This is a genomic window from Pantoea sp. SYBGC1, from assembly GCF_057197005.1.
This window is the reverse complement of the sequence record NZ_JBXUNM010000011.1, coordinates 55830-111659: the sequence shown is the minus strand read 5'-3', so window position 1 is coordinate 111659 and position 55830 is coordinate 55830. Positions and strand designations below refer to the sequence as shown.

Genomic DNA, 55830 nt, shown 5'->3' with positions numbered 1-55830 from the left:
GCCCCCGGGCAGCCTTAAAGGAGGCCTGCGCGTGACAGAACAGGGTGAGATGATCCGCTTTAAATATGGCTTGCCGGAAGTCACCATCGCCAGCCTGTCGCTCTACACCGGGGCCATTCTGGAAGCGAATCTGATGCCGCCGCCAGAGCCTGAACAGGAGTGGCGGGAGATCATGAACGGCCTTTCTGCGCACTCCTGCGCCATGTATCGCGGTTACGTCCGTGAAAATGCTGACTTTGTTCCCTACTTCCGCTCTGCCACACCGGAGCAGGAGCTGGGCAAACTGCCGCTGGGCTCACGTCCAGCTAAACGTCGTCCGACCGGTGGCGTTGAATCCCTGCGTGCCATTCCGTGGATTTTTGCCTGGACGCAAAACCGTCTGATGCTGCCAGCCTGGCTTGGTGCCGGCGCGGCGCTGCAGAAAGCGATGGATGAAGGTCATCAGGATCAGCTGGAAACGATGTGCCGCGACTGGCCGTTCTTTTCGACCCGCCTGGGGATGCTGGAGATGGTCTTCTCCAAAGCTGATTTGTGGCTGGCAGAGTATTACGATCAGCGCCTGGTTGATAAAGCGCTCTGGCCGCTGGGTAAACAGCTGCGCGACCAGCTGGAAGCGGACATTAAAGCGGTGCTGACCATCGCAAATGATGCGCATCTGATGGCGGATCAGCCGTGGATTGCCGAATCTATTGCGCTGCGCAACGTGTATACCGATCCCCTGAACGTGCTGCAGGCGGAGCTGCTGCAGCGCGCCCGCGCCCAGGAAGCACGCGGTGACGAACCGGACGCGCGGGTTGAGCAGGCGCTGATGGTAACCATCGCCGGCGTGGCCGCCGGCATGCGCAATACCGGTTAGCCGATACAAAAAAGGAGCCTCAGGCTCCTTTTTTATTCTCTCTGCAGCAGCCGGATTAAAGTAGCTGAGCAAGACGGTTCAGATCCGACTGCAGCGCACCAGCGGTAACATCACGTCCGGCACCGGGTCCGCGGATCACCAGCGGATTATCGCGATACCAGCGGCTCTCAATGGCAAAGACGTTATCGCACGGCAGCAGCGCTGCCAGCGGATGTTCAGGCCGCACCGCTTCCACGCCAACGCGGGCTTTACCGCTGGCATCAAAGCGCGCCACATAACGCAGCACCAGACCCAGCTCCTGCGCCGCTTCGTAGCGCTGCAGCATCTGGTTATTCAGCTCGTCGGCGTTTTCAAAAAAGTGATCAACCGATTCCGCCTCACAGTCGACTGGTACCAGCGACTCTACCCGCACCTGATCCGGCTCGATATCGTAGCCCGCCTCACGCGCCAGGATCACCAGCTTGCGCTTCACATCCTGCCCGGAGAGATCGACGCGCGGATCGGGTTCGGTCAGCCCCTGCTGCCACGCCTGATCCACCAGCTCGCTGAAGGGAACGCTGCCGTCAAACTGCAAAAACAGCCACGACAGCGTGCCGGAGAAAATTCCGCTGATGGAGAGTATCGAGTCACCACTTTCGCGCAGGTCGCGTACCGTATGGTTAACCGGCAAACCGGCACCGACCGTCGCGTTATAGAGCCAGTGGCGCCCGGTTTTGGCGAAGGCATCGCGGATCTGACGCCAGCTCTGGCTGTCTGATGCGCCAGCCACTTTATTTGCGCTGATCACGTGAAAACCGTGACTGGCAAAATCGAGATACTGCTGCGCCAGCGGCGCGCTGGCGGTTACGTCCAGCACCACCAAATCATCAAACGGATGCGCGCGCATCCACAGGAACAGCGACTCCTCATCCAGCGCCTGCGCTTCATCGTCGAAAAAGGCCAGCGTGCGGCTGGCATCCAGCCCGTCGTAACTCAGCAGGCTGCGACGACTGTCAGCCACGCCAGCCAGCACAAACTCAAAGCCGGTACGTGCTGAGAGCGTTTCCTGCTCGCGGGCGAACAGCTCCAGCCAGCGCGCGCCGATATTCCCCTTCCCAAACAGCATCAGGCCGATACGCTTTTCCGCGCGAAACAGCGACTGATGCAGTCCCTGAATCAGATGGCGGGTCGGTCCTGTGCGCAGCACGGCGACCAGGCTGATATGCTCTTCTGACTGCCAGACAAACTCAACCGGCTGATCTTTAATCTGCTGCCAGAAACGGTGGCTGTGCAGCGGATTGCGCGTTACGCCAGCCCCCACCAGCGCCACCAGCGCCATGCCGTCGCGCAGCTGCAGATGACCCGGCAGCGCCGCATCCTGCAGCAGCGTAAAGGCACTGTTAACCACTTCTGCGGTATAGCAGAGCTGCAGCAGGCGACGATCGGGATGCAGGCCGCTCGCCAGCGGACGCAGCTGGGCGCGCTTCAGCAGCTGATCGATCTCTTTTTGCTGCGTAGCAAAATCGTGACCTTCAGCAAGCTGGATCTCCACCAGACAGACATCGTCGTGACTGGTGACAATACGCGCGCCGGTGCCGGAGGCCAGCACGCGCTCAATACGGGTTGAACCCTGCTCAGGCTGATAGCTGCAGCGCAGCTGTAAATCGATATCGCTGCTGGAGACCGGCTGCAGCGTACGGGTGTGGAGTACCGGCGCCGCCAGCCTCGCCAGCTCGCTGGCTTCATCCAGCCGCAGCAGCGGCAGCAGACAGGCATCGGAAACTTTGCGTGGATCGGCGCTATAGACGCCGGCCACATCGCTCCAGATGGTCACGCGCCCCGCACCCGCGAGCGCCCCGATCTGCGTAGCGGAATAGTCAGAACCGTTGCGTCCCAGCAGCACGGTTTCACCTGCCTCGTTACGGCTGATAAAACCGGTGACGACCAGACGCTTATGCGGATGCTGCGCCAGCAGCGCCTGCAGCAGCGGCCAGGATTTTCCCTCATCCACCTGCGGCTGAGCCGCGCGCTCCGCCCGCAGAAAATCACGCGCGTCCAGCCAGGCGGCGTCAACGTCGCGCTGACTCAGTACCGCAGCCATCAGCCGCGCCGACCAGATTTCGCCATGCCCGACCACTTCTGCATATACCGCTTCAGTTATCGCGCTATCCAGCAGCGCTGCCAGACGCTCCAGATCGCGGATAAAGAGGGTCGTCAGCCGGTCGGCAGCCTCCGCTGGCAGCAGCGCAGCAATCAGCTCGCTGTGGTAGCGGCGAAGCGTCTGCTGCACCTGGTGCGCCGAGAGGCGATCGCTCTGGCTCAGCTTCAGCCAGCCGATCAGCTGATTCGTGGTGCTGCCTGCGGCAGAGACCACCATGAGATCGCCTGGCTGGCTGTAATCAGCCATAATGGCCGCTACGCGCTGGTAGCAGCTGGCATCCGCCAGGCTGCTGCCACCAAATTTATGCAGCTGCTTCGTCGGCGTTCCCGCGCCTGCTGTACTGGTCATGATTACTCCCCGGCTGCAATTCGGAAGGCATTATCCAAATCGGCAATTAAATCTTCGTGATCTTCAATGCCGACGGAGACCCGCAGCAGTGTTTCAGAGATCCCGGCGGCTGCACGAGCTTCCGCAGACATGCCGGCATGTGTCATGGTGGCCGTATGTGAAATCAGGCTCTCTACTCCGCCCAGCGACTCCGCCAGCGTAAACAGCTGCAGCGCTTTCAGAAAACGGCGCAGCCGCGCTTCATCTGCATCCAGCTCAAAGCTTAACATGGCGCCAAAGCCGCGTTGCTGACGTCGCGCATATTCATGACCGGCATTTTCCGGCAGAGAAGGATGATACAGCTTCTTCACCAGCGGCTGCTGCTTCAGGTAGTCCACTATCGCCAGCGCGTTGCGCTGGGCAGCGGCCATGCGGGGTGCCAGCGTCCGCAGACCGCGCAGCAGCAGATAGCTGTCAAACGCTGCGCCGGTTACGCCGATGTTATTGGCCCACCAGGCAAGCTCAGTGGCAACGGCCGGATCTTTTGCAATCACCGTCCCCGCCACCACATCAGAGTGGCCGTTAAGATATTTCGTGCAGGAATGGATCACCAGGTCGGCCCCGAGGGCGAGCGGATTTTGCAGCGCCGGGCTCAGGAAGGTGTTATCCACCACGCTGACGGCGCCCGCCGCGCGCGCCGCCTGACAGATTGCCGCAATATCCACTACGCGCAGCAGAGGATTGCTCGGGCTTTCCACCAGCACCAGCTTTGGCTTTTCGGCCAGCGCTGCGGCCAGCGCTGCGCTGTCACCCTGGTCGACAAACTTCACACGGTAAGCACCGCGCTTGCTGAGGCTGTCAAACAGGCGGTAGCTGCCGCCATAGCAGTCGTGGGGAGCGATCAGCAGATCGCCAGGCTTCAGGAATACAGTGGTCACCAGGTGAATCGCAGACATGCCGGTATTTGTCAGTACGGCACCCGCGCCACCCTCCAGCTCGGCCAGCGCGCGCTGCACTACATCGCGCGTCGGATTGCCGCGGCGTGAATAGTCGTGGGCGCGCGGCTCATTAAAGTCGAGAAAATTATAGGTGCTGGAGAGATGAATCGGCGGGACTACGCAGCCATACTGCTCGTCATCATTCAAACCGCTGCGTACTGCGATGGTTGCCTGTTTGCGCGTCATGGGCTCTGCTGTTCCTGAAGAGGGATAAAGTGCCCACAGGATAACATTCCGCTAACAGACGTCAATACATCTGGACATCTAAATGTCTTTGCGTATAGATTGAGCGCAGAGCGAATAACCGCTAAAATTATGGGTTATTGCCTGCTGAGCAGCGCATGCGCTTCATTAACGCGGCGCTGAAGCACAAAATCCACGGCGCAGGCGGTCAGGCACGCAAAAATCGGGCATAATCCACGGATCATCCCCTATAACACTTTTATTAATTAAGGTAACTCATGGCTGAATGGAACGGCGAATATATCAGCCCGTACGCTGAGCACGGTAAAAAAAGCGAGCAGGTTAAAAAAATAACGGTTTCTATCCCGCTGAAAGTGCTCAAAATTTTGACCGATGAGCGTACACGTCGTCAGGTGAACAATCTGCGTCACGCCACGAACAGCGAGCTGCTGTGTGAAGCTTTCTTGCACGCGTTTACCGGCCAGCCTCTGCCCGACGACGTTGACCTGCGCAAAGAGCGCAGCGATGAGATCCCGGAAGAAGCGAAGCAGATTATGCGCGAGATGGGCATCGATCCGGATAGCTGGGAATATTAAAACCCGATATAAAAAAACCCAGCCGAGGCTGGGTTTTCTTTTGCATCCGGGATAACCCGGCGGCAAACAAATCTTATTTTTTGCTGCCCGGAATGCTGAAACGCTTGTTGAAGCGATCAACGCGGCCGCCGGTGTCAACAACACGCTGCTTACCAGTGTAGAACGGGTGGCATTTGCCGCACACGTCCAGGTTCAGGTCGTGGTTCATGGTAGAACGGGTGTTGATCACGTTACCGCAAGAGCAAGTGATGGTCACTGCTTCGTACTTCGGGTGAATACCTTGTTTCATGGGAAAACCTCATAAAAGGCCGTGTCGCTCTCCATGCCAGGCGAACCTGCACAGCACCACACGCGGTTGAACATTATATGTATCTCTGACGAGCCATCTCACCAGAGGCGGCATAGTATACAGAATTTAACCGCCCGAGGCAAACATTGCTCAGCCATACACGCCTGCGGCCCCAGCGTGTACACTACCGTCCCTGATTACAGAACTGGATAGAGATCGCAATGTCCGTCGTAAAGGTTGCCCTGCCCGTCCCGCTACCGCGCCTGTTTGATTATCTGCTCCCTGCTGAAGCTGCGCAGCCGGCAACCGGCAGTCGCGTCAGCGTGCCTTTTGGCAACCGTAAGCTGACTGGCATTGTGACCGGCGTGACCGAAAGCAGCGACCTGCCGCTGAAACAGCTGAAACCGATCGAAGCCGTGCTGGATGACAGCAGTCTGTTTTCGCCCGCGCTGTGGCGGATCCTCAACTGGGCGGCAGGTTACTACCATTCACCCGTCGGGGAAGTGCTGAGTCATGCGCTGCCGGTTCTGCTCCGCCAGGGGAAACCGGCACAGGAAGCGCCGCTGTGGCAGTGGGCGATCACGGAGGCCGGACGGGAAGTGGCGCCGGAAAGTCTGAAGCGTGCACCAAAGCAGCAGCAGGCGCTGGCCGCGCTGCGTCAGCGACCGCTCTATCGCCATCAGGTAAACGAACAGAGCTTTAACGACGCCGCTCTGCAGGCGCTCAGAGCCAAAGGGCTGTGCGAGCTGCGCGAGCATGCGCCACCGACCGCGGACTGGCGGACGCAGTTTGCCATTAAAGGCGAGCGTCTGCGGCTCAATACCGATCAGGCTATGGCCGTCGGGGCTATCCGGGCGGAAGACGATCGCTACGTTCCATGGCTGCTGGCCGGGATCACCGGCTCCGGTAAAACCGAAGTTTATCTCACTATCCTGGAAAACATTCTGTCACGCGGCATGCAGGCGCTGGTGCTGGTGCCGGAAATTGGCCTGACGCCGCAGACCATTGCGCGCTTCCGCGAACGTTTTGATGCGCCGATTGATGTGCTGCACTCTGCGCTGAATGACAGCGAAAGGCTGGCGGTCTGGCTGCGCGCCCGGCGCGGCGAAAGCGCAATTATCATTGGTACACGCTCTGCGCTGTTCACCCCGCTGGCGCGGCCTGGCGTAATCATTATCGATGAAGAGCATGACAGCTCTTATAAACAGCAGGAGGGCTGGCGTTATCAGGCCCGCGATCTGGCAGTATTTCGTGCACATGAAGAGAACATCCCGATTGTCATGGGTTCGGCCACGCCCGCACTGGAGACGCTGCATAACGTGCGCGTCGGCAAATACCGGCAGCTTAATCTCACGCAGCGTGCCGGTAATGCGAAGCCCGCTTTGCAGCAGCTGATCGATCTGAAAGGACAGCCGCTTAAAGGCGGCCTGGCGCCGGCGCTGCTCAGCAAAATGCGCCAGCACCTGCAGGCGGATAATCAGGTGCTGCTGTTTCTGAACCGGCGCGGCTTTTCACCGGCCCTGATGTGCCACGACTGCGGCTGGCTGGCGGAATGCCAGCGCTGCGACAGCTACTATACGCTGCACCAGCATCACCGCCAGCTGCGCTGCCACCATTGCGACAGCCAGCGTCCGCTGCCGCTGCAGTGTCCTGGCTGCGGGTCAACCCATCTGATGCCGGTTGGCGTAGGCACAGAGCAACTGGAGCAGCAGCTGGGCACGCTGTTTCCGGACGTGCCTGTTTCGCGCATCGATCGTGATACTACCAGCCGTAAAGGTGCGCTGGAGCAGCACCTGGCGGATGTGCATCGCGGCGGCGCGCGTATTCTGGTGGGCACGCAGATGCTGGCAAAAGGCCATCATTTTCCTGATGTTACGCTGGTGTCGCTGCTGGACGTTGACGGCGCGCTCTTCTCGGCTGATTTTCGTGCCGCAGAGCGTTTCGCGCAGCTCTATACCCAGGTTGCAGGTCGCGCCGGACGCGCCGGCAAACAGGGTGAAGTGCTGCTGCAGACGCACCATCCGGAGCATCCGTTGCTGCAGACGCTGCTGCATCGCGGCTACTTCGCTTTTGCTGACCAGGCGCTGCTTGAGCGCCAGTCGGTGCAGCTGCCGCCCTGGACCAGCCACGCGCTGTTTCGTGCCGAAGATATGGATAATCAGCAGGCCGCCGCTTTTCTCGTCCAGCTGCGTAATCTGCTGGAGGCGAGCCCGCTGAAAGATGAAGCCACCTGGCTGATGGGCCCGGTGCCGGCGCTGGCACCAAAGCGCAGCGGCCGGTGGAGGTGGCAGCTACTGCTGCAGCATCCGTCACGCAAACGCCTGCAGCAGTTATTGAGCAGTTCGCTGCCGCTGCTGAGTACACTGCCTGCTGCACGCAAAGTAAAATGGACGCTGGATATCGATCCCGGCGAGAGCTGATGGCATCCGCATCTGCGAGCCAGATCGAAAAAAGTCGAATAAGTCACAGTTTTTATGCAAATTAAGTAACAGCCCTGCCCGCCAATGCGTTATCAATAGGATCATCCGGCCAGGACCGGCCCTTGCAGACAAACTGTACGCTGTATCATGCCAGGAGTAACACGTTGGACCCGAAGCAAACTTCATCTGCTGCCACGATGAAAGATGTGGCTGAGCACGCAGGCGTCTCTACGGCGACCGTTTCCCGGGCGCTGATGAATCCGGAGAAAGTGTCAGCCGCAACCCGGCAAAAAGTCGAGCAGGCGGTCGTTGCGACAGGCTATGCATCACATGGCCTGGCGCGCAATGCCAGACGCAATGAAACCCGGACTATCCTGGTGATTGTGCCCGATATCTGCGATCCCTTTTTTAGCGAAATTATCCGCGGCATTGAGGTCACCGCCGCGCAGCAGGGATACCTGGTGCTGATTGGCGACTGCGCGCATCAGGATCATCAGGAAAAAACCTTTCTTGATCTGATGCTGACGCGACAGATTGATGGCATGGTTCTGCTGGGCTCGCAGCTGCCGTTTGACGCCGATCCTGAAGCGCTGCGCAGCCTGCCGCCCATGGTTATGGGAAATGAATTCGCACCGGAGATGGCGCTGCCCACCGTGCACATTGACAACCTGACCGCGGCGTTTGAAGCCGTTAACCATTTGCTGCAGCTCGGGCATCGTCGTATCGCCTGTATTACCGGGCCTGAAGCGGTTCCGCTCAGCCAGTATCGACTGCAGGGGTATATTCAGGCGCTGCGCCGCAGCAGCATCCCCGTTGAACCGATGTTTATCGTACGCGGCGATTTCTCTTTTGAAGCTGGTGCCCGCGCCCTGAAACAGCTGATGAGTCTGCCGCAGCCCCCGGAAGCGCTATTCTGTCACAGCGATCTGATGGCGCTGGGCGCCATGAATCAGGCGCGCAAACTGGGGATGCGCATTCCGCAGGATCTCTCCATCGTTGGCTTTGATGATATTGAGCTGGCGCGCTATTACGAACCGCCCCTGACTACCGTGGCGCAGCCGCGCTTTGATATTGGTCGCGAAGCGATGCTGCTGCTGCTGGATGAGCTGCAGGGCAAGCGGGTAAATAATGGTTCGCGCCTGCTGGATGCAGAACTGCGCGTGCGCGGCAGTACGGCACCGGCTAAAAAGCGTTAGGTCACGCGTGCCGCACTGCACATTTTCAGCAGATTCTGAAGGCAGACTCTGCTGGTCAAAGTTCGCACCCTTGAGTAACATGGCGCATTCATTGCCGGGCGGTTTACACCTCATTTATACCCGTCATTTTTCAAGCTGTAGCCAGGCTGGCTGCAACTCACACTGTTCAGGGTCTACGCCCGCAGGCATTTTGAAGGTATCAGGACGAAAGTGGCACAGAGAGATTATGTAGGCCGCGGGCGTTCAACAGGGACGCGTCGCAAAAAACCCGCCGGTCGCAGCAGCAGCAAAAAAAGCAAAGGCGGATCGGGTATATCGAAACTGATGGTAGTGCTCGCTGCCGCAGTACTGGTCACTTTTGCCGGTGGTTTATGGTTCATCGCGCACCATAAAAAAGAAGAGACGCCGGTTATTCCGAATCATAAAGTCAGTGGTAATGGCCTGCCGCCCAAGCCGGAAGAGCGCTGGAAATACATCAAAGAGCTGGAAAACCGGCAAATTACGGTTCCCTCGCCGACTGAACCTTCAGCCGGCGGCGAAGTGCAGTCGCAGACGCAGCTGACCGATGAACAGCGCCAGCTGCTGGAGCAGATGCAGGCGGATATGCGCCAGCAGCCTACGCAGCTGAACGAAGTGCCGTGGAACGAGCAGACGCCGGCTCAGCGACAGCAGACCTTACAGCGTCAGCAGGTACAGCAGCAGCAACATCAGCAGCAGATACAGGCACAGCAGCAGTTGATGCAGCAGCAGACTCAGCAACGACAACAGCAGCAACAGCAACGTCAGCAGCAGATACAGGCACAGCAGCAGCGTCAGCAGCAGTTGCAGGCTCAGCAGCGCCAGCAGCAGCAGGCTGAACGACCGGCACCGGTACAGCAGGCCAAACCAGAAACCACCAAAGTGAAGCCGGAAGAGAAAGCCTCCTCACAGCGCTGGATGGTGCAGTGTGGCTCCTTTAAAGGCAGCGATCAGGCGGAATCTGTGCGCGCCGGTCTCGCTTTTGAAGGTTTTGAAAGCCGTATCACGACCGGCGGCGGCTGGAATCGCGTGGTGATTGGTCCGTTTAAAGATCGGAGTAAAGCTGACAGTACCGTGAAGCGGCTGCACAGTTCCGGTCACGGCAGCTGCATTCCGCTCGCCCTGCCCTGATAGCCTGAGCCCTGCTCCCGGCCTTACTCTACCGCCGGGAGCAGGCGCAGCCGAATTAAGACAAACCCCATCGTCCTGAGGGGTTGAAACCTCCCTAACCCACCCCATATCTGTTTGCATGATACGCCGCGCCGGGTGCGCGGTGTCTTTTTTCAACTGCAACAAGGGGTCTGCCCGTGACAACAATAGTAAGTGTACGACGCAACGGCCGGGTCGTTATTGGTGGTGATGGCCAGGCAACGCTTGGCAACACCGTAATGAAAGGCAACGTCAAAAAAGTGCGTCGTCTTTACAACGATAAAGTGATTGCGGGCTTTGCGGGCGGCACTGCCGACGCCTTTACCCTGTTTGAACTGTTTGAGCGTAAGCTGGAAATGCATCAGGGTCATCTGGTTAAAGCCGCGGTTGAGCTGGCAAAAGACTGGCGGACCGATCGCATGCTGCGCCGTCTTGAGGCGCTGCTGGCGGTAGCGGATGAGAACTCTTCGCTGATCATCAGCGGTAACGGCGATGTTATTCAGCCGGAAAACGACCTGATCGCGATCGGCTCCGGCGGTCCCTACGCCCAGGCTGCGGCACGCGCGCTGCTGGAAAATACCGACATTGGTGCACACGATATTGTTGAGAAAGCGCTGAACATCGCCGGCGATATCTGTATCTACACCAACCATAATATTAACTACGAAGAATTACCGTCTAAGGCGTAAGGACCTGAATCATGTCTGAGATGACTCCACGCGAGATTGTCAGCGAGCTTAATCGCTTTATCATCGGCCAGGACGGCGCTAAAAAAGCGGTTGCCATTGCGCTGCGTAACCGCTGGCGCCGCATGCAGCTTGACGAAGAGCTGCGTCACGAAGTGACCCCGAAAAATATCCTGATGATTGGTCCGACCGGCGTCGGTAAAACTGAAATTGCCCGCCGTCTGGCGAAGCTGGCCAATGCACCGTTCATTAAAGTTGAAGCGACAAAATTCACCGAAGTTGGCTACGTCGGTAAAGAGGTCGATTCGATTATCCGCGATCTGACCGACTCCGCTATCAAAATGGTGCGCAGCCAGGCGATTGAAAAGAATAAATATCGCGCTGAAGAGATGGCCGAGGAGCGCATTCTCGACGTGCTGATCCCGCCGGCTAAAAACAACTGGGGCCAGCCAGAGCAGAGCGCCGAGCCATCAGCTGCGCGTCAGTCTTTCCGCAAAAAACTGCGCGAGGGCCAGCTGGATGATAAAGAGATTGAGATCGACCTTGCCGCCGCGCCGGCTGGCGTAGAGATCATGGCGCCTCCGGGCATGGAAGAGATGACCAGCCAGCTGCAGTCCATGTTCCAGAACCTGGGCGGTCAGAAACAGAAGCCGCGCAAGCTCAAGATCAAAGATGCCATGAAGCTGCTGATCGAAGAAGAAGCGGCAAAACTGGTTAACCCGGAAGAGCTGAAGCAGGACGCGATCGACGCGGTAGAGCAGCACGGTATCGTGTTTATCGATGAGATCGATAAAATCTGTAAGCGCGGCGGCCAGTCTTCTGGTCCGGACGTTTCACGCGAAGGCGTGCAGCGCGATCTGCTGCCGCTGGTTGAGGGCTGTACCGTTTCGACCAAGCACGGCATGGTTAAAACTGACCATATCCTGTTTATCGCCTCCGGCGCATTCCAGGTAGCCAGCCCGTCCGATCTGATTCCGGAACTGCAGGGTCGTCTGCCGATTCGCGTTGAACTGCAGGCGCTGACCGTGAACGACTTCGAGCGCATCCTTACTGAGCCTAACGCTTCCGTCACCGTGCAGTACAAAGCGCTGATGGGTACGGAAGGCGTCAATGTGGACTTCACCGAGGATGGTATCCGCCGGATTGCTGAAGCAGCCTGGCAGGTGAATGAAACCACTGAAAACATCGGTGCACGCCGCCTGCATACTGTACTGGAGCGTCTGATGGAAGATATCTCCTATGACGCCAGCGATCGCCACGGTGAGTCCATTACCATCGACGCTGAGTATGTCGGCAAGCACCTGGATGTGCTGGTCGCAGACGAAGATCTCAGCCGCTTCATCCTGTAACACCATTCTGACCGTTTCTGCTGCCCGGCCACTGCGCCGGGCATTTTTTTGCGCAGCATATTGATGCGGCGCTGCTTTTTGCCGGTGATGATTTTGCCAACACTCTTCAGATAGCGGTATACTTATCTTTCCTGTGGCAAACAGACGGCATCCTTATGAAATACGATACATCTGAACTCTGTGACATCTACCATGAAGAAGTGAATGTGGTTGAACCACTTTTTTCCAACTTCGGTGGACGCACCTCATTCGGTGGGCAGATTACCACAGTCAAATGTTTTGAAGACAACGGCCTGCTTTACGATCTGCTGGAAGAGAACGGGCGCGGACGAGTGCTGCTGGTAGATGGCGGTGGTTCGGTACGTCGTGCGCTGGTGGATGCCCAGCTGGCGCGGCTTGCGGCGCAAAATGAGTGGGAAGGTCTGGTCGTTTACGGCTCGGTGCGGCAGGTTGATGAACTGGAAGAGCTGGAAATTGGCATCCAGGCAATTGCAGCGATCCCTGCTGGTGCGGCAGGTGAAGGCATTGGTGAGAGCGACGTACGCGTAAACTTCGGCGGCGTAACCTTTTTCTCCGGCGATCATCTCTACGCGGATAACACGGGCATTATTCTGTCAGAAGATGCGCTTGATATTGAGTAAACCGCAAACAAAAACGGGTGCCTGAGCACCCGCAGGTTTAAGCGCAGGTGCTTAAACCTCTTCCATTTTTCCCAGCAGTGCCCGCAGACGTTCCTGCCAGACATGCTGCTCTTCCTTCAGATGCTGATTTTCACGCGCCAGCGCGTCCTGATTGCCGGAGGCCTGGCTCACTTCGTTTTTCAGCGTATTGTTCTGCTCTTTCAGCTCTTCAATTTCCATTTGCAGCAGCGTGATGGTATCAATCGCCTGCTGTACTTTCGCTTCCAGTTTCTCAAATACTTCAAATGACATCGTTCTGACCTCTCCTAAAACTCGCAAGGCGTTGATGAAGCTGTAGCGGCTTTAATAAAGACGCATACAGCCATGTTGTCCCGATTGTATGTAGCCAAACCCGGCAAGTCCAGCGGCACGGGGCATTGGCGGTCAGTCTGTAACACTTTTCAGCTAATGCTTAAAAAATAAACCCGTTGCCAGCCATGATGCGCTAAGTGCGTTAACAGGCAGATTAATTGGCCTTAAAGAAAGGTAAAAGACGCGAAAACGCGCATTTTTATGACGCAGTACACAGAATTTAATTTCGCTATTTCTCGTTTATGTTCGTTAACGATAAATTCACATCAACCCTACATTAGCGCTGGGCGACTCAGGGATTGAGAACAAAAACTGATAACATTTAACCTCGCTTCAGGAATTCCATTATGAGTCAGACAACGAACACACTCAAAGGTCAATGTATCGCCGAGTTTCTCGGCACCGGTTTGATTATCTTTTTTGGCGCAGGCTGTGTGGCTGCGCTGAAGCTGGCTGGTGCGGCATTCGGTCAGTGGGAAATCTGCATCATCTGGGGTCTGGCTGTTTCGATGGCGGTCTATCTGAGTGCGGGCGTCTCCGGCGCGCATCTCAATCCGGCTGTCACCGTAGCGCTCTGCCTGTTTGCTAATTTCGAAGGGCGTAAAGTTTTACCTTATATCCTGGCGCAGATTGCCGGCGCGTTCTGCGCCGCTGCACTGGTATACGGCCTCTATTACAATCTGTTTTTCGATTATGAAGCGAGCCATCAGATGGTGCGCGGCAGCGTGCAGAGCCTCGACCTGGCGGGTGTCTTCTCAACTTATCCTAATCCGCACATCACGGTTGGTCAGGCATTCCTGGTAGAGATGGTCATCACTGCTGTACTGATGGCGGTTATCATGGCGCTGACTGACGATGGCAACGGCGTACCGCGCGGCCCGCTGGCTCCGCTGCTGATTGGTCTGCTGGTTGCTATTATCGGTGGTTCAATGGGTCCCCTGACCGGCTTTGCACTCAATCCGGCACGTGACTTTGGACCAAAACTGTTTGCCTTTATCGCTGGCTGGGGTGACGTAGCCTTCACCGGCGGTAAAGATATTCCTTACTTCCTGGTGCCTGTGTTTGGTCCACTGGTGGGTGCATGTCTGGGTGCCTTTAGCTATCGTGCGCTGATTGGTCGCCACCTGCCGGTAAATATCGCAGAAACCAGCAAAACAGAAAAACCTGTAGCGCGCGCTGAACAGCGTAAAGCGTAAGTTTCACTCTTAATCATCAGGAAATTATTATGACTACGCCAGATAAAAAATATATTGTCGCGCTCGATCAGGGTACCACCAGCTCCCGTGCCGTCGTACTCGATCATGATGCCAATATCGTCGCCGTTTCACAGCGTGAGTTTACGCAGATCTACCCGAAAGCGGGCTGGGTTGAGCATGACCCGATGGATATCTGGGCTTCACAGAGTTCAACCCTGGTTGAAGTGCTGGCGCACGCTGACATTAACTCCGATCAGATCGCCGCTATCGGTATCACTAACCAGCGCGAAACCGCCATCGTCTGGGATAAAGAGACCGGCAAACCTATCTACAACGCCATTGTCTGGCAGGATCCGCGTACCGCTGACTACTGTAATAAGCTGAAGAAAGAGGGACTGGAAGAGTATATCCAGCACACCACCGGCCTGGTGATTAACCCTTACTTTTCCGGCACCAAAGTGAAATGGATCCTCGATCACGTCGAAGGCGCCCGCGAGCGTGCGAAACGCGGCGAGCTGCTGTTTGGTACCGTGGATACCTGGCTGGTCTGGAAGATGACGCAGGGCCGTGTGCATATCACTGACCATACCAACGCCTCGCGTACCATGATGTATAACATCCACAAGCTGGAGTGGGATGCACGCATGCTGGAGATCCTCGACATTCCGCGCGAAATGCTGCCGGAAGTTAAAGGCTCTTCTGAAATTTATGGTCAGACCAACATTGGCGGTAAAGGCGGCACGCGTATTCCGATCGCCGGGATTGCGGGTGACCAGCAGGCGGCGCTGTATGGCCAGCTCTGCGTACAGCCTGGCATGGCGAAAAATACCTACGGTACCGGCTGCTTTATGCTGATGAATACCGGTACTGAAGCGGTAACCTCTACCCACGGCCTGCTGACCACTATCGCCTGCGGCCCGCGTGGCGAAGTGAACTATGCGCTGGAAGGTGCCGTATTTATCGGCGGCGCCTCGATTCAGTGGCTGCGCGACGAAATGAAGCTGATCAACGACTCCACCGACTCAGAATATTTTGCGCTGAAAGTTAAAGATACGAACGGCGTCTATATGGTGCCGGCATTTACCGGCCTGGGCGCGCCTTACTGGGACCCTTATGCCCGTGGTGCTATCTTCGGCCTGACGCGCGGTGCCAATGCCAACCACATTATCCGCGCGACGCTGGAGTCGATCGCCTATCAGACGCGCGATGTACTGGAAGCGATGCAGAACGACGCCGGTACCCGCCTGCAGTCGCTGCGCGTTGACGGCGGCGCAGTCGCGAACAACTTCCTGATGCAGTTCCAGTCTGACATTCTCGGCACCCGCGTTGAACGTCCGGAAGTGCGTGAAGTCACGGCGCTGGGCGCAGCCTATCTGGCAGGCCTGGCCGTCGGCTTCTGGAGCGATCTGGACGAGGTGCGCGCTAAAGCCGTTGTGGAGCGCGAATTCCGCCCTGGCATCGAAACCACTGAACGCAACCTGCGCTACGCGGGCTGGCAGAAAGCAGTTGCCCGTGCCAAAGCCTGGGAAGATGAAGCGTAAGTAACCCCCTGCCCGCGGTTCGTGCCGCGGGTTTCCCCCTCTCCCGCTTTTACCGCTGTGCTACACTGCCCGCCTGTTTTTCTGTCAGGTGCAAACCATGAAACGCGAACTCGCAATTGAATTTTCCCGTGTCACCGAAGCGGCAGCGCTGGCTGGCTATCGCTGGTTAGGGCGTGGCGATAAAAATGCAGCCGACGGCGCCGCCGTTAACGCCATGCGCATTATGCTCAACACCATCAACATTGATGGCCGCATCGTTATCGGTGAAGGCGAAATTGATGAGGCGCCGATGCTCTATATCGGCGAGCAGGTCGGCACCGGTCAGGGTGATGCCGTGGACATTGCAGTCGATCCGATTGAAGGCACGCGCATGACCGCTCTGGGCCAGGCTAACGCGCTGGCGGTGCTGGCAGTCGGCGATAAAGGCAGCTTTCTGCACGCACCAGATATGTACATGGAGAAGCTGATCGTCGGAGCGGGAGCGCGCGGCGCTATCGACCTCAGTCTGCCGCTGGAAACCAATCTTAAAAATATCGCCATTGCGCTCGGTAAGCCGCTCGCGCAGCTGACGGTATCCATTCTGGCGAAGCCACGCCATGACGCAGTTATTGCGCAGCTGCAGGCGCTCGGCGTGCGCGTGTTTGCTTTTCCCGATGGCGATGTGGCCGCGTCGATCCTCACCTGTATGCCTGACAGTGAAGTCGATGTGCTGTATGGCATCGGCGGCGCGCCTGAAGGCGTCGTCTCGGCAGCCGTGATCCGCGCCATGGATGGTGATATGCAGGCGCGCCTGCTGGCGCGGCATCAGGTTAAAGGAGAGAGCGAAGAGAATCGCCGGCTGGGCGAACAGGAGCTGCTGCGCTGCGCGGAAATGGGGATTGCGGTGGGCAGCGTGTTAACGCTGAATGAGATGGCGCGCAACGACAACGTGATTTTTGCGGCCACCGGCATTACCAGCGGCGATCTGCTGAAGGGCATTACCTGTAACGGCAATATCGCCACCAGCGAGACGCTGCTGGTACGCGGCAAGTCGCGTACCATTCGCCGCATCCAGTCGATCCACTATCTCGACCGCAAGGATACGGCGCTGCACCCGTTTATCCTGTAACCGTCTGCTTGCCGCTCTCGGGATGGCGTGAGAGCGGCCACCAGCACAGCAGCATCACCAGCGACGTGACAAACATCAGCAGGCCAAGGCTGGACTGATCGTGCTGCGGTAGCAGGGCAGAGAGCCACGCGACCACCCCCGAGCCCAGGTTCTGCAGGCCGCCAATCAGCGCTCCGGCGCTGCCCGCCAGCCAGGCGTAAGGCTCCATGGCACCCGATGTTGCCAGCGGGAACAGCATGCCGGCACCGAAGAAAAACAGCGCCGCCGGCACCAGCAGCGTCCAGATATTCATTACGCCAAACCATGACGGGATCCACATCAGCAGCCCAGCCAGCAAGCAGCTGTTTACCCCATACCACATCAGCGTATGCCAGGAGGTCTCTTCCCGGCCGGCAAACCAGGCACCAAAAAAGGCGGCCGGAATGGGCAGAATAAACAGAATGCTGACGGTCAGGCCATCCAGCCCCAGTACGCCGCCCATCAGCACACCGCAGCTCGCTTCAAAAACGGCGATGCCCGCCAGCGCGCCCACCAGCAGCAGCAGATAACGAATAAAATTGCCGTCGCTCAGCAGCGTGGCGTAGCGGCGCAGAAAAGGCGTAGCCGGTGCATCGCCCGGCCGGGTTTCCGGCAGCCAGCGCGCCATAGATGCCGTAACGCCCAGGCACAGCAGCAGCAGAAAGGCGAAGCAGGCGTGCCAGCCAATCAGCCGGGTCAGCAGCGCACCTATTACCGGTGCCAGCAGCGGACTCACCAGAATGCCCATATTCAGCAGGCTGTTGGCTCGCCGCAGCGCGGTTCCGGCATACAGATCGCGCGGCATCGTGCGCGCCATAACGCCGGCAACACCGGTGCCGAGTCCCTGAATAGCGCTGCCGAGTACCAGCATCTGCAGCGATGAGGCGAACAACGCGATCAGCGCACCACAGGCAAAGATCGTCATGCCGGTAAGGATCACCGGGCGACGTCCGACGCTGTCCGAGAGCGGGCCGTAGATCAGCTGCGATCCACCATAGGTGATCAGATAGGCGGCCATGACCTGCTGCATTGCGCCACTGCGCACGTTGAGCGCTTCTGCCATCACGGCCATCGCGGGCACATAAATGGTTTGTGCCATCTGACCCACGGCCACCAGCACAATCAGCATGAATAACAGAAAACGGTTTTGAGTTTTATCGATCTGCATGGAACACGATATCAGCCTGAAAAAAGAACGCGCCGGCAGTACTCAGGGTTCGCCGGCAGTAATGGCGGCAAAAATATCAGGATTACGTGGCAAATCGAGAGCTGAGCTGCAGGAAGCCAGGTTGCCAGCCGTCAACCTCCTGTACCAGACTGTAAACAGGTTGCTACAGGTAGTGATCTGTGCGGCGGATTTGTCGCAAAGAGCGCTTTTGCCGCCGCCGGGCTGACAAGCACAGGGCGGGCTGGTAAAGATAGCGATAACCGGGAGAATTCAACAGGAGCACCTATGGCCGAGTGGATTAATGCAGAAGTTAAAGAGGTGAAAAACTGGACCGACGCGCTGTTCAGCCTGCGCGTTACTGCCCCTATCGATCGGTTTATCGCCGGGCAGTTTGCCAAACTGGCGCTGGAAATAGAGGGCGAGCGTGTGCAGCGCGCGTACTCCTACGTTAACGCCCCCGACGATCCGCTGCTGGAGTTTTATCTGGTCACCGTACCGGAGGGTAAACTCAGCCCGCGCCTGCAGGCGCTGCAGCCGGGCGACCACGTCATGCTGACCAAAGAGGCGTCTGGCTTTTTCACCCTGGATGAAATCCCTGACTGCCGTACCCTGTGGATGCTGGCAACCGGCACCGCCATCGGCCCCTACCTGTCAATTTTACAGCAGGGCGAAGGTCTGGATCGCTTTGACCATGTTGTCCTGGTTCACGCTGCGCGCTATGCCAGCGACCTTAGCTTTCTGCCGCTGATGCAGACGCTGCAGCAGCGCTATGCAGGCAAGCTGCAGATTCAGACCGTGGTCAGCCGGGAAAGCAGCCCGGGTTCGCTGCAGGGCCGGGTACCGCAGCTGATTGAGAGCGGTGAGCTGGAGCGTGCCGTGGGCCTGCCGCTCGACGCAGAGAGCAGCCACGTTATGCTGTGTGGTAATCCACAGATGGTGCGTGATACCCAGCAGCTGCTGAAAGAGAGCCGCGACATGCGCAAACATTTCAAACGTAAGCCGGGCCACATGACCAGCGAACACTACTGGTAAGAGTGCCGTAACATCCCGCCACGCTTTTCACCGCGCGGGTTTTGACTTTCGGCGGTAAAACCCGTTTTAATCTGCCATAAGTGAATGATTCAGGGCCGATGCAATGAAGAAACTGTCAGCCGCGCTGCTGCTTAGCTGCGCGCTGTCATCTCCCGTCCGGGCAGACGAGCCGCCACCCGATCGCAGTGCGCATCTGCCGGTAGCGCCTTATCTGCTGACGGGCGCGCCTGCGTTTGATATGACGATCGCGCAGTTTCGTGAAAGCTATAACGCGGCTAATCCTGCACTGCCGCTGCTGGAGTATCGTGCAATAGACAATCGTGATGACAAGAGCCATCTGACGCGCGCAGCCAGCAAAATCAGCGAAACGCTTTACTCTTCCACCGCGCTGGAACAGGGTACCGGAAAGATTAAAACGCTGCAGATCACCTGGCTGCCGGTGCCGGGTCCGGAGATGAAGCAGGCTCAGCTGCAGGCGATGAATTATATGAGCGCTCTGCTGCGCTATTTCGTGCCGGGACTTTCGCCCGAAGAGGGGCGCCAGAAGCTGGACGCGTTACTGAGCGCCGGCAAAGGCGTACGCTATTTTAGCCGCACGGAGGGCGCACTGCGCTTTGTGGTGGCTGACAATGGCGACAAGGGTCTGACGTTTGCCGTAGAGCCGATTAAGCTCACGCTGGCTACTCCCTGATATCGCAGGCAGAAGTGACGAAAAGCAAAGCCAGCGCCCCTTTTGATCTCTATACTGTCTGGCAGACATCGCTGCCATGACGGCAGCGCTATTTCATGAATCGCGTAATGCGGAGGAACGAATGCGACATCCACTGGTTATGGGTAACTGGAAACTGAATGGCAGCAAGCAGATGACCGGCGAGCTGATTGAAGGTCTGCGTACCGCGCTGTCAGGCGTGGACGGCTGTGGTGTAGCGATTGCCCCACCGGCAATTTATCTGGATCAGGCAAAACATGCGATTTCCGGTAGCCACATTGCGCTGGGCGCGCAGAATGTCGATGTGAACCTTTCAGGTGCATTCACCGGTGAAACCTCCGCAGAGATGCTGAAAGATATCGGCGCAAAGTACATCATCATCGGTCACTCTGAGCGTCGCACTTATCACAAAGAGAGCGACGAATTTATCGCGAAGAAGTTTGCGGTGCTGAAAGAGGCAGGTCTGGTGCCGGTACTCTGCATCGGCGAAACCGAAGCGGAAAATGAAGCAGGCAAAACCGAAGAGGTGTGCGCACGTCAGCTGGATGCCGTGCTGGAAACGCAGGGCGCAGCGGCGTTTGAAGGCGCAGTCATTGCCTATGAGCCCGTCTGGGCTATCGGCACCGGCAAGTCTGCCACACCAGCCCAGGCGCAGGCGGTACATAAATTTATTCGCGACCATATTGCGAAGAAAGATGCCGCTGTCGCACAGCAGGTCATTATTCAGTATGGCGGCTCAGTAAACGATAAAAATGCGGCTGAACTCTTTACCCAGCCCGATATTGACGGTGCGCTGGTCGGCGGCGCGTCGCTGAAAGCAGATGCATTTGCAGTGATCGTCAAAGCCGCGGCGGCAGCGAAAAAGGCATAAGCTCTTTATAACCTGTCTCAGGGCGGCCTTAAGGCCGCCTTTTTTATACATTTACTTATTGAGCAGCTGACACTGATAATCCTGAAGTTCGCCTGCCGAGCCACCGTTCAGCATCAGCCAGTTACGCTCCAGCGCCAGCAGCGCTAATCGGCCATCCGGTAATGCTGTCAATGCCATCCCATAGTGACCCATTTTTTCGCGCGCCCCTGCCACTTCTTTGGCAAGACGGATAAACGCACTTTGATTGAACAGCTGGGCTTCAGAGATTGCGCGAACCAGATAGCGATGCCGGTTTATTGTCACAGGCTGCCACGCGTCATGCAGATGAGATGCCTGGTTATCGAGCTGCTGACGCACCTCCGGACGCAGGCAGGATAAATGGATATGCAGCTGATTTTGCGAACGTCCATACTGCGCGTTGATCGCCAGAGAAAACGCGCTATCGCTGACTGGCTGACTGTCCTGCACCAGCAGATCGCGATGCTGCCACGCAGCCGCGAAAAAGTTGGGCGTGTCCGGGTCCAGCAACACCGGACTTTCCATACCGGTTATTTTTTCGATCGGCATCAGCAGATAATGATGCGGGCCTTTAATATCTTTGTAGATAACATGACCCTGCCGGAGATTAACTTCTTTGCAAGGGGCCGGTTTGCTGTGTTGCGCCATAGCGGGCACACACTGTTCGCTTACAATCCGCCACAGCGCCTCGCCATTCCGGTAGTAATAAAAAATGGCTATGCTCAGCATGACGATAATGATAGCCAGACTCCATACCAGCCCTGATAAAAAGCGATTCCTTTCTCTCATAATCAATCCCTTAGCCGCTGATTAAAGGGTCTGATTTTAATCAGTCATTCAGCGTGATGACTATCATATATCGATTCCTGTACAAAAAAAGGCCAGCAAAAGCTGACCTTTTTAATTACTGACTGCGGGAAGTCAGGGTTTCATCACCTGATCGTAGCTGCCACCGTCGGCGAAGTGATCTTTCTGCGCTTTACTCCAGCCGCCAAATTTCTCATCTACGGTGAAGAGTTTTACCGGTGCAAAGGTGCTGGCAAACTTCTTCGCGACTTCTGCATCACGCGGACGATAAAAGTTCTGCGCTGCGATAGTCTGGCCTTCCGGCGAGTAGAGATATTTCAGGTAAGCTTCCGCCACGCTGCGTGTACCCTGCGCGTCGACTACTTTATCCACCACGGAAACCGTTGGCTCTGCAAGAATAGACTCGCCTGGCGTCACGATTTCAAACTTATCTTTGCCCAGTTTTTCCACCGCCAGATACGCTTCGTTTTCCCAGGCGATCAGTACGTCGCCTATTCCGCGCTCTACAAACGTGTTGGTTGCGCCGCGCGCGCCGGAATCCTGCACCTCAACATTTTTAAACAGTGCTTTCACATAAGCGAGCGCTTTAGCCTGGTCGCCCTGATTCTGATCCAGTGCCCAGCCCCATGCCGCCAGATAATTCCAGCGGGCGCCGCCGGAGGTTTTCGGATTTGGCGTGATCACGGATATGCCGGGCTTAGTCAGATCTGACCAGTCATGAATATTTTTGGGATTGCCTTTGCGTACCAGAAACACAATGGTGGAGGTATAGGGCGCGGAGTTATCCGGCAGGCGTTTGATCCAGTTTTTGTCGATACGACCGCGCTCAGCAATCGCATCCACATCGGACTGCAGCGCCAGCGTAACCACATCGGCACGAATACCGTTGATGACAGAGGTCGCCTGCTTGCCTGAACCGCCGTGCGACTGACGGATCACCACGTTATCACCGGTTTCCTGCTTGTAATGGGCGCTGAAGGCCTTGTTATATTGTTCGTACAGTTCGCGGGTAGGATCGTATGAGACGTTTAACAGCTGATAATCCTTTGCCAGCGCACCAGACGATGCCAGTAACAAGGTGATGCCGATACTCCACTTATTCATTTCCTGCTCTCCCGCGTAGGTTATGCGGCAAGAGTGACACAAAGCGAACAGTGGATTAAAGAATTAAAAATAAGCAGTTATAACTTGCGGGAATATAAAAAAGAAAAAGGCGCGAACGGATTCGCGCCTTTATGCCCGTCAGTAGAGCTTTTTCGCCGTGTCGAGCCAGTCGCGCTTGAAAGGACGTTTCATATTCTCAATCGCATCGATGATATCGTGGTGCACCATCTTCTCATTCTGGATCCCGACGCAGCGGCCGCCATAGCCCTGCAGCAGCAGCTCAATCGAGTAGGCGCCCATACGCGACGCCAGAATGCGGTCGTAAGCACAGGGCGCGCCACCACGCTGGATATGTCCGAGCACGGTGGCGCGGGTTTCACGCTTTGTCTCTTCTTCAATAAAGCGCGCCAGATCGTCGATATCGCAGATGTGCTCGGTAATCGCCACGATGGCGTGTTTTTTCCCTTTTGCAATGCCCGCTTTAATCTCTTCAACCAGCTCTTCACGGGTATACGGGATTTCCGGCAGCACAATAAATTCACAGCCGCCGGCAATCGCCGCTGCCAGCGTCAGATCGCCACAGTAGCGGCCCATCACTTCCACAATTGAGATGCGCTGATGCGATGAGGAGGTATCGCGCAGGCGGTCAATCGCTTCCACCACGGTTTCCAGCGCGGTGAAATAACCGATGGTGTAGTCAGTGCCGGCCACGTCGTTATCGATGGTGCCTGGCAGACCGATGCAGGGGAAACCCATCTCAGTCAGCCGTTTGGCACCCATGTAGGAGCCGTCACCGCCAATCACCACCAGCGCATCGATACCCCGCTTCTTCATGTTTTCAATCGCTGCCTGACGCACCTCTTCATTGCGGAACTCCGGAAAGCGCGCCGAGCCGAGAAAAGTACCGCCGCGGTTGATCATGTCAGAAACGCTGTAGCGGTCGAGATTAATCATGCGATCTTCATACAGACCCAGATAGCCGTCATAGATACCAAAAACTTCCAGGCCTTCACTCAGGGCGGAACGGACAACTCCGCGAATGGCTGCGTTCATGCCCGGGGCGTCGCCGCCACTGGTCAGTACTCCGATTTTTTTGATCATGACAACCTCTGGATTGTTCAAAACTAAGGATTATTCCCGCCGATCGATCGGGTCATGCCTGCTCCCGAACGTGGGGCTTAATAGTTGCAGATAGTATATCAAAGGCTCAATGCTGAATTGATTCAGGTCAGACAAGTTTTCGCTAATTTTTTAAAGAGTTGTTAGCGTTTTGTCATTTTTAGCATATAAGCGCCTGAATTAAAAAAGCTAAAAGCGGAAAAATCCCTGCTGATGCTCCGGGACAACCGAGCAGGGATCCTGGTGAATGATAATGTCAGAACCAGGAAATTTCCGGCGCAGCGCCTGTTCAATCTCATCAGCAACGTGATGCGCCTGAACCAGCGGCAGCGCATCTTCCATTTCCAGATGCAGCTGAATAAACCGCGTCGGCCCTGACTGCCTGGTACGCAGTGCATGCGCGCCGCATACGCCAGGCCACTGCGTCACCAGTGCGATAATCTGCTGCTTCTCCTGCTCCGGCAGCGCGCGATCCAGTAGCGCCTGCACGGCTTCATACCCCATGCGCAGCGCGTTATAGAGGATATAGACGCCGATCCCCAGCGCAAACAGCGCATCAGCGCGCACAAAACCGTAGCTGCTCAGACCCAGCGCCACCAAAATTGCACCATTCATAACGATATCCGACTGATAGTGCAGCATATCGGCGCGAATCGCCTGACTGCGGGTGCGCCGCACCACCCAGCGCTGGAAAGCCACCAGCGCCAGCGTGGAAAAGAGGGCAACAATGGTGACGACAACGCCGACCAGCGGCGCGCGCAGCGTTTCCGGCTTTGCCAGGTGCTGAATGCCGGTCAGAAACAGAAAGAGCGCGGAGCCGGAGATAAACATGCTCTGCGCCAGCGCCGCCAGCGATTCGGCTTTGCCATGCCCGAAAGTGTGGTCATCGTCGGCGGGCTGCAGCGCATAACGCACCACCAGCAGATTAGTCAGCGAGGCAGCGATATCTACCAGCGAATCCACCAGCGCCGCCAGCACGCTGACCGAGCCGGTGTACCACCAGGCAAATATTTTGACCAGCAGCAGCGCCAGCGCCAGTGAGGTGGCGGCCAGCGCAGCGCGCCGGACCAGTGTTGCATATTCAGAATCCATATTTCGCCCTATTAAACAGATGCGCGTGTCCGTCTTAACTGAAAACAAGTTTATCATCAGTCCGGCAGGCTGCGTCTGCGAGGCACGATTCTCCGGCAACGGCATACGGCGGGCAAAAAAAACCCCGCCATCATGGCGGGGGAAGACAGGGATGGTGTCTATGGCAAGGAAAAACAGGGATACTATGTTACTGGTTACTACTGGTGCTACTCACTGCTTGCAGCGATGACGACGACTGCAATCCTGAGAACCGACGAACATCGTTCAGCCGGCGTTCATGATTCTTTTTTAACGCTGCCTGCTGCACAGGCGTCAGCAGGTGGTACATCTGATTACGAACCCGGGCCATCTCTACCTGCAGGTCAACCTGCGCGCGGGCCTGTTTTTCAGCCAGCTGGCGGATCGCCGATTCATTAAATTTGTCTGCGGTGACAAGGTCATGCATAGTTTCAATATCCTGAACGCTTAACACCGGGCGCTCATGACGTGCTTGCTGCATCAGGTCCCGCATTTGCTGCCGCTGCTGTTCAGTAAGCTCGATACCATCGAACATGTGACTTTGCGGATTTTGCGTCATACTGCCTGTCGTCAAGCCGCCGTTTTGATGCATCTCTTCAATCGCTGTCGTCTCTGCTGCAACTGCGCTGGCGTGACTAAGAACCATCGCTGAAGCAATGACGATGACGGTTAAGTTGCGCATCGTTTACTCCCGGTTTGCTCTGTTTTGCGATTCAACGAGACCCAGTTTACGGTGGCAGCTGCAAACAACCGTCAGGGGGTGTAAAACTACGTAAAGCGTTGGATTGCCAGTGTGGGAACACGGTATTTTGCCTGCGGAGGGCAATAAAAAATGAATAAAATCCTGTTGGTAGATGACGACCGCGAATTAACTTCGCTGCTTAAAGAATTACTCGAAATGGAAGGGTTTGAAGTCATTGTAGCCAGCGATGGAGAGCAGGCACTTACCCTGCTGGACAGCTCTGTTGACCTGCTGCTGCTGGATGTCATGATGCCGAAGAAAAACGGTATCGATACATTGAAAGAGCTGCGTCAGCAGCATCAGACGCCGGTCATTATGCTGACCGCACGCGGCAGCGAACTGGATCGCGTTCTGGGGCTGGAGCTGGGGGCAGACGACTACCTGCCTAAACCGTTCAATGACCGCGAACTGGTGGCGCGTATTCGCGCGATCCTGCGGCGTTCAAACTGGAGCGAGCAGCAGCAACAGCAGCACGATACCAGTTCGCCGACGCTTGAAGTCGACTGCCTGCGTCTGAATCCGGGGCGTCAGGAGGCGAGCTTCGATAACGAAACGCTCGATCTCACCGGCACCGAGTTCACGCTGCTTTACCTGCTGGCGCAGCATCTTGGCCAGGTGGTATCGCGCGAGCATCTCAGTCAGGAAGTGCTTGGCAAACGCCTGACACCCTTTGACCGTGCCATCGATATGCATATCTCCAACCTGCGCCGCAAACTCCCTGAGCGCCGTGATGGCCATCCATGGTTCAAAACGCTGCGCGGACGCGGCTATCTGATGGTTTCTGCATCATGATAGGCAGTCTGACGACCCGCATCTTCGCCATCTTCTGGCTTACGCTGGCGCTGGTGTTGATGCTGGTCCTGATGGTGCCCAAGCTCGATTCGCGTCAGATGACCGCTCTGATGGAAAGCGAACAGCGGCAGGGCACCATGATTGAACAGCATGTTGAAGCGGAGCTCTCTCAGGATCCGCCTAATGACCTGATGTGGTGGCGCCGGCTGTTTCGCGCTATCGACAAATGGGCACCGCCGGGTCAGCGCCTGCTGCTGGTCACCAGTGAAGGCCGGGTCATCGGCGCACAGCACAACGAAATGCAGGTGATCCGCAACTTTATCGGTCAGTCAGACAACGCCGATCACCCGCAGAAGAAAAAATATGGCCGCGTTGAGATGGTTGGTCCCTTTGCCGTACGCGACGGTGAAGATAACTATCAGCTCTATCTGATCCGGCCAGCCACCAGCTCCCAGCTCGATTTTATCAACCTGTTATTTGATCGGCCGCTGCTGCTGCTGATCGTCACGATGCTGATTAGCTCACCGCTGCTGCTCTGGCTGGCATGGAGCCTGGCACGACCGGCGCGTAAGCTGAAATATGCGGCGGATGAAGTGGCCAGCGGCAACCTGCGCCAGCATCCTGAACTGGAGTCAGGTCCGCAGGAGTTTCTGGCGGCCGGATCCAGTTTTAATCAGATGGTCAGCGCGCTTGAGCGCATGATGACTGCCCAGCAGCGCCTGTTGTCCGACATCAGCCATGAACTGCGCACGCCGCTGACGCGCCTCCAGCTGGCTACGGCTCTGCTGCGCCGTCGTCACGGCGAAGGTAAAGAGCTGCAGCGCATTGAGACAGAAGCGCAGCGGCTGGATGGCATGATCAACGATCTGCTGGTGCTGTCACGTACCCAGCATAAAAACGCCCTGGTCAGCGAGGCGATGAAAGCAAACCAGCTGTGGAACGGCGTGCTGGAGGATGCGCGCTTTGAAGCGGAACAGATGGGTAAAACCATGGAAGTGCCCTATCCGCCAGGTCCGTGGCCACTGTATGGCAACCCGCATGCGCTGGAGAGCGCTCTGGAAAATATCGTGCGCAATGCGCTGCGCTATTCTGATTCACACATCAGCGTGAGCTTCTCGGTGGATATACAGGGCATTACCGTTCACGTAGATGATGACGGTCCGGGCGTGAGCGAAGAAGATCGCGAGCAGATTTTCCGCCCGTTTTATCGCACTGATGAAGCGCGCGATCGCGAGTCTGGCGGCACCGGGCTTGGACTGGCGATTGTGGAGACGGCCGTACAGCAGCATCGCGGCTGGGTCAAAGCAGATAACAGCCCGCTGGGCGGACTGCGTCTGACGCTCTGGCTCCCGCTATACTCTGCCCGCCAGTAATTTGTTATGCTTCGGCCCCTGATTGCGGGGGCCTTATGCTGAACATTGTTTTATTTGAACCTGAAATACCACCCAACACCGGTAATATCATCCGCCTGTGTGCTAACACCGGCTTTCAGCTGCATCTGATCGAGCCGCTTGGCTTTGCGTGGGATGACAAACGGCTGCGCCGCGCCGGGCTTGATTATCATGAATATACCGCGCTGAAAAAACACGCCAGCTACAGCGCTTTCCTCGCGTCTGAGGCGCCGCAGTGTCTGTTTGCCCTGACCACGAAAGGTACGCCAGCACACAGCGCCGTCAGCTATCAGGCCGGGGACTATCTGCTGTTTGGCCCGGAAAGCCGGGGCCTGCCCGCTGAAATCCTTGACGCCCTGCCTGCCGGACAGAAGATACGCATCCCGATGCGCGCCGAAAGCCGCAGCATGAATCTTTCTAATGCCGTATCAGTAGTGGTGTATGAAGCCTGGCGCCAGCTCGACTTCGCCGGCGCGCTGATCAGAGATTAAATCCCGTCGCCATATTCAAAACCGGCGCCGGTAAAATGCTGATCCATATCCATTGAGGGTTTATCGCTGGCGGGTTTACCCACAATGCGCGCCGGAACGCCGGCGGCGGTGGTATGCGGGGGAACAGGCTGCAGTACCACCGAGCCGGCACCGATTTTTGCTCCGCGACCTACATCTATGTTGCCGAGGATTTTAGCGCCGGCACCAATCATAACGCCTTCGCGAATTTTAGGATGGCGATCGCCACTGGTTTTGCCGGTCCCGCCCAGCGTAACGGATTGCAGGATAGAGACATCATTTTCTACTACGGCCGTTTCGCCGATCACAATACCCGTAGCGTGATCCAGCATGATTCCGCGCCCGATACGGGCCGCCGGGTGAATATCAACGGCGAAGGAAACGGAGATCTCATTTTGCAGATAGACAGCCAGCGCGCGGCGGCCCTCTTTCCACAGCCAGTGGCCAATACGATAGGCCTGCAGCGCATGGAAGCCTTTCAGGTAGAGCAGCGGTGTAGAGTATTTGTCTACTGCCGGATCGCGCTGGCGTACGGCCTGAATATCATAGGCCGCTGAGACAATCATCTCCGGATCCTGACGATACGCTTCTTCAACAATTTCACGCACGGCGATAGCAGGCATAATCGGATTCGCCAGCTTGTTCGCCAGCATGTAGCTGAGCGCACTGCCGAGATTTTCATGTTTCAGCAACGTCGCATGATAAAAGCTGGCCAGCATCGGTTCGCAATCTGCCAGCGCTCTGGCTTCTGCTTTGATATGGTTCCAGACCAGTTCTAACTCTTCAGACGACATTGCTGTTTACTCCCGATAAAAAAGCGCCGCAAAGGCGCTACAGGTTGGTGTGCTGAGCATCCTGCTCTAGCCCGGGCTGTTTTCGTCCTTCCTTGCACGGCCCAGTAAGCTTAATGCTGCCTCTCGCGCCGTTTTTTCGCAATACAGGACCTGATAAATCTGCTCGGTTATCGGCATTTCAACGCCCATTCTCGCTGCCAGGGCTTTGACTTCTTTAGTATTTCTGTAGCCTTCTACAACTTGTCCGATAATGCGTTGCGCCTCTTCAACGCTCTCGCCCTGACCCAGCATCATGCCAAAACGGCGATTGCGTGACTGATTATCGGTACAGGTCAGCACCAGATCGCCCAGTCCTGCCATACCCATAAACGTCACCGGATCGGCACCCAGCGCTGCGCCCAGACGGCTCATCTCTGCCAGGCCGCGGGTGATCAGTGCGGTACGTGCGTTAGCGCCGAAACCGATACCGTCTGAGATGCCGGCACCGATAGCAATAACGTTTTTAACGGCACCGCCCAGCTGAACACCGGTAAAATCGGCGTTGTTATACACGCGGAAGCTTTTGCCGCAGTGCAGCTTCTGCTGCAGATCGTCAGCAAACTCCGCATCGGTCGCCGCAAGTGCGATAGCGGTAGGTAAACCGGCCGCCAGCTCTTTGGCAAAAGTGGGCCCGGAAATCACCGCTAGCGGAATAGCGTCGCCCAGGATCTCCCGCGCAACGTCCTGCAGCAGACGGCCGGTCTCTTTTTCCAGGCCTTTGGTGGCCCAGACAACACGGGAATCGGTACGCAGGTAAGGTTTAATCTGCTGCAGCACGTCGCCAAAAACATGGCTCGGTACCACCACCAGCAGATCGCGGCTCGCGCGAACGACCTGGGCGAGATCGGCTTCAGGGAACAGATTATCGGGAAAAGGAACATCGGGCAGGAAAGCGGTGTTACAGCGGTCAGCCTGCAGGCGGGCGACGCTTTGCGGATTATGGCCCCAGAGCAGAACCGGATGCCCGTTGCGAGCCAGCGTGATAGCGAGAGCGGTGCCGTACGAGCCGGCACCGAGTACGCTGATAGACGCGTTATGTGTTGTCATCAGGCATCCTGACGTGGCGCTTCGCCTTCACCTTGCTGCTGCAGGTAGTTCATGAACAGCGCATCGAAGTTAACCGGAGCCAGATTGAGCTGCGGGAACGTACCGCGTGAAACCAGGCTGGTCACGCACTCACGTGCGTAAGGGAACAGAATGTTCGGGCAATATGCGCCAAGGCAGTGCGCCATCTGCGTGCCATCAATCCCGCTGATGGTAAAGATACCCGCCTGCTGTACTTCGCACAGGAATGCGGTCTCTTCGCCTACGGTTGCGGTTACCGTCACGCGCAGCACCACTTCATACACTTCATCAGCCAGCTGAGAAGAGGCGGTGTCCAGATCCAGTTTGACTTCCGGCTCCCACTCTTTCTGAAAAACCTGAGGTGCGTTTGGCGCTTCAAAAGAGACATCTTTGGTATAAACGCGCTGGATCTGGAACTGCATTTCGTTGGTGCTTTGTTCTGACATGTTACTAAGTCCTTAAGTGATAATTATCAGTGCAGAAGAGTTAAGCCTGAAGCAGAGGATCGAGTCCCTGACGCCCGTCCAGCGCGTAGAGATCGTCGCAGCCACCGATGTGCTGAGCGTCGATAAAAACCTGCGGCACCGTGGTGCGGCCACTGCGCCTGATCATCTCTTCACGTTTCATTGCGTCCCCATCGATAGGGATCTCCTGATAAGAAACGCCTTTCTGATCCAGTAATGCCTTTGCACGATGGCAGTATGGGCAGGTTACTTTGGTGTAAATCTCAACATTAGCCATGCGGAATACCTCAGATGATTATTTACCGCGAACCAGCGGCAGGTTTTCGCCACTCCAGCCGCTGACGCCATCTTTCAGGACAGCGACATGTTCAAAGCCTGCTGCGCTCAGCGTTGCTGCTGAATCGCCCGCGCTCTGACCAGTGGCACATACCACAATTATGGGCTGCGACTTGTGCTTTTCCAGCTCGCCGAAGCTGCCTTTTTTAATATCTGCTGCTGCTACGTTAACCGCGCCGGAAATATGTCCCTTGCGATAATCGTCGCGTGAACGCACGTCTACTACCACCGCGTTCTCTTTATTGATCAGATGGGTCGCTTCGCCACGGCTGATGGTTTTTACCTTAGAGAACATCCCTTTAACGGTGGTCACAATCACCAGAATAAGTAAAACGACCCATGCCAGACTAAGGATGGGGTGATTGCTTGCAAACTGCATGATTTCTTGCATGAGAGGTAACGACTCCAGACCGGGCTTATAAGCTAAAACAAGGGTTCTGAGTATACCTGCGCCACTTCGCATGTACAGTCGCGATGCGGGCAGAGATACGATTTGTGCGTCATTTTCCAAAAAAAATGTTTTAATCGCAAAATTCAGACAATGTTTATCGCGCTAAGCTTTAAAGCGACACGTTTCGTAATCTAAAAGCTGGCCGGGATAACTGGTAAGCGGCTGTTCATCGTGGAATAATTATCAACTATGAAGGGAAAAGCGCGCATTACACCTACAAGGACTCATTACAACGGCCCGGCTTCTCAGCTGGTATTCCGCTGGTCCCCCCTCTCCCTCAGCCTGCTGTGTGCGGGTATTTTTTTGCTGCCTGTTACGGGTTACAGCGCTGACGACAATAAAGCGCAGCTAAAAACCATTCAGCAAAGTATCGCGGAAAAAGAGAAGAGCGTTAAAGCGCAGAAAGTCGAGCGCAGTAAACTGCTCGATCAGCTCCGGAGTCAGGAGAAGATTATTGCGCAGGCGAGCCGTCAGCTACGCGAAACGCGCAACAGCTTAAGCACGCTCGACAAAGAGGTTGCTCAGCTTACCGCCTCTATCTCCCGCCTTGAAAAACAGCAGACGCAGCAGGAGAGCCTGCTGGCGCAGCAGCTCGACGCCGCTTTTCGTCAGGGGCAGCATAATGGTGTGCAGCTGCTGCTGGGCGGCGCAGAAGCGCAGCGCAGTGAACGCATCCTGGCCTATTTTGGTTACCTCAACGCCGCGCGGCAAAAAAATATCGATGAGCTGCGGCAGACACGGCAGCAGCTGGCTGAGCAGCGTCTGACCATGCAGAGCAAACAGCAGCAGCAAAAAAATCTGCTCGCTCAGCAGCAGGCGCAGCAAAGCAAACTGGAAAACGCCAGCGCCGCCCGCAAAAAGACCCTCTCCGCGCTGGAGAACGCGCTGGAAAAAGATCAGGCCGACCTGGTTGAAATGCGTCAGAACGAAAGCCGTCTGCAGGATAAAATTGCCAAAGCAGAGCGCGAAGCGCGTCAGCGGGCCGAGCGCGAGGCGCGCGAAGCTGAGAAGGTGCGCCAGCGTCAGGCGCAGGCCAAAGCGAAAGGCTCCAGCTATGCCCCCACGCAGAGCGAGCGTGAACTGATGGCGCGTACCGGCGGGCTGGGGCGCGCAGGTGGCCAGGCTTTCTGGCCGGTACGCGGCAGAATTGAACACCGCTTCGGTGAGGCGATGCAGGGTGAGCTACGCTGGAAAGGACTGGTGATTGATGCACCGGAAGGCACCGAAGTGAAAGCGATTGCGGATGGACGGGTACTGATGGCCGACTGGCTGCAGGGCTACGGGCTGGTTGTGGTGCTGGAGCACGGTAAAGGCGATATGAGCCTGTACGGCTATAACCAGAGCGCACTGGTAAGCGTCGGTGCGCAGGTCAAAGCTGGTCAGCCGGTGGCGCTGGTAGGTACCAGCGGCGGCCGCGGTACGCCGTCACTCTATTTTGAGATCCGCCGTCAGGGCAAAGCTGTTAACCCACTACCGTGGTTAGGAAGATAAGTGCTGTTTTTATCCCGAACGTTACCCGCCCTGTTATGCGGAGCTCTCCTGAGTTTCAGCGTGCAGGCGGCAAAATTAGCGATTGTCATTGATGATTTTGGCTACCGTCCCACCGAAGAGAACAAAGTGCTGGCGATGCCGGCGGCCATTTCCGTTGCCGTACTGCCTAACGCCCCGCATGCGCGTGAGATGGCAACCAAAGCCCATCAGCGCGGTCATGAAGTATTGATTCATCTGCCGATGGCGCCGCTCAGCAAACAGCCGCTGGAAAAAGATACTCTGACGCCGGAGATGAGCAGCGACGAAATCGCCCGCATTATCCGTGAAGCCAGCGATAAAGTTCCCTACGCGGTTGGCCTGAACAATCATATGGGCAGTAAAATGACCTCCAGCCTGCCCGGCATGCAGAAAGTGATGCAGGTGCTGAATCACTACAACTACTATTTTCTCGACAGCATGACCATTGGCAATAGTCAGGCCGTTGCAGCGGCGCAGGGAACGCAGATCAAAGTGGTGAAGCGCCGCGTGTTTCTTGATGATAATCAAAACGAAGCGATGGTACGGCAGCAGTTTACCCGTGCAGTTAAGCTGGCACAGCGGGACGGGTTTGCTATCGCTATCGGCCATCCGCACCCGACAACAGTGCGCGTGCTGCAGCAGATGCTGCCTTCCCTTCCGGCTGATATTACGCTGGTTACGCCAGGGCAGCTGCTGAATGAGCCGCTGCGTCACAGCGCAAAACCTGCCGCAGCCTCTCCGGTTAAACCCGTAAGCGTGCGCTTCCGCGTGCCTGCCATCTGTAAAGTCAGCGCCGCCCCAGTGCCGCAGCAGCGGGCAGTGGAAATTATCGGCGAAGGCCTGATGCAGAATCCTTTTATGCTCAAACTGAAAGCGCTGTTTTAAATCAGCGGTGCGGGCAACCGCACCGCTGACATTCACATTGCAGCCAGAAAGTTTATACTCTTGCCGGAAAACTCACGGCACAGAACAAGGACATCAGCAGGAATGACGCCGCATAAACGAAAAATTCTACTGCTTGATAATGGTCGCGAGTGGGGCGGCGGCACGAATAGCATGCTGGAATTACTGAAGCGGATCGATCGTAACCAGTTCGATATTACCTGCTGCTTTTATCATAATTATTCGCGCGGCAATAACGAAACCATCGAGCAAATTCTTGGATCGTTAACGATTCCGGTGACGTTTATTCCGCAGCGCAAACAACCTCTCTGGGCAAAAATCAGCAAAGAAATAGTCCGCACGCTGCTTTTTTTCAGCAAAGAGAGCAGAAAAAACGCGATTCATTTTGTGGATCGCCGATGGCGTATTATCCCGAACGCGCACAAGATTGGCGCGCTTCTGCAATCCGGGCAGTTTGACCTGCTTTATATGAATAATCAGCCCAGTACCAACACTGAGGGCTATCTGGCAGCCCGCCCGCTTGGTATTCCGGTGGTTCAGCACTGCCGTATTGACCCGGTACTGAATCGCCAGCTGGTCACGATGCTGAACCGGGACTGTGAGGCGATTATCTGTGTTTCACACGGTGTCAGTCATACGCTGCAGCGTCATGGTGTCCATCAGCACCTCTGCCATACCGTCAGCAATGCCATCGATATCCACCAGCCGTTACCCGATCGTACCGCGGTTCGTCAGGCGCTGCAGATTGCACCAGAGACCTTTGTGTTTGGCTCTATTGGGTCGCTGATAGCGCGTAAAGCCAATCACCACACGCTGAGCGCACTGGGCCGGTTTCATCGCCTTTACCCTCACGCTAACTGGAAAATGCTGATTGTCGGTACTGGTCCGGAACAGGCTAACCTTGCACAGCTGGCAGAAAAAGAGCAGATTGCTGACCGCATCGTTTTCACCGGTTTTAAAAATAATGCGCTGGATTTTCTGGCCGCGTTCGACACGTTCATACTGGCCTCGCAAAGTGAGGGCTTACCCCGCGTGGTGCTTGAAGCGATGCTGGTCAATACCGCCGTTATCGGATCGCGGGTAACCGGGACAGCTGAGCTGATTGAACACAACCAGACCGGGTTGCTGTTTGAATATGGTGATATTGCAGAGCTGACACAGCAGCTGATCGCTCTGTGGGAGAACAGAGAATTACGTCAGAAATTAACCGACACGGCTGCCGGAAAGGTACGCGAACATTACGCTATTGAAAACTATATTCAGGGCGTAGAAACGGTTCTGGCTAATGTTATTCAGGAAAAGAGTCATGCTTAATTTTTTTAATAAACGTTTCCGTCATATTCGCGCGCGGCACAATATTCCCTACAGCCAGAGTCGCGTGCAGGGCACGACTCCTGTCACCTCCGTGGTGATCCCGTGTGCGGGTGAGGACTATATTGAAGAAGCGCTGCTCAGCGCCTGCTTTGCCAGCCGTTTTGCCACCAGCGTCACGGAGATTGTTATCGTCAGCGACCAGCCCGCGATAAAATTTGGTGAGCTGCCGGCAAAGACCCGTGTTGCCACGCTGACCATTCCGCACCGCGAAGAGCGCTACCGTTATAAACAGATTTACCGCAGCCGGCTGATCAAACTGCAGGCGCCTTTGCAGGCCAGCGGTGACGCGATTCTGATGATCGACTCTGACCTCAATCTGCTTAAAGATCCGGCCCTCAGCCTGCGTGAAGGCCATCTTTACTCCAGCTTCAGAGAAGGCAGAATGATTGCCAAACTTGAAAACGCGGCTGAGGAGCAGATCCCGGCGTACTATAAACCCGCCATCCGGCCCTATCTGGTTGACCATGTCAACGGCGCTTATCTGGCCGCCACGCGTCAGACCTGGAAGCGTATCTGCCCGCTGTGGCTGACGCTGTTTCAGGATACCTGGGAACTGATGAATGATAATCAGCCCCCCACCGATCAGCTGCCGCTCTCTGCGCTGCTGGATATGCTCGATCTGGTTACGGTTAACCTGGGCGAGTGGGCAAACTGGCCGGTCTCCAAGCGCATTGGCGGAACGGTAGCGGTCATTCCGCCTGAGGTCATTGGCGCACACGGCGGTTTTCCGTTAAGCGAATGGCAGAAGTACCTGCAGGACCCGGCGCAGCCGCTGCAGTTTAAAGGTCAGGACTATACGCGCAAAGTACGCTACCTGACGGACGAAGAGAAAAAACGCGGCTGATACTACTCCGGCCTGCGGGCCGGAGTCCGTTTAGTCCCAGCTCAGCACCACTTTTCCTGATCGTCCGGAGCGCATGTCGTCAAACCCCTGCTGAAACGCGTCGATATGATAGCGGTGGGTGATCACCGGCGTGAGATCCAGTCCGGACTGAATCAGCGCCGCCATCTTGTACCAGGTTTCAAACATCTCACGGCCATAAATCCCTTTGATAAACAGCCCCTTGAAGATGACCAGATTCCAGTCGATCGACATGTCGCCGGGTGGAATACCGAGTAGCGCAATGCGCCCGCCATGATTCATGGTTTCCAGCATCGTGCGGAAAGCTGCCGGTGCGCCTGACATCTCCAGCCCGACGTCGAATCCTTCGGTCATACCGAGATCCTGCATTACGTCGCGCAGATTTTCCTGCGCCACGTTAACCGCACGGGTCACGCCCATCTCGCGTGCCAGACTCAGACGGTATTCATTCACATCAGTGATCACAACGTGACGGGCACCTGCGTGCCTGCAGACGGCGGCAGCCATAATACCAATTGGCCCGGCGCCGCAGATCAGGACATCTTCACCGGGCAGATCAAATGACAGCGCGGTATGTACGGCGTTGCCGAACGGATCAAAGATGGCTGCCAGTTCGTCAGAAATGTTATCGGGAATTTTAAACGCGTTGTATGCCGGGATAACCAGATACTCCGCGAAGCAGCCCTGCCGATTGACCCCCACGCCCACCGTATTGCGGCACAGGTGCGTCCGCCCTGCCCGGCAGTTGCGGCAGTGGCCGCAGGTAATATGCCCCTCGCCGGAAACGCGATCGCCGATGGCGAAGCCTTTTACCTCCTGTCCCATGCCGACGACTTCACCGACATACTCATGTCCGGTGATCATCGGGACCGGAATGGTTTTACGCGACCACTCATCCCAGTTGTAGATGTGGATATCCGTACCGCAAATAGCGGTTTTGCGGATCTTAATCAGCAGATCGTTATGACCGGGCTCCGGCACCGGTGCATCCTGCACCATCCAGATCCCCTCTTCAGCTTTCAGTTTGACAAGTGCTTTCATTGTTCTGCTCCTGCAGCAATCACGCCCAGCCGCTGGCCAACGCGGATAAAAGCGGCGACAGCCTGTTCCAGCTGCGCCTGCGTATGAGCGGCAGACATCTGCGTGCGGATGCGCGCCTGGCCCTGCGGCACCACCGGATAGAAAAAGCCGGTGACGTAAATGCCTTCCTGCTGCAGCAGCGTGGCAAACTGCTGCGCTACGTTTGCCTCACCCAGCATCACCGGAATGATGGCGTGATCGGCGCCGGCCAGCGTGAAGCCTGCCGCGGTCATCTTCTCCCGGAAGAAGCGCGCGTTATCCCATAGCCGCTGGCGCAGACCGTCACCCTCACTTAGCAGATCCAGCACCCGCAGCGAGGCCGCGACAATTGCCGGGGCCAGCGAGTTAGAAAACAGATAGGGACGAGCACGCTGACGCAGCCACTCCACGACCTCTTTTTTCGCGGCCACATAGCCGCCAGAGGCACCGCCCAGCGCTTTACCTAAGGTTCCCGTGAGGATATCAACGCGATCCATCACGTCGCAGTATTCATGCGTGCCGCGCCCCGTTGCGCCGATAACGCCCACCGCGTGAGAATCATCGACGATGACCAGCGCATTAAACTCCTCCGCCAGGTCGCAAATTTCCTGCAGGTTGGCAATCACGCCATCCATAGAGAACACGCCATCGGTAGCGATCGCGATATGCCGGGCACCTTTATCGCGCGCCTCCTGCAGGCAGGTACGCAGCGCCTGCATATCGTTATTGGCGTAGCGATAGCGCTGCGCCTTACACAGGCGTATGCCATCAATGATGGAGGCGTGATTCAGCGCATCGGAAATAATGGCATCCTCCGGACCCAGCAGCGCCTCAAACAGACCGCCGTTAGCGTCAAAACAGGAGGAGAAAAGAATGGACGCTTCCATACCAAGAAAGTCAGCCAGCTTACGCTCCAGCTGCTGATGCGTATCCTGCGTACCGCAGATAAAGCGCACTGACGCCATACCAAAGCCGTGGGAATCCATCCCCTCTTTCGCTGCCTGAATCAGCGCCGGATGATTCGCCAGACCGAGATAGTTATTGGCACAAAAGTTAATGACCGGCGTGCCGTGATCAACGCTGATCTCCGCCTGCTGAGCTGACGTAATACGACGCTCCTGTTTGAACAATCCGTCCTGATGCGTTGTCTCAAGCTGCTGACGGATTTGCGAATAAAACTGATCGGACATGATTCTGCTCCTTAGATCGCCAATTACCGGAGCATCTTACTGAGCAAATAGCAGGCAGACGATATTTCAGCCAGTTAAATGTTCGTTTTGCAGCATAGTTCACGCCGTGGTCAGCGTTTGTGCGATACGCCTCACGCATCTGGCTGTCCGGACAGGGCTGAAATGTTATGATGATAAGTATTCGTGCGTGAAACCTTCTGTTTCACCCTAACTGATTAAAGGCTAAGCATATGATTATCGTTACCGGCGGCGCTGGCATGATTGGCAGCAACATCGTTAAAGCGCTTAACGATCGCGGTCATAGCGACATTCTGGTCGTGGATAACCTGAAAGATGGCACCAAATTCGTCAATCTGGCAGATCTGGATATCGCTGATTATATGGATAAAGAGGAGTTTCTCTCTTACATCATGTCAGGCGAAGATCTGGGGCCGATTGAAGCGGTATTCCATGAAGGTGCCTGCTCCGCCACCACCGAGTGGGATGGCAAGTACATGATGGATAACAACTATCAGTACTCTAAAGATCTCCTGCATTTCTGCCTTGAGCGCGAGATCCCGTTTCTCTACGCCTCTTCTGCCGCGACCTATGGTGGCCGCAATGAAAACTTTATTGAAGAGCGCCAGTATGAAGAGCCGCTGAACGTCTATGGCTATTCAAAAATGCTGTTCGATCACTACGTGCGTCAGATTCTGCCTGAAGCGGATTCGCCGGTGTGTGGTTTCCGCTATTTCAATGTGTATGGTCCGCGCGAAGGGCACAAAGGCAGTATGGCCAGCGTGGCATTTCATCTGAATACGCAAATCAGCAACGGCGAAAATCCTAAGCTGTTTGAAGGCAGCGACAGCTTCCGCCGTGATTTTATTCATGTAGATGATGTTGTGGCTGTAAACCTGTGGTGCTGGGAGAACGGCGTATCCGGTATCTATAACTGCGGCACCGGACGCGCAGAATCGTTCCAGGAAGTGGCTGATGCCGTGCTTAAATTCCATCAGAAGGGCCAGATTGAGTACATTCCTTTTCCGGATAAACTCAAAGGACGCTATCAGGCATTTACCCAGGCCGATCTGACAAAACTGCGTGAAGCGGGCTATGACAAGCCATTTAAAACTGTCGCACAGGGCGTGGGCGAGTACATGGCTTGGCTGAATCGCAACGCATAAGGACACCCGCATCAGCGATGAAAATTCTGGTTATTGGCCCTTCCTGGGTCGGCGATATGATGATGTCGCAAAGTCTCTATCGCACTCTCAAGGTGGCGCATCCTGATGCGGTCATTGATGTTATGGCACCCGCGTGGTGCCGCCCGCTGCTGTCACGCATGCCGGAAGTGAATCAGGCGCTGGCGATGCCGCTGGGGCACGGCGCGCTGGCGCTGGGCGAACGCCGTCGTCTCGGCAAAACCCTGCAGGCCAGCGGTTACGATCGCGCTTACGTATTGCCAAATTCGTTTAAATCGGCGCTGGTTCCCTTTTTCGCCGGCATACCGCGCCGCACCGGCTGGCGTGGTGAAATGCGTTACGGCGTGCTCAATGATGTGCGGGTGCTGGACAAAGCGGCGTTTCCGCTAATGGTAGAGCGCTATGTTGCGCTGGCGTATGACACGCCGGTGACCTCTGCTCAGCAGCTGCCGCAGCCGCTGCTATGGCCGCAGCTGCGCGTAGAGGACGACGAAAAGCGCATGACGGCCGCGCAGTTTGGCCTCTCCGCCGATCGTCCGGTTATCGGCTTTTGTCCGGGAGCAGAGTTTGGACCGGCGAAACGCTGGCCGCATTATCACTATGCTGCCCTGGCAGAACAGCTAATCGCAGAAGGCTACCAGGTTGTGCTGTTTGGCTCAGCCAAAGATCGCGATACCGGCGAGTCAATTCTGCAGGCGCTGCCTGAGCCGTTGCGCGCGCACGGCAAAAATCTGGCGGGTGAGACGCAGCTGGAGCAGGCAGTGATCCTGCTCGCCCACTGTCGCGCCGTGGTCAGCAACGATTCCGGTCTGATGCACATTGCGGCGGCGCTCAACCGGCCGCTGGTCGCGCTGTATGGCCCGAGCAGCCCGGATTTCACGCCGCCGCTTTCCCGTCAGGCCCGCGTTATCCGGTTGATCAGCGGCTATCACAAGGTGCGTAAAGGCGATGCCGCTGAGGGTTATCATCAGAGCCTGATCGACATTACCCCTGCGCGCGTGCATCAGACCCTGAGCGCGCTGCTACAGCCGGGGCAGGAGCAGACATGCACGTTTTAATCGTTAAAACTTCTTCGATGGGAGATGTTCTCCATACGCTGCCCGCGCTTACCGATGCCATGCAGGCGCTGCCAGGTATCCGCTTTGACTGGGTAGTGGAAGAAAATTTTGCTCAGATCCCCGGCTGGCATCCTGCCGTAGATAAAGTTCTGCCGGTTGCGATCCGCCGCTGGCGCAAACACTGGTTTGGCAGTCAGCAGCGCGAAGAGCGCGTCGCGTTTAAGCGCAATTTGCAGTCGCGCCAGTATGATGTGGTTATTGACGCACAGGGCCTGATTAAAAGCGCAGCCCTGGTGACGCGTCTGGCAACCGGCACGAAGCATGGTCTGGACAGCCGCAGCGCGCGTGAGCCTTTTGCGAGCTGGTGGTACGACAGGCGTCATGAGGTCAGCAAGCAGCAGCACGCCGTTGAGCGCACGCGTGAGCTGTTTGCGAAAAGTCTGGGCTATGAAAAGCCTGCCACCCAGGGCGATTACGCCATCGCGGCACATTTTCTGACTCCCCGGACCGAAGCAGCCCCCAGCTGGCTGGTGTTTCTGCACGCCACAACCCGCGACAATAAACACTGGCCGGAAGCGCACTGGCGCGAGCTGATCAGGCTACTGCAGCCCACCGGCCTGCAAATCAGGCTGCCGTGGGGTGCAATACATGAACAGCAGCGCGCGCAGCGGCTGGCAGAGAGCTTTTCCCATGTGGAAGTCCTGCCAAAACTGACGCTGGAGCAGGTGGCGCAGCAGCTGGCAGGTGCGCGCGCAGTGGTTTCGGTGGACACCGGGCTCAGCCATCTGACCGCAGCGCTGGACAGACCCAATATTACGCTGTTCGGTCCCACCGATCCGGGGCTGATTGGCGGTTACGGCAGAAACCAGCATGCGCTGCGCCCGGTTCAGGGTGACAGCATGGCAGATATCATGCCGGATAGGGTGCTGGAGACATTAAAGCAGGTGCTGGCATGAAGAAACTGCACATTATCAATTTAGGTAAAATGGGCGGCGTTGAGCGGCTGTTCCTTCAGTATATTAATGACGTCTCCGACGGAAGCGATGACGTTATCTGCATCAGCAATCAGATCGACCCGGATATTTTGCAGCAGATGCCCCGGCAGCACGTTACCTTCGCTAACCGGCTGTTTCCGCGCTTTCGTCTGAAAAGCCCGCAGTTTCTGCGCAAGCACCTGCTGCAAAAACGCGTAAATGCCAGTAATGCCGATATGATTATCGTCTGGGATCTGGTTCCCCGGCTTACCGCTAAACCCCGCAAGGCAAAACTGGTTTATTACGATCACGGCTGTTCCTGGCGTTATCCAAAGAACGGTAAAACGCTTGCATTTATGGCCATGCTGGATGGGGTTATTTCCGCCTCACGGGCGTCGTCCAGCGTAATGCAGCACCGTTTTAATCTGCCCTGCCTGCATAAAGTCGTAATTAACCGTCTCGTTACGCCCCAGGGAATAGATCCTGCAGTGCGGCAGCTTAGCCAGCCAGTCAGAATCGGAACGGCATCACGTCAGGTGGGTCTGAAAGGGATCTCCGTTTCGCTTCTGATGATGAAAGAGCTGTTAACGCGCGGGCATAATGTCACGCTTGAAGTTGCCGGCAAAGGCCCTGACCGCGAAGCATTTGAAGATTTAGCGCAGCGGCTTGGCATAGCAGAGCGTGTCAGGTTCAGTGGCTTTCAGCATAATATTGCCGAATTTTTCAATCGCGTTGATATTTACATGAGCACGCCGGTGACCGAGCCTTTTGGGCTCTCCTGTATGGAAGCACTCTATTTTGGCGTACCTGTCATTTTTCCTTTTGTCGACGGTCAGCCTGAAGTGATTGCAGACAAAATTTGCGGCGTCGGCTTAGCACCAAAAGTTTCTTTGAGTGAACATCAGCAGCTTACGGGAATTGACGTCAATTTCCCTTATCAGGTATATGACCCGATAAAAGATGACATGACAGAACCGATGCTGCTTTCTCATATCGATTGTGCTGATGCGTTTGAATTTCTGATACAAAAAGAGAACTATCAGACATACAGTGAAAACGCTAAAAGCTGGACTATGAAGCACTTTGACTATGCGTATTTCAGACATGAAATAGAGAGTTCTTTAACCGAGATTGCGAATATAAAAAATGCAAATCAGTAATTACCTGGCAAGGCGTGAAGCTCCTCACTCAGCAATAAGTACCCTGATATTTTTTGGATGCGCAACTGCGCTGCTTACAGCACCCTTTGGTGGCAGCTTTGGCCGCAACGTATTTTATATAACCAGCTATATTGCTTTTATTGTCATAGCTACTCATGTCTTATATTACGCTAAATTGCGAATAAATATCGCTTTGCCTGTAGCTATGTTGCTGGTGGGTATCGCCAGTATCATCTGGACCGCGGTCTATAAACAGCCTGGCGATTTTATCAGCCTCTATCGTCAGTATCAGTCAACAGGCCGCTTGCAGATATCGGGCGCATTTATTCTTTTCTTTGTTTTAAATGACAAAAGCGATTTGCGCCAAAAAGCCATCCTTGCCGCACTGCTGACTGGCCTGGCAGTTAATGCCTACGCCATCTATCAGGGTGTCTGGCTGCATCTTCGCCGCGTTGAGCTGAACTTTGATCGGGCTACCATGGCTGCCTATATTATCAGCGCTGTCAATTTACTATTTCTCAAAGCGATTCTGTTGCAGAAAAACAAACTTAAGCTTTTCCTTTTTCCCGCAGCCTTTCTGTTTAGCTATCTTGCCATTATTCTGACCGGCACGCGTGCGGCAATGCTTCTTTTTCCCGTACTGGCCCTGATACTTGTCTTATTTTCAAAAAATGTTATCAGCAGAAGATATAAAGTCGCACTTTTTGTCATTATTCCAGCGCTGTTTATTGCTGGCTCGCTGATATTCAAAGAAAAGATTGCTAATCGCATCGATGAGTTTCAGCAAAATATTGCAGATATGCATAAAAATCGCGGTGAGAACTCAGTTGTCTCCCGCCTGAGTATGCAGATTATTGCTCTGCAAACCGGCACCGAGTCACCTGCGGGCCAGTCAGCCGAACAGCGGGCTCTGCTGGCCAGAAAGATCATTCAGCAGCAGCCACAACTTTATGGCGCCTTACCCTACCTGACGGTTCATATGCATAACGAAGTGCTGGAAACCTTTTCGATAAAAGGTATCGCCGGCGCGCTGGCACTGGTGAACTTCTATATTATGTTGCTGGTTTATGCATTCAGGCGCGGCGGCAATGCGCTTTTGCTGACGCTGGCGCTGGCATTGATTGGTTATGGGCTAAGTGATGTGATTTTCTTTAGTACAGAATGTACGCTGATCTACTGCCTGACAATTATATTCGCTTTCTCCATGATGAAAGGCCCGCATCATCAGGAAAAAAATTAATGACAAAATCGACCCCGCCTGTTTTAAGCATCATTATCCCCTGCTTTAATGCGGGGGAGTTTATTCTTCCCTGCCTGCGATCGCTGTTTACGCAACTTGAATCTGACATTGAAGTTATCATCATCGACGATGGCTCAACAGATAACTCAGTCAGAGTGATAAAAGATTTTTTGCAGGTACAACAGCACGAGACGGTACGATTTCTGCAGCAAGAGAATTTTGGTATTGCTGAAACCCGCAACATCGGCCTGCAGCATGCTCAGGGAAAATTTGTCACATTTATTGATGCAGACGATATTGTCAGCAGGCACTATATTGCGGTTATCAGGCCGCTGCTGCTGGCTGATAATGATGATTTAATCGACTTTAACTATCAGCGCTTTGAACATCAGCCGCCTGATGAGACGGAAAACGTCAATGTAAAACGTATCGCCTACGATTTTCAGACTCAGGGGGTAAATTGTCTTGAACCCCTCTTTCAAAAATCGATGTGGCATCTGTGGAACCGGGTTTACCGTCGCGCTCTGCTGAGCGATGAAAGTTTCGCATCAGGCAGGCGCTACGAAGATGTTATCTTTACGCCTTTCCTCTATTTCAGGACAGATAAGATTACGCATCTGGACAATACGCTCTATTTTTACCGCGATAACAAAAGCGGTATTACGCGCAATGTCAGAAAAAGCGATATCGATGATCTGACCTTTGCCATGCAGAAAATGCTTGCCTGGGCAAAAGATAAAGATAATTCCCGTCAGCGCCTGGCATCCTATATGCTGATGGACTGCTTTAAAGAAATAAAGAGTATGTCGAAAATCATCTACGGCTATTACTATTATGAACGCTCTGCCATCACGCTGTTCCGCGCAGCGGCAATAATCTGCAAGGGCAACTGCAGGACAAAAAAATATCTGCAGCTGCGCTTTCCTCAGGTCGATACACTCTTCTCATACCTGAACAGCCGGTTCAGAAAGCGCAAATCTGAAACGCATCAGCGTGCATGAGCTTTTTTATGCAAGGCATACTCTGTCAGCGTCATTCCCTGTACCCGTGGCTGTAGCCAGATAAAGAGCTGCTCCAGATCGTCGTACAGCCTGTCGATGTCCGCCTCCGTTTTAAACGTGGGGCTGCCATCTGGCATGAATTCAGAGGAGTGCAGCATAAACTCGATGTAATCACTGCCCTGATTGAGTGTCTGCGCAGCAACCTTTTTCATTTCATTCAGGTTGCCGCCGGTCGGGCGCAGCCAGTTAACTGAAGGGCCGCGCGGCTTGCCGCGCAGCTGATTCCACGCCTTTTTAAACTGGTTGGTCATCGCGCCGTAGCGATACTGAATGCTCATGGGCAACTCCAGCAGCGAACTGTTACCCGGCTTTGAGATATCGCTGGTGTCTATATAGTAAGCGCGATCGGGGAAGTGGCTATAGTCGGTTCCTCCGCTCCCCTGCGGGGCGCCGGATGAATTACGCCAGCTGACTCGTGGCGTGACGGAGCAGTCAACCAGATAGCCGTTATCGATTAAAGCCTGCGCATAAACTTCGTTAAAAGCCCAGCGGCCGGCGCGATGACTGGTCATTTTTTGCTGAAATGCATCCTCCAGCAACGCCGTCATAAAGGCGACCTTATCGCGTAAAACAGACTCAGGGTACTCAATCAGATAGGGCTGATAACGCCAGTCATCCTGCGTCAGTTTATATTCCGGCGGGCTATACCAGGCGTGAAGATGCATACCGATCTCCCCCTGTCCGCGGGCCAGTAAATCCTGCCCGAACTCCACATAGGCAGGATCGCTCGCCATTTCGTAATTCGTCAGCCAGGTGGGTTTGAAGCCATACTTTTCGCACAGCCTCTGAAAGCGGGGCAGGAAGCTGACGTTATGCGTTGTCACCTTTCCGCTGCGGTTGCGCCACAGGTTATCGCCTTCCGTATCCAGGGTAATTAAAAAGGCAGGCTTTTCCATAACTTGTCCGGTATATTTCACTGTTATCGTCACTATGGTACGCACCGCCTGTGGCAGGCGCAAACTTTTCCAGCGCTGCTGACCGGGTCAGGGAACAGCGCTCCGGGTAAACCAGAATAGCGCGAATAAAAAGCAGACCGGATTATCTTTAGCTGCTTACCGCGCGCAGTTATGGCAGACTTTTTACAGCATTGGTTCATTTGCCGATAAACGTACTCATATCGGAAAGATAATAGCTTAGTTTCACCACCAGGCTGACAGGCAGGCAGAGGTAGATAATTTGTCGAAACGCATTTTAATGGTGATCGATGGTTTGCCCGGCGGCGGCGCCGAAAAAGTCGTCTTAACGCTGGCTGAGGGTTTTATTTCCCTGGGACATCGTGTCTCGATTTTCTCTCTGCGAAAAATATGCGATTACCCTATCCCTGCAGGCGTGGATTATCAGGTGGTGTGCGATCACAGCGCCCGCCCGTGGCGAAAAATGACAGAAACCGTACGTCGTGCGCGCTTGCTTGATGAGGCGGTACGCCAGAGTGAAGCGCTGAACGGCAAGTTCAGTTTAATCTTTTCCCATTTGCACAAAACCGATCGCATTGTCAGGCGAGCCCGATCGCTTGATGCAGCTAAAACCTGGTACTGCCTGCACGGCGTCTTTTCTGCCTCCTATCTGGGACGTAAAACAGGTTTTTCCCGCTGGTTAAAGCAGCTAAAAATACGTTATGTCTATCAGGGGCGTCAGCTGGTCGGCGTGTCACAGTATGTTATCGATGATCTGATAAAGAATGTCGGCGTCAGGCCACACCTGACCCGCGTTATTTTCAATCCTTTCGACTTTGATCGGCTCGACGAACTGGCGGCCGCGTCCTGCCCGCTGGCCGGCCAGAATTACCTTGTCCACGTAGGACGCATTCATGAGGCAAAACGTCAGGACCGCTTGCTCGACGCCTATGCGCGGAGCGGCATAATGGCTCCCCTGGTGTTGCTGGGTCAGGGCAGCACGAAACTCCTGGAAGCGTTACGCCAGCAGGCGCGAGATTTGGGCATTTCAGAGCGTGTCCGTTTTGAAGGCTTTCAGCAAAACCCTTATCCGTGGATCCGCCATGCTCAGATGCTGGTGGTGAGTTCAGATAGCGAAGGGTTTGGCAACGTGCTGGTTGAGGCTTTACATTGCGGCACGGCGGTAGTCAGTACACGCTGCCCCGGTGGCCCGGCTGAGATCCTGACCGGCCCGCTCTCCCGCTGTCTGGCCGATCTGAACGCCGCGTCGCTGGCAGAAAAAATGCGCGATGTGTATACCAGCCCCCCCGATTTACAGCACCTCGATTTGAGCATTTATAGTCTGGCTACTATTTGTCAGCAATATCTGCAGCTGGATCCTGTAACAGAAACATCATTTTCAACGGCACGCCATGTTTCGAATTAAGAAATCCCCGGTGGGATGCGGCCAGAATATGGGGATAATTGCTTGACCTACATTATTATATTTATCATTTTCTGCCCGATTAAATGGGTGATGAAGCTGTTCCGGACGCGTAGCGGAAAAAATCTGGTCATTCAGACCGCCAAAATTGGCGATTTTATTAATATCACTCCGCTGCTCACGCACCTCGGGAAAAGCGATGCGCTGCTGAGCAGAAGCGTTGCGCCGCTCGCCAGCAATGACGCTACCCTTGAACACATCTGGTATATCGAAGAGTATCGTTCCGGCCTGCTTAAAAAGCTCAAATTGGTCTGGCATTTGCTTAATCGCTACGACAATATTTATCTGCTGCACCCGACCAACCTGAATCTGTTTATTGCCGCCTGCTGCAATGCGGATAATAAGCAGTTTCTGTCCAGCTATCGCCGCAAGGGGTATCAGAACCTCTTCTATTACACCGCAAGCGGCGAAGTACAGCATGAAAAAAATACGCTGACGCTGGAAAACTATCTGAAGCTCGCCGATCGCTCTTTCACTAAAGAGAGTTACCCCAAACACGCGACGCTGCCGCTATGGCAGCCTGATTCACTGCCCCCAGAGATCACAGCGTGCGCGGGAACGCGTATCGGTATCAGTGTGACCGCCGGTAATCAGGCCAAAACCATTCCGCCCGCTATCTGGCAGCGTTTGTTTGACCACCTGAGCGACCTTCACTGCACCTTTTTTGCTTTTGGTGCGCCAAATGAACAGTCGCGCGTTCAGGAGCTATTCAAAACAGCGGGGCATCGCGACAACCTGATCAGTCTGGTGGGGAAAGTGTCGCTGGAAGCGCTACCGGCCGTTATCGGCGAAATGGATTTCTATATCGCCTCCGATTCCGGCAATGTGTACATCGCTGATGCACAGCAGGTACCGGTGATTCTGATTTATGGTCCCTGCTGTGTAGAAGAGCAGAGGCCGCTGGGCGATGTACTGTTGATTGGTCCTGACCATATCGCGCCCTCTTCTTTTGTATTTGATGCGCAATATAAATTCGCGCATCCGGTTGAACAGCTTTTCAACCTGGATCAGCGTAAGCTGAGTGATATCCACGATTTTATTCGCACCCGACAGCAGCAGCGTCTGGCGCGTCGAAACAATGAAATGACCTCATGACAGCCCAGCCAGAACATTCCACGCCATTACTCAGCCTTATCATTCCGATGTTCAATGCCGGTACTGAGTTTGCTGCCTGCCTCCAGGCGCTGTTAGCCCAGACGCTGACCGATCTTGAGATTATCATCGTCGATGATGGCTCAACTGACGGCTCCGGCGAGCAGGCAGACGCTTACGCTGCACGCTATCCGCATATCCGTGTGATCCATCAGGCCAACGGCGGCGTGTCCCGGGCGCGAAATGCCGGCCTGGCGATCGCGCGCGGTAAGTACGTCAGCTTTCCCGACGCCGATGACACCATGGATGCGACGATGTACCAGACGCTGACAGAAATGGCAGAGCGTGATGGACTTGATGCGGCACAGTGCAACGCCGAGTGGTATTTCAAAGCGAGCCAGCGTACCAGACCGCTTATTCCTCACGATCGTCTCACCAGCACCGCTGTGCTGAGCGGCCCCGAGTGGTTGAATACTGCTCTCAGGACGCGGCGTTACATGCATGTTGTCTGGCTCGGCATCTATCGCCGTGAGCTGATTACGCGCTGCAATCTGCTGTTTGAGCCGGGGCTGCATCATCAGGATATTCCCTGGACCACGGAATTTATGTTTAACGCCACGCGCGTGCGCTATACCGATCGTGTGCTCTATCGCTACTACATGCATGACGCTTCCATCAGCAACCGCAAACGCACCGGCCAGCGCAATGTAGAGTATCAGCGTCACTACCTGAAAATTGCGCGCATGCTGGAAGAGCTGAACCAGCGTTATCGCCGTCATATCCGCATTTATCCGATGTTTCACTACCAGATCACGCATGAAGCGCTCAGCGTCTGTCACGCTATCCGGCGCGAGCCTGAAGCGGATGCGCGGCAGGCGATGCTGGCGGATCTGTTCAGTACAGGCACGCATAAACGTATGCTGCGCAATGCGCGTGGCCTGAAACAGTGGTATCAGCTGCTGCTGTGGCTGAACCGCATTTATCGCTGGCGCCAGAAATAAGCACCACTGCTCGCTTTAACCCCTTTCGGGTTTGCCCTACAATCGGCTCACTGAATCCTGAGATCAATAAGTATGGCAAGCCCGATTCCAGCCCGGTTCACCCCACAATCTATTTTAGTGATCAAACTGCGCCATCATGGTGACATGCTGCTGACAACGCCTGTCATCAATGCGCTGCGCGTGCGTTACCCTGATGCACATATCGATGTGCTGCTCTATAAAGAAACCCGGCCGATGCTGGAAGCGCATCCGGCAATTCGCCAGCTGCATATTATCGATCGCAGCTGGAAAAAAGAGGGCAGCCTGCAGAAACTGCGCCATGAACTGGCGCTCCTCTCCGCCGTTCGCGCCTGCCGCTACGATCTGGTGATCAACCTCGCCGACCAGTGGCGCAGCGCCATCATTACCGGCCTGTCAGGTGCTGCGGTGCGCATTGGCTTTGCCTATCGCAAACGCGACAACGCCCTCTGGCGCTGGTGCCACAATCAGCGCGTCTCCACCACCCGGCATCATCAGCTGCATACGGTTGAACAGAATATGAGCGCGCTGGCTCCGCTCGGAATCGACGTAACAAATGCAGTCGCATCGATGCATTTCAGCGAAGCCGATCGGCAGAAAGTAGATGCTTTGCTGGCGCAGCAGCAGATCGCCGGGCCATTTATTGTGCTGCAGCCTACGTCGCGCTGGGTATTTAAATGCTGGGACGATGAAAAGATGGCGCAGCTGATCGCGGCGCTCTCTGATGAAGGGCATACCCTGGTGCTGACGGCAGCACCGGATAAAAAAGAGCTGGCGATGATAGCGCATATTCAGTCGCTCTGCTCCACCTCACGCGTGGTATCCCTTGCCGGCCAGCTGTCGCTGCCGCAGCTGGCCGCGCTGATTGATGCGGCGCAGCTCTTTATTGGTGTCGACTCTGCGCCGATGCATATGGCAGCGGCGCTGGATACGCCCTGCCTGGCGCTGTTCGGGCCGACGAAGCTGCAGCACTGGCGCCCATGGGGCAATAATAACCGGGTGATCTGGGCAGGTGATTATGCGCCGCTGCCGTCGCCCGATTCGATCGATACCCGCACGGAGCAGCGCTATCTTTCCGCCATTCCGGTCGCCGATGTGCTAACCGCCGCAAGGAGCTATTTGCATGAATAAAATACGTCTGGCTATCGTCCGGCAGAAATATCGCCCGGACGGCGGAGCCGAACGCTTTATTTCACGCGCGCTGGAGGCGCTGGATAGCGAGCAGCTGGATCTCAATATCATTACCCGCAGCTGGCAGGGCACGCCCAATCCCGCCTGGCATCTGCATATCTGCAACCCGGCAAAGTTTGGCCGCATCTCTCGCGAGCGCGGTTTTGCACGTGCAGCGCGCGCCTGCTGGGAGCGGGAACAGTTTGACCTTGTTCAGAGTCACGAGCGCATCGCCGGGTGCGACATTTTTCGTGCCGGCGACGGTGTACATCGGGTCTGGTTAGAGCAGCGGGCGCGCATTGTTTCCCCGTGGCAGCGTCTGAGTGTAGCGCTCAGCCCCTACCATCGCTATGTGCTGCAGGCTGAAGCGGAGATGTTTAACGATCCGTCGCTCAAAGCGGTGATCTGCAACTCTGAGATGGTGAAGCGGGATATCCTGCGCTACTTCACGCTGGATGCCGGCAATATTCACGTGATCCACAATGCCATCGACAGCAAACGCTTTCAGCCCGCGACACCCAGCCTGCGCCATGCGGCGCGCCATCAGCTGCGGCTGCCGCAGGATGCGCACGTAATGATCTACGTCGGTTCCGGGTTTGAGCGCAAAGGGCTGAAAGCAGCAATTGAAGCGGTGGCGCAAACCGATCGCTATCTGATTGTGGTCGGTCAGGATAAACAGCTGTCGCGCTATCAGCAGCTGGCAAACCAGCTTAACTGTCTTGATCGCCTGCGCTTTGCCGGCGTTCAGCAGGATGTGCAGCCGTTCTATCACGCCGCCGATGCGCTGCTGCTGCCAACGCTGTACGATCCGTTTCCGAATGTGGTTCTGGAAGCCATGGCCTGCGGACTGGCGGTGATCACCAGCACCGGCTGCGGCGGAGCCGAGTTTATCCGCCAGGGTGAAGAGGGCTTTGTCTGCGACGCGCTGGATATCCACGCGTTAAAAGAGGCCGTGCTGGCGGTGCCTGCACTGTCAGACGACGCTCGGATGGGCGCCGCTGCCCGCCGCCGGGTGGAACCTTACGGGCCTGAGCGGCTGGCCAATGCGCTGACCTCGCTCTACCAGCGCGTGCTGAACCCGCGCTGACGAAGTGATGTGAGCAGGCGGTGAATTTCTGATAGTATGCCGCCTTTCTCCGGTTTTTTGACGCGAATATGTCGTAACGATAACTATGACGACCCTGTATACCGCCCTGCTCTATCTGATTCAGCCATTTATCTGGCTGCGCCTGTGGCTGCGCGGTCGCAAAGCGCCGGCCTACCGTAAACGCTGGGCTGAGCGATATGGCTACTGCACCGGCAAGGTGGAGCCGCACGGTATCGTGCTGCATTCAGTATCGGTAGGTGAAACGCTGGCTGCGGTACCGCTGGTGCGGGCGCTGCGCCATCGCTATCCGTCACTGCCCATCACCGTGACCACCATGACGCCCACTGGCTCAGAGCGCGCGCAGTCGGCATTTGGTAAAGATGTACACCATGTTTACCTGCCGTACGATCTGCCCGGTGCCATCAACCGGTTTCTGGATACGGTTGATCCGCGTCTGGTGATCATTATGGAAACCGAGCTGTGGCCAAATATCATTCGCATCCTGCACCAGCGCGAGATTCCGCTGGTCATCGCCAACGCCCGTCTCTCTGAGCGTTCCGCCCGCGGCTATAAAAAGCTGGGTGGCTTTATGCGCGATCTGCTGCAGAGCATCACGCTGATCGCGGCGCAGAACAGCGAAGATGGCGACCGCTTTCTCAGCCTGGGCCTGAAACGGTCGCACCTGGCGGTCACCGGCAGCCTGAAATTTGATATCTCCGTTACGCCAGAGCTGGCAGCCAGGGCCGTTACGCTGCGGCGTCAGTGGGCATCGCGCCGTCCGGTGTGGATTGCCACCAGCACGCACGAAGGTGAAGAAGCCATCGTGCTGGATGCCCACCGCCAGCTGCTGCAGCAGTTTCCCGATCTGCTGCTGATCCTGGTGCCGCGTCATCCTGAACGCTTTAAGGATGCGTGCCATCTGACGCAAAAACGCGGCTTTACGTTTATGCTGCGCAGCAGCGGTGCGGTTCCTTCCGCCACCACACAGGTCGTGATTGGCGACACCATGGGTGAACTGATGCTGCTGTATGGCATTGCCGATCTCGCTTTTGTCGGCGGCAGTTTGGTTGAACGCGGCGGTCATAACCCGCTTGAGCCTGCTGCTCATGCCATCCCGGTGTTGATGGGGCCGCACACCTGGAACTTCAAAGATATCTGCGCCAAATTGCAGCAGGCAGAGGGGCTGATCACGATCAGTGACGCCGCTGCGCTGGAGAAAGAGGTCGCCAATCTGCTGCAGGATGATGACTATCGTCGCTATTATGGCCGTCACGCCGTTGAGGTTTTGCATCAGAATCAGGGCGCGCTGCAGCGCCTGCTGCAGCTGCTGGAGCCTCACCTGCCACCGCGAGCACACTAATTTATGTCACAACGCCAACGTCTTTCGGTCGTGATGATCGCCCGGAATGAAGCTGAACTGCTGCCTGACGCGCTGGCATCTGTTGCCTGGGCTGATGAAATCATCCTGCTTGATTCGGGTAGCAGTGACGCCACCGCAGAGATTGCCCGGGCGCAGGGCGCGCAGGTTTATGAAGCGCTGCCGTGGGCAGGCTATGGCAAACAGCGCCAGCGCGCGCAGGCATTCGCTACCGGAGAGATGATCCTGATGCTGGATGCTGACGAGCGCGTGACTCCGGCGCTGCGCCGCTCCATTGAGCAGGTGCTGTGCCAGCCGCCTTCTGCCACGGTTTATAGCCTTAGCCGCAGCAATTTTTTCCTCGGCCGTTTTATGCGTCACAGCGGCTGGTATCCGGATCGCGTAATGCGCCTCTATCCGCGCCACCTCAGCTATAACGACAATCTGGTGCATGAGTCGCTGGAGACGCAGGGCGCGCCCGTGGTGACGCTGCCTGGCGATCTGGCGCACCTCACCTGCCGCGATCTGATCGCGTTTCAGCGTAAGCAGATGAACTATGCCGAAGCCTGGGCGCAGGAGCGCTTTCAGCGCGGCAAGCGCTGCGGCCTGTTCGCCATTTTCTCCCATACGCTGGGGGCGTTTGCCAAAACACTGCTGCTGCGCGCCGGCTTTCTGGACGGAAAACAGGGCTGGATCCTGGCAGTGGTTAACGCGCAGTATACGTTCAATAAATATGCCGCGCTCTGGGCGCTGCACCATACTTCTGCACAAGGCCGCGTATGAGTACGAAAGCGATATATCCCGGCACGTTTGACCCGATGACGCTCGGACACCTTGATATCGTCACGCGCGCGGCCCGCATGTTTGATCGTCTGGTCGTGGCGATTGCTGCCAGCCCCGGTAAGAAACCGCTGTTTACGCTGGACGAACGCGTCGATTTAGCGCGTCAGGCCACCGCGCATCTGACTAACGTTGAGGTCGTGGGCTTTAATGAGCTGATGGCTGATTTTGCCCGGACGCAGCAGGCGAACGTACTGGTACGCGGCGTGCGGGCGGTGGCTGATTTTGAGTACGAATCACAGCTGGCACAGATGAACCGCCATCTGCTGCCCGCGCTGGAAACGGTATTTCTGCTGCCGTCGCAGGGCTTCTCATTTGTGTCGTCGTCGCTGGTAAAAGAGGTGGCGCGTCACGGCGGTGACGTGCAGGCATTCCTGCCTGCCGTCATTCATCAGGCGCTGCTGGCCAGACTGCAGCAGCCGTGATCAGTGCTGACAGTGCGGACACCAGAAGGTGCTGCGCTGTCCATGCCGGCCGCTGAGGATCGGCGTGCCGCAGGCGCGGCAGGGTTCGCCAGCGCGGCCATAGACCTGCAGCTGCTGAGCAAAATAGCCTGGCTTCCCGTCAGTCTGTAGAAAATCGCGCAGCGTGGTGCCTCCCTGCTCAATAGAGCGCAGCAGCACCGCTTTTATCGTGTCCACCAGCAGCGTCGCTTCCGCCTCGCTCAGGCTTCCCGCCGCCCGATCCGGCAGTATACCGGCGGTAAACAGCGACTCACTGGCGTAAATATTGCCCACCCCGACCACAATCTTATTGTCCATCAGCCACTGCTTGATGGCGGTACGCTTGCCGCGCGAGCGGGTAAACAGATAGTCGCTGCTGAAGGCGTCGCTGAGCGGCTCCGGTCCAAGATGGGCCAGCACGCTGCTGCCCGCCGGATCGGCGCTCCAGAGCCACGCACCAAAACGTCGCGGGTCGGTATAGCGCAGCACTTTGCCGTTACTCATGACCAGATCGACATGGTCATGCTTTTCTGCCGGCTGTTCACCGGGCAGAATGCGCAGGCTGCCGGACATGCCGAGATGAATGATGATCCAGCCATGAGGCAGCTCCAGCAGCAGATACTTTGCCCGCCGCTGCACGCTCAGGACCGGCTGATCGCTCAGCGCGTGGATTTCACTGGAAACTGGCCAGCGCAGGCGCCCATTGCGCACAATAGCGTGCAGAATGGTTTCCCCCACCAGGTGTGGCTCAATACCGCGTCGGCTGGTTTCTACCTCAGGTAATTCAGGCATCGCATCTCCTCAACGTGTTGACATAGCGCACAAACAAAAAACCCGGCCGGAGCCGGGTTTTTCGCAAGAACACCAAAATTACTTAATTTTGGCTTCTTTGTAGATCACGTGCTGACGTACAACCGGATCGAACTTTTTCAGTTCCAGTTTCTCAGGTTTAGTACGCTTGTTCTTCGTGGTGGTATAGAAGTGACCTGTACCAGCAGAGGAAACCAGCTTGATCTTCTCACGAATACCTTTAGCCATGATTCAGTTCCTTAGTACTTCTCACCACGGGCGCGGATTTCGGCCAGAACCGTATCGATGCCCTTTTTATCAATAACACGCATACCTTTAGCAGATACACGCAGAGTAACGAAGCGCTTCTCGCTCTCAACCCAGAAACGGTGAGAGTGCAGGTTCGGCAGGAAACGGCGTTTCGTCGCGTTCATTGCGTGGGAACGGTTGTTACCGGTCACCGGACGCTTTCCAGTTACCTGGCAGACTCGTGACATTTCTAT

At 56.0% G+C, this 55830-nt stretch carries 57 protein-coding genes (1 of these 57 cut by a window edge); 36 read left to right on the top strand and 21 right to left on the bottom strand.

The window, feature by feature from the left end:
• On the top strand, positions 1 to 856 hold the end of the coding sequence (gene ppc, locus AC2CF9_RS16060) for a phosphoenolpyruvate carboxylase (protein WP_150018369.1). 1796 nt of this gene lie to the left of the window's left edge; 856 of the gene's 2652 nt are visible here — the last part of the coding sequence; the start codon falls outside the window, past its left edge; the stop codon is at positions 854 to 856.
• A 55-nt stretch (positions 857 to 911) separates the two neighbouring features.
• On the opposite strand, the gene AC2CF9_RS16055 is transcribed toward ppc, so the two are convergent.
• Both AC2CF9_RS16055 and metB read right to left on the bottom strand, forming a co-directional pair.
• The gene (locus AC2CF9_RS16055; protein ID WP_484557451.1) at positions 912 to 3344 is read right to left on the bottom strand and encodes a bifunctional aspartate kinase/homoserine dehydrogenase II; all 2433 of its coding nucleotides are present in this window, start codon (positions 3342 to 3344) and stop codon (positions 912 to 914) included.
• Positions 3345 to 3346: 2 nt separating this feature from the next.
• On the bottom strand, positions 3347 to 4507 hold the full coding sequence (gene metB / locus AC2CF9_RS16050; RefSeq protein ID WP_039381178.1) for a cystathionine gamma-synthase: 1161 nt from the start codon (positions 4505 to 4507) through the stop codon (positions 3347 to 3349).
• Positions 4508 to 4782: 275 nt separating this feature from the next.
• On the opposite strand from metB, the gene metJ reads away from it, so the two are divergent.
• Positions 4783 to 5100, top strand: coding sequence for a met regulon transcriptional regulator MetJ (gene metJ, locus AC2CF9_RS16045; RefSeq protein ID WP_065648453.1), 318 nt, complete (start codon positions 4783 to 4785; stop codon positions 5098 to 5100).
• Between the two features lie 73 nt (positions 5101 to 5173).
• Here the strand turns inward: metJ and rpmE are convergent, their stop codons facing one another.
• Positions 5174 to 5389 carry a 50S ribosomal protein L31 gene (gene rpmE / locus AC2CF9_RS16040; RefSeq protein WP_039381182.1) on the bottom strand — a complete coding sequence of 72 codons (216 nt, stop codon included), beginning with the start codon at positions 5387 to 5389 and terminating at the stop codon, positions 5174 to 5176.
• Between the two features lie 221 nt (positions 5390 to 5610).
• Here rpmE and priA point away from each other — a divergent pair, with 221 nt between their 5' ends.
• From priA to rraA, 6 genes are all read left to right on the top strand, one after another.
• A complete protein-coding gene (priA, locus tag AC2CF9_RS16035; RefSeq protein WP_484557450.1) occupies positions 5611 to 7809 on the top strand; it encodes a primosomal protein N' in 2199 nt (732 codons plus the stop codon).
• A 164-nt stretch (positions 7810 to 7973) separates the two neighbouring features.
• On the top strand, positions 7974 to 9005 hold the full coding sequence (gene cytR, locus AC2CF9_RS16030) for a DNA-binding transcriptional regulator CytR (protein WP_150018373.1): 1032 nt from the start codon (positions 7974 to 7976) through the stop codon (positions 9003 to 9005).
• A 210-nt stretch (positions 9006 to 9215) separates the two neighbouring features.
• Positions 9216 to 10154 carry a cell division protein FtsN gene (ftsN, locus tag AC2CF9_RS16025; RefSeq protein ID WP_484557449.1) on the top strand — a complete coding sequence of 313 codons (939 nt, stop codon included), beginning with the start codon at positions 9216 to 9218 and terminating at the stop codon, positions 10152 to 10154.
• Positions 10155 to 10330: 176 nt separating this feature from the next.
• Positions 10331 to 10861, top strand: a complete 531-nt coding sequence (hslV, locus tag AC2CF9_RS16020; protein WP_071668633.1) for an ATP-dependent protease subunit HslV — start codon at positions 10331 to 10333, stop codon at positions 10859 to 10861.
• Between the two features lie 11 nt (positions 10862 to 10872).
• The gene (hslU, locus tag AC2CF9_RS16015; RefSeq protein WP_150018375.1) at positions 10873 to 12207 is read left to right on the top strand and encodes an ATP-dependent protease ATPase subunit HslU; all 1335 of its coding nucleotides are present in this window, start codon (positions 10873 to 10875) and stop codon (positions 12205 to 12207) included.
• Positions 12208 to 12362: 155 nt separating this feature from the next.
• A complete protein-coding gene (gene rraA, locus AC2CF9_RS16010; RefSeq protein WP_039381195.1) occupies positions 12363 to 12848 on the top strand; it encodes a ribonuclease E activity regulator RraA in 486 nt (161 codons plus the stop codon).
• Positions 12849 to 12899: 51 nt separating this feature from the next.
• Here the strand turns inward: rraA and zapB are convergent, their stop codons facing one another.
• Positions 12900 to 13139, bottom strand: coding sequence for a cell division protein ZapB (zapB, locus tag AC2CF9_RS16005; protein WP_039381198.1), 240 nt, complete (start codon positions 13137 to 13139; stop codon positions 12900 to 12902).
• 407 nt (positions 13140 to 13546) lie between these two features.
• Between zapB and AC2CF9_RS16000 the strand changes: the two genes are divergently transcribed.
• The 3 genes from AC2CF9_RS16000 to glpX all read left to right on the top strand — a co-directional run bounded on the left by AC2CF9_RS16000 (position 13547) and on the right by glpX (position 17044).
• Positions 13547 to 14395 (top strand): MIP/aquaporin family protein, encoded by an 849-nt coding sequence (locus tag AC2CF9_RS16000; protein WP_150018376.1) that lies wholly within the window; start codon positions 13547 to 13549, stop codon positions 14393 to 14395.
• 29 nt (positions 14396 to 14424) lie between these two features.
• On the top strand, positions 14425 to 15936 hold the full coding sequence (gene glpK / locus AC2CF9_RS15995) for a glycerol kinase GlpK (RefSeq protein WP_150018377.1): 1512 nt from the start codon (positions 14425 to 14427) through the stop codon (positions 15934 to 15936).
• A gap of 97 nt (positions 15937 to 16033) precedes the next feature.
• Positions 16034 to 17044 (top strand): class II fructose-bisphosphatase, encoded by a 1011-nt coding sequence (gene glpX, locus AC2CF9_RS15990; RefSeq protein ID WP_484557448.1) that lies wholly within the window; start codon positions 16034 to 16036, stop codon positions 17042 to 17044.
• On the opposite strand, the gene emrD is transcribed toward glpX, so the two are convergent.
• The gene (emrD, locus tag AC2CF9_RS15985; RefSeq protein ID WP_039381210.1) at positions 17034 to 18230 is read right to left on the bottom strand and encodes a multidrug efflux MFS transporter EmrD; all 1197 of its coding nucleotides are present in this window, start codon (positions 18228 to 18230) and stop codon (positions 17034 to 17036) included. The genes glpX and emrD overlap by 11 nt on opposite strands.
• Here emrD and AC2CF9_RS15980 point away from each other — a divergent pair.
• The 4 genes from AC2CF9_RS15980 (at position 18229) to tpiA (ending at position 20842) form a co-directional block, all read left to right on the top strand.
• Positions 18229 to 18456, top strand: a complete 228-nt coding sequence (locus tag AC2CF9_RS15980; protein WP_484557447.1) for a hypothetical protein — start codon at positions 18229 to 18231, stop codon at positions 18454 to 18456. The two genes, emrD and AC2CF9_RS15980, sit on opposite strands and share 2 nt — an antisense overlap.
• 59 nt (positions 18457 to 18515) lie before the next feature.
• Positions 18516 to 19262, top strand: coding sequence for a ferredoxin--NADP(+) reductase (gene fpr, locus AC2CF9_RS15975; protein ID WP_484557446.1), 747 nt, complete (start codon positions 18516 to 18518; stop codon positions 19260 to 19262).
• A gap of 103 nt (positions 19263 to 19365) precedes the next feature.
• Entirely contained in the window at positions 19366 to 19953 is a 588-nt protein-coding gene (locus tag AC2CF9_RS15970; protein ID WP_150018382.1) for a YiiQ family protein, read from the top strand.
• Positions 19954 to 20074: 121 nt separating this feature from the next.
• A complete protein-coding gene (gene tpiA, locus AC2CF9_RS15965; protein WP_039381215.1) occupies positions 20075 to 20842 on the top strand; it encodes a triose-phosphate isomerase in 768 nt (255 codons plus the stop codon).
• A 51-nt stretch (positions 20843 to 20893) separates the two neighbouring features.
• Here tpiA and AC2CF9_RS15960 read toward each other — a convergent pair whose 3' ends face one another.
• From AC2CF9_RS15960 to cpxP, 5 genes are all read right to left on the bottom strand, one after another.
• Complete coding sequence (locus AC2CF9_RS15960) at positions 20894 to 21649, bottom strand: CDP-diacylglycerol diphosphatase (protein WP_484557445.1); 756 nt, start codon at positions 21647 to 21649, stop codon at positions 20894 to 20896.
• A gap of 132 nt (positions 21650 to 21781) precedes the next feature.
• Positions 21782 to 22771, bottom strand: a complete 990-nt coding sequence (locus AC2CF9_RS15955) for a sulfate ABC transporter substrate-binding protein (protein ID WP_150018384.1) — start codon at positions 22769 to 22771, stop codon at positions 21782 to 21784.
• Positions 22772 to 22909: 138 nt separating this feature from the next.
• Entirely contained in the window at positions 22910 to 23872 is a 963-nt protein-coding gene (pfkA, locus tag AC2CF9_RS15950) for a 6-phosphofructokinase (RefSeq protein ID WP_039381217.1), read from the bottom strand.
• Between the two features lie 207 nt (positions 23873 to 24079).
• Positions 24080 to 24982 (bottom strand): CDF family cation-efflux transporter FieF, encoded by a 903-nt coding sequence (gene fieF / locus AC2CF9_RS15945; RefSeq protein WP_484557444.1) that lies wholly within the window; start codon positions 24980 to 24982, stop codon positions 24080 to 24082.
• A 187-nt stretch (positions 24983 to 25169) separates the two neighbouring features.
• Positions 25170 to 25682, bottom strand: coding sequence for a cell-envelope stress modulator CpxP (cpxP, locus tag AC2CF9_RS15940; RefSeq protein ID WP_039381219.1), 513 nt, complete (start codon positions 25680 to 25682; stop codon positions 25170 to 25172).
• 150 nt (positions 25683 to 25832) lie between these two features.
• Here cpxP and cpxR point away from each other — a divergent pair, with 150 nt between their 5' ends.
• From cpxR to trmL, 3 genes are read left to right on the top strand one after another with little or no spacing between them, the layout of a single operon-like run.
• A complete protein-coding gene (gene cpxR, locus AC2CF9_RS15935) occupies positions 25833 to 26534 on the top strand; it encodes an envelope stress response regulator transcription factor CpxR (protein WP_039381220.1) in 702 nt (233 codons plus the stop codon).
• Positions 26531 to 27907: an envelope stress sensor histidine kinase CpxA gene (cpxA, locus tag AC2CF9_RS15930; RefSeq protein ID WP_039381221.1), complete on the top strand. Its 1377-nt coding sequence runs from the start codon at positions 26531 to 26533 to the stop codon at positions 27905 to 27907. The genes cpxR and cpxA overlap by 4 nt, the downstream gene beginning before the upstream one ends.
• A 35-nt stretch (positions 27908 to 27942) precedes the next feature.
• On the top strand, positions 27943 to 28416 hold the full coding sequence (gene trmL, locus AC2CF9_RS15925) for a tRNA (uridine(34)/cytosine(34)/5-carboxymethylaminomethyluridine(34)-2'-O)-methyltransferase TrmL (RefSeq protein ID WP_484557443.1): 474 nt from the start codon (positions 27943 to 27945) through the stop codon (positions 28414 to 28416).
• On the opposite strand, the gene cysE is transcribed toward trmL, so the two are convergent.
• The 5 genes from cysE to AC2CF9_RS15900 form a co-directional block, all read right to left on the bottom strand.
• Positions 28413 to 29228 (bottom strand): serine O-acetyltransferase, encoded by an 816-nt coding sequence (cysE, locus tag AC2CF9_RS15920; RefSeq protein ID WP_039381223.1) that lies wholly within the window; start codon positions 29226 to 29228, stop codon positions 28413 to 28415. The genes trmL and cysE overlap by 4 nt on opposite strands.
• A gap of 66 nt (positions 29229 to 29294) precedes the next feature.
• Complete coding sequence (gene gpsA, locus AC2CF9_RS15915; RefSeq protein WP_484557442.1) at positions 29295 to 30314, bottom strand: NAD(P)H-dependent glycerol-3-phosphate dehydrogenase; 1020 nt, start codon at positions 30312 to 30314, stop codon at positions 29295 to 29297.
• Positions 30314 to 30778, bottom strand: a complete 465-nt coding sequence (gene secB, locus AC2CF9_RS15910; RefSeq protein ID WP_039381225.1) for a protein-export chaperone SecB — start codon at positions 30776 to 30778, stop codon at positions 30314 to 30316. Before secB ends, gpsA begins: the two co-directional genes overlap by 1 nt.
• Before the next feature lie 40 nt (positions 30779 to 30818).
• Entirely contained in the window at positions 30819 to 31073 is a 255-nt protein-coding gene (gene grxC, locus AC2CF9_RS15905; protein WP_039381226.1) for a glutaredoxin 3, read from the bottom strand.
• Between the two features lie 18 nt (positions 31074 to 31091).
• Entirely contained in the window at positions 31092 to 31523 is a 432-nt protein-coding gene (locus AC2CF9_RS15900; protein ID WP_039381227.1) for a rhodanese-like domain-containing protein, read from the bottom strand.
• Positions 31524 to 31772: 249 nt separating this feature from the next.
• On the opposite strand from AC2CF9_RS15900, the gene envC reads away from it, so the two are divergent.
• The 4 genes from envC (at position 31773) to AC2CF9_RS15880 (ending at position 36213) form a co-directional block, all read left to right on the top strand.
• Positions 31773 to 33074 (top strand): murein hydrolase activator EnvC, encoded by a 1302-nt coding sequence (gene envC / locus AC2CF9_RS15895; RefSeq protein ID WP_150018389.1) that lies wholly within the window; start codon positions 31773 to 31775, stop codon positions 33072 to 33074.
• A gap of 3 nt (positions 33075 to 33077) precedes the next feature.
• Positions 33078 to 33977 (top strand): divergent polysaccharide deacetylase family protein, encoded by a 900-nt coding sequence (locus AC2CF9_RS15890; RefSeq protein ID WP_484557460.1) that lies wholly within the window; start codon positions 33078 to 33080, stop codon positions 33975 to 33977.
• A 102-nt stretch (positions 33978 to 34079) separates the two neighbouring features.
• Entirely contained in the window at positions 34080 to 35309 is a 1230-nt protein-coding gene (locus tag AC2CF9_RS15885) for a glycosyltransferase (RefSeq protein ID WP_484557441.1), read from the top strand.
• Positions 35302 to 36213: a glycosyltransferase family A protein gene (locus tag AC2CF9_RS15880; RefSeq protein WP_484557440.1), complete on the top strand. Its 912-nt coding sequence runs from the start codon at positions 35302 to 35304 to the stop codon at positions 36211 to 36213. The genes AC2CF9_RS15885 and AC2CF9_RS15880 overlap by 8 nt, the downstream gene beginning before the upstream one ends.
• Positions 36214 to 36243: 30 nt before the next feature.
• On the opposite strand, the gene tdh is transcribed toward AC2CF9_RS15880, so the two are convergent.
• Both tdh and AC2CF9_RS15870 read right to left on the bottom strand, forming a co-directional pair.
• Entirely contained in the window at positions 36244 to 37272 is a 1029-nt protein-coding gene (gene tdh / locus AC2CF9_RS15875; protein ID WP_484557439.1) for an L-threonine 3-dehydrogenase, read from the bottom strand.
• Positions 37269 to 38480: a glycine C-acetyltransferase gene (locus AC2CF9_RS15870; protein ID WP_484557438.1), complete on the bottom strand. Its 1212-nt coding sequence runs from the start codon at positions 38478 to 38480 to the stop codon at positions 37269 to 37271. The genes tdh and AC2CF9_RS15870 overlap by 4 nt, the downstream gene beginning before the upstream one ends.
• Positions 38481 to 38710: 230 nt before the next feature.
• Here AC2CF9_RS15870 and rfaD point away from each other — a divergent pair, with 230 nt between their 5' ends.
• Genes rfaD through AC2CF9_RS15840 form a run of 6 tightly spaced genes read left to right on the top strand, consistent with a single transcriptional unit; the run spans position 38711 to position 45094 of the window.
• Positions 38711 to 39643, top strand: coding sequence for an ADP-glyceromanno-heptose 6-epimerase (gene rfaD / locus AC2CF9_RS15865; RefSeq protein WP_484557437.1), 933 nt, complete (start codon positions 38711 to 38713; stop codon positions 39641 to 39643).
• A gap of 17 nt (positions 39644 to 39660) precedes the next feature.
• A complete protein-coding gene (gene rfaF / locus AC2CF9_RS15860; RefSeq protein ID WP_150018396.1) occupies positions 39661 to 40719 on the top strand; it encodes an ADP-heptose--LPS heptosyltransferase RfaF in 1059 nt (352 codons plus the stop codon).
• Complete coding sequence (gene rfaC, locus AC2CF9_RS15855; RefSeq protein WP_484557436.1) at positions 40707 to 41675, top strand: lipopolysaccharide heptosyltransferase RfaC; 969 nt, start codon at positions 40707 to 40709, stop codon at positions 41673 to 41675. The genes rfaF and rfaC overlap by 13 nt, the downstream gene beginning before the upstream one ends.
• The gene (locus AC2CF9_RS15850; protein WP_150018398.1) at positions 41672 to 42853 is read left to right on the top strand and encodes a glycosyltransferase; all 1182 of its coding nucleotides are present in this window, start codon (positions 41672 to 41674) and stop codon (positions 42851 to 42853) included. Before rfaC ends, AC2CF9_RS15850 begins: the two co-directional genes overlap by 4 nt.
• Entirely contained in the window at positions 42840 to 44093 is a 1254-nt protein-coding gene (locus tag AC2CF9_RS15845) for an O-antigen ligase family protein (protein WP_484557435.1), read from the top strand. The genes AC2CF9_RS15850 and AC2CF9_RS15845 overlap by 14 nt, the downstream gene beginning before the upstream one ends.
• A complete protein-coding gene (locus tag AC2CF9_RS15840; protein WP_484557434.1) occupies positions 44093 to 45094 on the top strand; it encodes a glycosyltransferase family 2 protein in 1002 nt (333 codons plus the stop codon). Before AC2CF9_RS15845 ends, AC2CF9_RS15840 begins: the two co-directional genes overlap by 1 nt.
• On the opposite strand, the gene AC2CF9_RS15835 is transcribed toward AC2CF9_RS15840, so the two are convergent.
• Positions 45082 to 46050, bottom strand: coding sequence for a polysaccharide deacetylase family protein (locus AC2CF9_RS15835; protein ID WP_484557433.1), 969 nt, complete (start codon positions 46048 to 46050; stop codon positions 45082 to 45084). The genes AC2CF9_RS15840 and AC2CF9_RS15835 overlap by 13 nt on opposite strands.
• A 298-nt stretch (positions 46051 to 46348) precedes the next feature.
• Here AC2CF9_RS15835 and AC2CF9_RS15830 point away from each other — a divergent pair, with 298 nt between their 5' ends.
• The 8 genes from AC2CF9_RS15830 (at position 46349) to coaD (ending at position 54520) form a co-directional block, all read left to right on the top strand.
• On the top strand, positions 46349 to 47473 hold the full coding sequence (locus AC2CF9_RS15830; protein WP_484557459.1) for a glycosyltransferase: 1125 nt from the start codon (positions 46349 to 46351) through the stop codon (positions 47471 to 47473).
• A 42-nt stretch (positions 47474 to 47515) separates the two neighbouring features.
• The gene (locus AC2CF9_RS15825) at positions 47516 to 48625 is read left to right on the top strand and encodes a glycosyltransferase family 9 protein (protein WP_484557432.1); all 1110 of its coding nucleotides are present in this window, start codon (positions 47516 to 47518) and stop codon (positions 48623 to 48625) included.
• The gene (locus AC2CF9_RS15820) at positions 48622 to 49623 is read left to right on the top strand and encodes a glycosyltransferase (RefSeq protein WP_150018403.1); all 1002 of its coding nucleotides are present in this window, start codon (positions 48622 to 48624) and stop codon (positions 49621 to 49623) included. The genes AC2CF9_RS15825 and AC2CF9_RS15820 overlap by 4 nt, the downstream gene beginning before the upstream one ends.
• A 72-nt stretch (positions 49624 to 49695) precedes the next feature.
• On the top strand, positions 49696 to 50772 hold the full coding sequence (gene rfaQ, locus AC2CF9_RS15815; protein ID WP_484557431.1) for a putative lipopolysaccharide heptosyltransferase III: 1077 nt from the start codon (positions 49696 to 49698) through the stop codon (positions 50770 to 50772).
• Positions 50765 to 51898 (top strand): glycosyltransferase family 4 protein, encoded by a 1134-nt coding sequence (locus AC2CF9_RS15810; protein WP_484557430.1) that lies wholly within the window; start codon positions 50765 to 50767, stop codon positions 51896 to 51898. Before rfaQ ends, AC2CF9_RS15810 begins: the two co-directional genes overlap by 8 nt.
• An 85-nt stretch (positions 51899 to 51983) precedes the next feature.
• Positions 51984 to 53258, top strand: a complete 1275-nt coding sequence (gene waaA, locus AC2CF9_RS15805) for a lipid IV(A) 3-deoxy-D-manno-octulosonic acid transferase (RefSeq protein WP_484557429.1) — start codon at positions 51984 to 51986, stop codon at positions 53256 to 53258.
• A gap of 3 nt (positions 53259 to 53261) precedes the next feature.
• Entirely contained in the window at positions 53262 to 54038 is a 777-nt protein-coding gene (locus tag AC2CF9_RS15800; protein WP_150018407.1) for a glycosyltransferase family 2 protein, read from the top strand.
• Positions 54035 to 54520 (top strand): pantetheine-phosphate adenylyltransferase, encoded by a 486-nt coding sequence (coaD, locus tag AC2CF9_RS15795; protein WP_039381263.1) that lies wholly within the window; start codon positions 54035 to 54037, stop codon positions 54518 to 54520. Before AC2CF9_RS15800 ends, coaD begins: the two co-directional genes overlap by 4 nt.
• Here coaD and mutM read toward each other — a convergent pair whose 3' ends face one another.
• The 3 genes from mutM to rpmB all read right to left on the bottom strand — a co-directional run bounded on the left by mutM (position 54521) and on the right by rpmB (position 55824).
• Positions 54521 to 55330, bottom strand: coding sequence for a bifunctional DNA-formamidopyrimidine glycosylase/DNA-(apurinic or apyrimidinic site) lyase (gene mutM / locus AC2CF9_RS15790; RefSeq protein ID WP_039381267.1), 810 nt, complete (start codon positions 55328 to 55330; stop codon positions 54521 to 54523).
• Positions 55331 to 55408: 78 nt separating this feature from the next.
• Entirely contained in the window at positions 55409 to 55576 is a 168-nt protein-coding gene (gene rpmG, locus AC2CF9_RS15785; protein ID WP_001051798.1) for a 50S ribosomal protein L33, read from the bottom strand.
• A gap of 11 nt (positions 55577 to 55587) precedes the next feature.
• Entirely contained in the window at positions 55588 to 55824 is a 237-nt protein-coding gene (gene rpmB, locus AC2CF9_RS15780; protein WP_010616494.1) for a 50S ribosomal protein L28, read from the bottom strand.
• Between the last annotated feature and the right edge of the window lie 6 nt (positions 55825 to 55830).

What these genes read in the sequence shown, in the direction of transcription:
- AC2CF9_RS16055 (WP_484557451.1), bottom strand. Translation starts at nt 3,344, where the DNA reads ATGACCAGTACAGCAGGCGCGGGAACGCCGACGAAGCAGCTGCATAAA.
- metB (WP_039381178.1), bottom strand. Translation starts at nt 4,507, where the DNA reads ATGACGCGCAAACAGGCAACCATCGCAGTACGCAGCGGTTTGAATGAT.
- metJ (WP_065648453.1), top strand. Translation starts at nt 4,783, where the DNA reads ATGGCTGAATGGAACGGCGAATATATCAGCCCGTACGCTGAGCACGGT.
- rpmE (WP_039381182.1), bottom strand. Translation starts at nt 5,389, where the DNA reads ATGAAACAAGGTATTCACCCGAAGTACGAAGCAGTGACCATCACTTGC.
- priA (WP_484557450.1), top strand. Translation starts at nt 5,611, where the DNA reads ATGTCCGTCGTAAAGGTTGCCCTGCCCGTCCCGCTACCGCGCCTGTTT.
- hslU (WP_150018375.1), top strand. Translation starts at nt 10,873, where the DNA reads ATGTCTGAGATGACTCCACGCGAGATTGTCAGCGAGCTTAATCGCTTT.
- rraA (WP_039381195.1), top strand. Translation starts at nt 12,363, where the DNA reads ATGAAATACGATACATCTGAACTCTGTGACATCTACCATGAAGAAGTG.
- zapB (WP_039381198.1), bottom strand. Translation starts at nt 13,139, where the DNA reads ATGTCATTTGAAGTATTTGAGAAACTGGAAGCGAAAGTACAGCAGGCG.
- AC2CF9_RS16000 (WP_150018376.1), top strand. Translation starts at nt 13,547, where the DNA reads ATGAGTCAGACAACGAACACACTCAAAGGTCAATGTATCGCCGAGTTT.
- glpK (WP_150018377.1), top strand. Translation starts at nt 14,425, where the DNA reads ATGACTACGCCAGATAAAAAATATATTGTCGCGCTCGATCAGGGTACC.
- glpX (WP_484557448.1), top strand. Translation starts at nt 16,034, where the DNA reads ATGAAACGCGAACTCGCAATTGAATTTTCCCGTGTCACCGAAGCGGCA.
- AC2CF9_RS15980 (WP_484557447.1), top strand. Translation starts at nt 18,229, where the DNA reads ATGGAACACGATATCAGCCTGAAAAAAGAACGCGCCGGCAGTACTCAG.
- emrD (WP_039381210.1), bottom strand. Translation starts at nt 18,230, where the DNA reads ATGCAGATCGATAAAACTCAAAACCGTTTTCTGTTATTCATGCTGATT.
- fpr (WP_484557446.1), top strand. Translation starts at nt 18,516, where the DNA reads ATGGCCGAGTGGATTAATGCAGAAGTTAAAGAGGTGAAAAACTGGACC.
- AC2CF9_RS15970 (WP_150018382.1), top strand. Translation starts at nt 19,366, where the DNA reads ATGAAGAAACTGTCAGCCGCGCTGCTGCTTAGCTGCGCGCTGTCATCT.
- tpiA (WP_039381215.1), top strand. Translation starts at nt 20,075, where the DNA reads ATGCGACATCCACTGGTTATGGGTAACTGGAAACTGAATGGCAGCAAG.
- AC2CF9_RS15960 (WP_484557445.1), bottom strand. Translation starts at nt 21,649, where the DNA reads ATGAGAGAAAGGAATCGCTTTTTATCAGGGCTGGTATGGAGTCTGGCT.
- AC2CF9_RS15955 (WP_150018384.1), bottom strand. Translation starts at nt 22,771, where the DNA reads ATGAATAAGTGGAGTATCGGCATCACCTTGTTACTGGCATCGTCTGGT.
- pfkA (WP_039381217.1), bottom strand. Translation starts at nt 23,872, where the DNA reads ATGATCAAAAAAATCGGAGTACTGACCAGTGGCGGCGACGCCCCGGGC.
- fieF (WP_484557444.1), bottom strand. Translation starts at nt 24,982, where the DNA reads ATGGATTCTGAATATGCAACACTGGTCCGGCGCGCTGCGCTGGCCGCC.
- cpxP (WP_039381219.1), bottom strand. Translation starts at nt 25,682, where the DNA reads ATGCGCAACTTAACCGTCATCGTCATTGCTTCAGCGATGGTTCTTAGT.
- cpxR (WP_039381220.1), top strand. Translation starts at nt 25,833, where the DNA reads ATGAATAAAATCCTGTTGGTAGATGACGACCGCGAATTAACTTCGCTG.
- cpxA (WP_039381221.1), top strand. Translation starts at nt 26,531, where the DNA reads ATGATAGGCAGTCTGACGACCCGCATCTTCGCCATCTTCTGGCTTACG.
- trmL (WP_484557443.1), top strand. Translation starts at nt 27,943, where the DNA reads ATGCTGAACATTGTTTTATTTGAACCTGAAATACCACCCAACACCGGT.
- cysE (WP_039381223.1), bottom strand. Translation starts at nt 29,228, where the DNA reads ATGTCGTCTGAAGAGTTAGAACTGGTCTGGAACCATATCAAAGCAGAA.
- gpsA (WP_484557442.1), bottom strand. Translation starts at nt 30,314, where the DNA reads ATGACAACACATAACGCGTCTATCAGCGTACTCGGTGCCGGCTCGTAC.
- secB (WP_039381225.1), bottom strand. Translation starts at nt 30,778, where the DNA reads ATGTCAGAACAAAGCACCAACGAAATGCAGTTCCAGATCCAGCGCGTT.
- grxC (WP_039381226.1), bottom strand. Translation starts at nt 31,073, where the DNA reads ATGGCTAATGTTGAGATTTACACCAAAGTAACCTGCCCATACTGCCAT.
- AC2CF9_RS15900 (WP_039381227.1), bottom strand. Translation starts at nt 31,523, where the DNA reads ATGCAAGAAATCATGCAGTTTGCAAGCAATCACCCCATCCTTAGTCTG.
- envC (WP_150018389.1), top strand. Translation starts at nt 31,773, where the DNA reads ATGAAGGGAAAAGCGCGCATTACACCTACAAGGACTCATTACAACGGC.
- AC2CF9_RS15885 (WP_484557441.1), top strand. Translation starts at nt 34,080, where the DNA reads ATGACGCCGCATAAACGAAAAATTCTACTGCTTGATAATGGTCGCGAG.
- AC2CF9_RS15880 (WP_484557440.1), top strand. Translation starts at nt 35,302, where the DNA reads ATGCTTAATTTTTTTAATAAACGTTTCCGTCATATTCGCGCGCGGCAC.
- tdh (WP_484557439.1), bottom strand. Translation starts at nt 37,272, where the DNA reads ATGAAAGCACTTGTCAAACTGAAAGCTGAAGAGGGGATCTGGATGGTG.
- AC2CF9_RS15870 (WP_484557438.1), bottom strand. Translation starts at nt 38,480, where the DNA reads ATGTCCGATCAGTTTTATTCGCAAATCCGTCAGCAGCTTGAGACAACG.
- rfaD (WP_484557437.1), top strand. Translation starts at nt 38,711, where the DNA reads ATGATTATCGTTACCGGCGGCGCTGGCATGATTGGCAGCAACATCGTT.
- rfaF (WP_150018396.1), top strand. Translation starts at nt 39,661, where the DNA reads ATGAAAATTCTGGTTATTGGCCCTTCCTGGGTCGGCGATATGATGATG.
- rfaC (WP_484557436.1), top strand. Translation starts at nt 40,707, where the DNA reads ATGCACGTTTTAATCGTTAAAACTTCTTCGATGGGAGATGTTCTCCAT.
- AC2CF9_RS15850 (WP_150018398.1), top strand. Translation starts at nt 41,672, where the DNA reads ATGAAGAAACTGCACATTATCAATTTAGGTAAAATGGGCGGCGTTGAG.
- AC2CF9_RS15845 (WP_484557435.1), top strand. Translation starts at nt 42,840, where the DNA reads ATGCAAATCAGTAATTACCTGGCAAGGCGTGAAGCTCCTCACTCAGCA.
- AC2CF9_RS15840 (WP_484557434.1), top strand. Translation starts at nt 44,093, where the DNA reads ATGACAAAATCGACCCCGCCTGTTTTAAGCATCATTATCCCCTGCTTT.
- AC2CF9_RS15835 (WP_484557433.1), bottom strand. Translation starts at nt 46,050, where the DNA reads ATGGAAAAGCCTGCCTTTTTAATTACCCTGGATACGGAAGGCGATAAC.
- AC2CF9_RS15830 (WP_484557459.1), top strand. Translation starts at nt 46,349, where the DNA reads ATGGTGATCGATGGTTTGCCCGGCGGCGGCGCCGAAAAAGTCGTCTTA.
- AC2CF9_RS15820 (WP_150018403.1), top strand. Translation starts at nt 48,622, where the DNA reads ATGACAGCCCAGCCAGAACATTCCACGCCATTACTCAGCCTTATCATT.
- rfaQ (WP_484557431.1), top strand. Translation starts at nt 49,696, where the DNA reads ATGGCAAGCCCGATTCCAGCCCGGTTCACCCCACAATCTATTTTAGTG.
- AC2CF9_RS15810 (WP_484557430.1), top strand. Translation starts at nt 50,765, where the DNA reads ATGAATAAAATACGTCTGGCTATCGTCCGGCAGAAATATCGCCCGGAC.
- waaA (WP_484557429.1), top strand. Translation starts at nt 51,984, where the DNA reads ATGACGACCCTGTATACCGCCCTGCTCTATCTGATTCAGCCATTTATC.
- AC2CF9_RS15800 (WP_150018407.1), top strand. Translation starts at nt 53,262, where the DNA reads ATGTCACAACGCCAACGTCTTTCGGTCGTGATGATCGCCCGGAATGAA.
- coaD (WP_039381263.1), top strand. Translation starts at nt 54,035, where the DNA reads ATGAGTACGAAAGCGATATATCCCGGCACGTTTGACCCGATGACGCTC.
- mutM (WP_039381267.1), bottom strand. Translation starts at nt 55,330, where the DNA reads ATGCCTGAATTACCTGAGGTAGAAACCAGCCGACGCGGTATTGAGCCA.
- rpmG (WP_001051798.1), bottom strand. Translation starts at nt 55,576, where the DNA reads ATGGCTAAAGGTATTCGTGAGAAGATCAAGCTGGTTTCCTCTGCTGGT.
- rpmB (WP_010616494.1), bottom strand. Translation starts at nt 55,824, where the DNA reads ATGTCACGAGTCTGCCAGGTAACTGGAAAGCGTCCGGTGACCGGTAAC.